General features: G+C 59.8%; 43 protein-coding genes. 26 read left to right on the top strand and 17 right to left on the bottom strand.

Translation table 11 applies throughout. The annotated features are described in order from the left end of the window. Nucleotides 1-301: 301 nt before the first annotated feature. Nucleotides 302-1,777, bottom strand: a complete 1,476-nt coding sequence (locus tag QMX93_RS12680) for an inorganic phosphate transporter (protein WP_053117856.1) — start codon at nucleotides 1,775-1,777, stop codon at nucleotides 302-304. 373 nt (nucleotides 1,778-2,150) lie between these two features. Next, nucleotides 2,151-2,351, bottom strand: coding sequence for a hypothetical protein (locus tag QMX93_RS12675; protein ID WP_053117858.1), 201 nt, complete (start codon nucleotides 2,349-2,351; stop codon nucleotides 2,151-2,153). Between the two features lie 646 nt (nucleotides 2,352-2,997). Between QMX93_RS12675 and pcaR the strand changes: the two genes are divergently transcribed. From pcaR to pcaC, 11 genes are all read left to right on the top strand, one after another. Beyond that, nucleotides 2,998-3,840 carry a pca regulon transcriptional regulator PcaR gene (gene pcaR, locus QMX93_RS12670; protein WP_007917109.1) on the top strand — a complete coding sequence of 281 codons (843 nt, stop codon included), beginning with the start codon at nucleotides 2,998-3,000 and terminating at the stop codon, nucleotides 3,838-3,840. Between the two features lie 293 nt (nucleotides 3,841-4,133). Further along, nucleotides 4,134-5,480 carry an MFS transporter gene (locus tag QMX93_RS12665; RefSeq protein WP_282356334.1) on the top strand — a complete coding sequence of 449 codons (1,347 nt, stop codon included), beginning with the start codon at nucleotides 4,134-4,136 and terminating at the stop codon, nucleotides 5,478-5,480. A 275-nt stretch (nucleotides 5,481-5,755) separates the two neighbouring features. Beyond that, nucleotides 5,756-6,613, top strand: coding sequence for a CoA transferase subunit A (locus tag QMX93_RS12660; RefSeq protein WP_053117863.1), 858 nt, complete (start codon nucleotides 5,756-5,758; stop codon nucleotides 6,611-6,613). After that, nucleotides 6,613-7,392 carry a CoA-transferase subunit beta gene (locus tag QMX93_RS12655; protein ID WP_282356327.1) on the top strand — a complete coding sequence of 260 codons (780 nt, stop codon included), beginning with the start codon at nucleotides 6,613-6,615 and terminating at the stop codon, nucleotides 7,390-7,392. Before QMX93_RS12660 ends, QMX93_RS12655 begins: the two co-directional genes overlap by 1 nt. Further along, entirely contained in the window at nucleotides 7,389-8,594 is a 1,206-nt protein-coding gene (gene pcaF / locus QMX93_RS12650) for a 3-oxoadipyl-CoA thiolase (protein WP_282356325.1), read from the top strand. The genes QMX93_RS12655 and pcaF overlap by 4 nt, the downstream gene beginning before the upstream one ends. Nucleotides 8,595-8,630: 36 nt before the next feature. Continuing rightward, nucleotides 8,631-9,335 carry a protocatechuate 3,4-dioxygenase subunit beta gene (gene pcaH, locus QMX93_RS12645; protein ID WP_053117867.1) on the top strand — a complete coding sequence of 235 codons (705 nt, stop codon included), beginning with the start codon at nucleotides 8,631-8,633 and terminating at the stop codon, nucleotides 9,333-9,335. Nucleotide 9,336: 1 nt separating this feature from the next. Next, complete coding sequence (gene pcaG, locus QMX93_RS12640; protein ID WP_282356320.1) at nucleotides 9,337-9,903, top strand: protocatechuate 3,4-dioxygenase subunit alpha; 567 nt, start codon at nucleotides 9,337-9,339, stop codon at nucleotides 9,901-9,903. A gap of 253 nt (nucleotides 9,904-10,156) precedes the next feature. After that, complete coding sequence (locus QMX93_RS12635) at nucleotides 10,157-11,452, top strand: MFS family transporter (protein ID WP_053117871.1); 1,296 nt, start codon at nucleotides 10,157-10,159, stop codon at nucleotides 11,450-11,452. A 45-nt stretch (nucleotides 11,453-11,497) separates the two neighbouring features. After that, nucleotides 11,498-12,862 carry a 3-carboxy-cis,cis-muconate cycloisomerase gene (locus tag QMX93_RS12630; RefSeq protein WP_282356317.1) on the top strand — a complete coding sequence of 455 codons (1,365 nt, stop codon included), beginning with the start codon at nucleotides 11,498-11,500 and terminating at the stop codon, nucleotides 12,860-12,862. Between the two features lie 12 nt (nucleotides 12,863-12,874). Then, the gene (pcaD, locus tag QMX93_RS12625; RefSeq protein WP_282356312.1) at nucleotides 12,875-13,663 is read left to right on the top strand and encodes a 3-oxoadipate enol-lactonase; all 789 of its coding nucleotides are present in this window, start codon (nucleotides 12,875-12,877) and stop codon (nucleotides 13,661-13,663) included. A gap of 13 nt (nucleotides 13,664-13,676) precedes the next feature. After that, nucleotides 13,677-14,069 carry a 4-carboxymuconolactone decarboxylase gene (pcaC, locus tag QMX93_RS12620; protein ID WP_025110738.1) on the top strand — a complete coding sequence of 131 codons (393 nt, stop codon included), beginning with the start codon at nucleotides 13,677-13,679 and terminating at the stop codon, nucleotides 14,067-14,069. 95 nt (nucleotides 14,070-14,164) lie between these two features. Here pcaC and QMX93_RS12615 read toward each other — a convergent pair whose 3' ends face one another. The 7 genes from QMX93_RS12615 to QMX93_RS12585 form a co-directional block, all read right to left on the bottom strand. Beyond that, nucleotides 14,165-14,983 (bottom strand): methyltransferase domain-containing protein, encoded by an 819-nt coding sequence (locus QMX93_RS12615; RefSeq protein WP_282356307.1) that lies wholly within the window; start codon nucleotides 14,981-14,983, stop codon nucleotides 14,165-14,167. A gap of 21 nt (nucleotides 14,984-15,004) precedes the next feature. Beyond that, nucleotides 15,005-15,361, bottom strand: a complete 357-nt coding sequence (locus QMX93_RS12610) for a DUF1641 domain-containing protein (protein ID WP_053117877.1) — start codon at nucleotides 15,359-15,361, stop codon at nucleotides 15,005-15,007. 26 nt (nucleotides 15,362-15,387) lie between these two features. Next, complete coding sequence (locus tag QMX93_RS12605) at nucleotides 15,388-16,578, bottom strand: FAD/NAD(P)-binding oxidoreductase (RefSeq protein WP_053117880.1); 1,191 nt, start codon at nucleotides 16,576-16,578, stop codon at nucleotides 15,388-15,390. A gap of 188 nt (nucleotides 16,579-16,766) precedes the next feature. Next, on the bottom strand, nucleotides 16,767-18,026 hold the full coding sequence (locus QMX93_RS12600; RefSeq protein ID WP_282356298.1) for an OprD family porin: 1,260 nt from the start codon (nucleotides 18,024-18,026) through the stop codon (nucleotides 16,767-16,769). A 373-nt stretch (nucleotides 18,027-18,399) separates the two neighbouring features. Next, nucleotides 18,400-19,860, bottom strand: coding sequence for an efflux RND transporter outer membrane subunit EmhC (gene emhC / locus QMX93_RS12595; RefSeq protein ID WP_053117884.1), 1,461 nt, complete (start codon nucleotides 19,858-19,860; stop codon nucleotides 18,400-18,402). After that, a complete protein-coding gene (gene emhB / locus QMX93_RS12590) occupies nucleotides 19,857-23,009 on the bottom strand; it encodes an efflux RND transporter permease subunit EmhB (RefSeq protein WP_282356295.1) in 3,153 nt (1,050 codons plus the stop codon). Before emhB ends, emhC begins: the two co-directional genes overlap by 4 nt. A gap of 3 nt (nucleotides 23,010-23,012) precedes the next feature. After that, a complete protein-coding gene (locus QMX93_RS12585; protein WP_053117889.1) occupies nucleotides 23,013-24,170 on the bottom strand; it encodes an efflux RND transporter periplasmic adaptor subunit in 1,158 nt (385 codons plus the stop codon). Between the two features lie 266 nt (nucleotides 24,171-24,436). On the opposite strand from QMX93_RS12585, the gene emhR reads away from it, so the two are divergent. Next, complete coding sequence (emhR, locus tag QMX93_RS12580; RefSeq protein WP_159815374.1) at nucleotides 24,437-25,069, top strand: efflux system transcriptional repressor EmhR; 633 nt, start codon at nucleotides 24,437-24,439, stop codon at nucleotides 25,067-25,069. Between the two features lie 255 nt (nucleotides 25,070-25,324). On the opposite strand, the gene QMX93_RS12575 is transcribed toward emhR, so the two are convergent. From QMX93_RS12575 to QMX93_RS12560, 4 genes are all read right to left on the bottom strand, one after another. Continuing rightward, entirely contained in the window at nucleotides 25,325-25,993 is a 669-nt protein-coding gene (locus tag QMX93_RS12575; protein WP_282356291.1) for a hypothetical protein, read from the bottom strand. A gap of 160 nt (nucleotides 25,994-26,153) precedes the next feature. After that, entirely contained in the window at nucleotides 26,154-27,203 is a 1,050-nt protein-coding gene (locus QMX93_RS12570; protein ID WP_053117895.1) for an alkene reductase, read from the bottom strand. A gap of 30 nt (nucleotides 27,204-27,233) precedes the next feature. Beyond that, nucleotides 27,234-28,400 (bottom strand): MFS transporter, encoded by a 1,167-nt coding sequence (locus QMX93_RS12565; RefSeq protein WP_282356288.1) that lies wholly within the window; start codon nucleotides 28,398-28,400, stop codon nucleotides 27,234-27,236. Between the two features lie 34 nt (nucleotides 28,401-28,434). Further along, nucleotides 28,435-28,737 carry a metalloregulator ArsR/SmtB family transcription factor gene (locus QMX93_RS12560; protein ID WP_016771327.1) on the bottom strand — a complete coding sequence of 101 codons (303 nt, stop codon included), beginning with the start codon at nucleotides 28,735-28,737 and terminating at the stop codon, nucleotides 28,435-28,437. 169 nt (nucleotides 28,738-28,906) lie between these two features. Between QMX93_RS12560 and QMX93_RS12555 the strand changes: the two genes are divergently transcribed. Further along, nucleotides 28,907-29,479, top strand: coding sequence for an ACP phosphodiesterase (locus QMX93_RS12555; RefSeq protein WP_053117899.1), 573 nt, complete (start codon nucleotides 28,907-28,909; stop codon nucleotides 29,477-29,479). An 81-nt stretch (nucleotides 29,480-29,560) separates the two neighbouring features. Here QMX93_RS12555 and QMX93_RS12550 read toward each other — a convergent pair whose 3' ends face one another. Both QMX93_RS12550 and olsB read right to left on the bottom strand, forming a co-directional pair. Next, entirely contained in the window at nucleotides 29,561-30,355 is a 795-nt protein-coding gene (locus QMX93_RS12550) for a lysophospholipid acyltransferase family protein (RefSeq protein ID WP_282356277.1), read from the bottom strand. Beyond that, the gene (gene olsB / locus QMX93_RS12545) at nucleotides 30,355-31,110 is read right to left on the bottom strand and encodes an L-ornithine N(alpha)-acyltransferase (protein WP_008080112.1); all 756 of its coding nucleotides are present in this window, start codon (nucleotides 31,108-31,110) and stop codon (nucleotides 30,355-30,357) included. Before olsB ends, QMX93_RS12550 begins: the two co-directional genes overlap by 1 nt. 153 nt (nucleotides 31,111-31,263) lie before the next feature. Here olsB and QMX93_RS12540 point away from each other — a divergent pair, with 153 nt between their 5' ends. From QMX93_RS12540 to QMX93_RS12500, 9 genes are all read left to right on the top strand, one after another. Then, nucleotides 31,264-32,142, top strand: coding sequence for an acyl-CoA dehydrogenase (locus tag QMX93_RS12540; RefSeq protein WP_282356274.1), 879 nt, complete (start codon nucleotides 31,264-31,266; stop codon nucleotides 32,140-32,142). A 149-nt stretch (nucleotides 32,143-32,291) separates the two neighbouring features. Beyond that, complete coding sequence (locus QMX93_RS12535) at nucleotides 32,292-33,365, top strand: serine hydrolase (RefSeq protein WP_282356272.1); 1,074 nt, start codon at nucleotides 32,292-32,294, stop codon at nucleotides 33,363-33,365. Continuing rightward, the gene (locus QMX93_RS12530) at nucleotides 33,362-33,658 is read left to right on the top strand and encodes a hypothetical protein (protein WP_053117907.1); all 297 of its coding nucleotides are present in this window, start codon (nucleotides 33,362-33,364) and stop codon (nucleotides 33,656-33,658) included. The genes QMX93_RS12535 and QMX93_RS12530 overlap by 4 nt, the downstream gene beginning before the upstream one ends. A gap of 260 nt (nucleotides 33,659-33,918) precedes the next feature. Then, entirely contained in the window at nucleotides 33,919-35,094 is a 1,176-nt protein-coding gene (locus QMX93_RS12525; RefSeq protein WP_282356268.1) for a M20 aminoacylase family protein, read from the top strand. Between the two features lie 78 nt (nucleotides 35,095-35,172). Next, on the top strand, nucleotides 35,173-36,483 hold the full coding sequence (locus QMX93_RS12520; protein WP_053117911.1) for a citrate-proton symporter: 1,311 nt from the start codon (nucleotides 35,173-35,175) through the stop codon (nucleotides 36,481-36,483). Next, nucleotides 36,480-37,937, top strand: coding sequence for an amidase (locus QMX93_RS12515; RefSeq protein ID WP_282356266.1), 1,458 nt, complete (start codon nucleotides 36,480-36,482; stop codon nucleotides 37,935-37,937). Before QMX93_RS12520 ends, QMX93_RS12515 begins: the two co-directional genes overlap by 4 nt. Before the next feature lie 59 nt (nucleotides 37,938-37,996). Beyond that, nucleotides 37,997-38,767 (top strand): helix-turn-helix domain-containing protein, encoded by a 771-nt coding sequence (locus tag QMX93_RS12510; RefSeq protein ID WP_282356264.1) that lies wholly within the window; start codon nucleotides 37,997-37,999, stop codon nucleotides 38,765-38,767. A 295-nt stretch (nucleotides 38,768-39,062) separates the two neighbouring features. After that, complete coding sequence (locus tag QMX93_RS12505) at nucleotides 39,063-39,653, top strand: YceI family protein (RefSeq protein ID WP_212545252.1); 591 nt, start codon at nucleotides 39,063-39,065, stop codon at nucleotides 39,651-39,653. Nucleotide 39,654: 1 nt separating this feature from the next. Beyond that, nucleotides 39,655-40,812, top strand: coding sequence for a phosphatidylserine/phosphatidylglycerophosphate/cardiolipin synthase family protein (locus QMX93_RS12500; RefSeq protein ID WP_282356259.1), 1,158 nt, complete (start codon nucleotides 39,655-39,657; stop codon nucleotides 40,810-40,812). A 172-nt stretch (nucleotides 40,813-40,984) separates the two neighbouring features. Here the strand turns inward: QMX93_RS12500 and bglX are convergent, their stop codons facing one another. Further along, nucleotides 40,985-43,276 carry a beta-glucosidase BglX gene (bglX, locus tag QMX93_RS12495; protein ID WP_282356256.1) on the bottom strand — a complete coding sequence of 764 codons (2,292 nt, stop codon included), beginning with the start codon at nucleotides 43,274-43,276 and terminating at the stop codon, nucleotides 40,985-40,987. 261 nt (nucleotides 43,277-43,537) lie between these two features. On the opposite strand from bglX, the gene QMX93_RS12490 reads away from it, so the two are divergent. The 4 genes from QMX93_RS12490 to QMX93_RS12475 all read left to right on the top strand — a co-directional run bounded on the left by QMX93_RS12490 (nucleotide 43,538) and on the right by QMX93_RS12475 (nucleotide 47,130). Then, nucleotides 43,538-44,146, top strand: a complete 609-nt coding sequence (locus QMX93_RS12490; protein ID WP_159815360.1) for a LemA family protein — start codon at nucleotides 43,538-43,540, stop codon at nucleotides 44,144-44,146. Nucleotides 44,147-44,261: 115 nt separating this feature from the next. Next, nucleotides 44,262-45,017 (top strand): TPM domain-containing protein, encoded by a 756-nt coding sequence (locus QMX93_RS12485; protein WP_053117926.1) that lies wholly within the window; start codon nucleotides 44,262-44,264, stop codon nucleotides 45,015-45,017. A gap of 33 nt (nucleotides 45,018-45,050) precedes the next feature. Then, complete coding sequence (locus QMX93_RS12480; RefSeq protein ID WP_282356251.1) at nucleotides 45,051-45,668, top strand: hypothetical protein; 618 nt, start codon at nucleotides 45,051-45,053, stop codon at nucleotides 45,666-45,668. A 244-nt stretch (nucleotides 45,669-45,912) separates the two neighbouring features. Next, entirely contained in the window at nucleotides 45,913-47,130 is a 1,218-nt protein-coding gene (locus tag QMX93_RS12475) for an SAM-dependent methyltransferase (protein ID WP_282356249.1), read from the top strand. A gap of 73 nt (nucleotides 47,131-47,203) precedes the next feature. Here QMX93_RS12475 and QMX93_RS12470 read toward each other — a convergent pair whose 3' ends face one another. Then, a complete protein-coding gene (locus QMX93_RS12470) occupies nucleotides 47,204-48,094 on the bottom strand; it encodes a DMT family transporter (RefSeq protein ID WP_282356247.1) in 891 nt (296 codons plus the stop codon). Nucleotides 48,095-48,271: the final 177 nt, after the last annotated feature.

Here is a 48,271-nt window from a genome sequence, read left to right as displayed (position 1 = left end):
GTAGCGCCGTGCGGCGTAGCCGCACACATCGAGAGGAGGTGCAGCGAAGCAAACCGTAGGCGATGTCCCCGGATGGACACCGTAGCGAGGGAACACTGAGCCTCAGCGAAGTGCCGTACGCCGGGGCCAAGCCTTTTGGGTTACCTTTTCGGCGTTTGGAAAAGGTAACTCGCTGTAAGAGCGAAACCGCCAGCAGCCATCACCGCAGCAACGGATATGCCCCCAATCCCAACCCCAACCCCCGAACCAAAAAAAAGGCGCGATCCCAAAGAATCGCGCCTTCTTCATATATCGCTATCTATCAACTACCCAAAGCCTTCGAAGCCAACCAGAACAACCCAGCCGACAACGCCACGGTAGCCGGCAAGGTCAACACCCAAGCCAACAGAATAGTGCGAACAGTCCCACCTTGCAGGCCGCTCTTATTCGCGACCATGGTACCCGCCACACCCGAAGACAACACATGAGTCGTCGACACCGGCAAACTGAAGATGTTGGCCAAACCAATCAAACTGGCCGTCGTGATCTGCGCCGACATACCCTGCGAATAGGTCATGCCCTGCTTGCCGATCTTCTCGCCAATGGTCAGAACCACACGTTTCCAGCCAACCATGGTGCCCAGACCCAGCGCCAGTGCAACCGCCAGAATCACCCAGAACGGCGCGTATTCAGTGGTCGTGGTCAGGTCTTTGCGCAACTTGTCGAGGTCAGCCTTTTCACGGGCATCCAGAACCGGCAACTTGCTGACTTTCTTCGCGGTATCGTCCAGGCACAGCAAGTAACGACGTACTTCGATGCGGCTATCCGACGACAACGAATGGTAGTCCGCTACACCTTTAAGCGTGTGCAGCAGGGCGCTGATGGTCGGTTCGGTCTGCTGCGGGTTGCAGCGGAATTTCTCCGGCAGGTCGCCGTCTACGCTCTTGCCCAGTGCAAGAAATTCACCCAGCGAATCGGCGTTGCGCTGGTAGAACTGGCTCAGGTGCAGAGTAGCGTCGCGGGTGCGTTCGATCTGGTAAGTGGTGCTGTTCAGGTCGAGAACGAACTGCGCCGGCACGATACCGATCAATACCAGCATGATCAGGCCGATGCCTTTCTGGCCATCGTTGGAACCGTGCACGAAGCTCACGGCCATGGCCGAGATCACCAGAACCAGACGGTTCCAGAATGGCGGATGCTTTTTGTCGTCGAGTTTGCGGCGCTGTTCAGGCGTCTTGTGCATCTTCGACAGCGGGCGCCACCATTTCAGGCCGATCAGGATCAGCGCTGCAATCAGGAAGCCAGCCATCGGCGAGAACACCAGCGAAGCGCCGATGTCTATCGCTTTCTGCCAGTTAACACCGTCGGCCAACGGAATGTCGTTGATCAACGCGTTGGCCAGGCCGACACCGAGGATCGAGCCGATCAGGGTGTGGGAACTGGACGCCGGGATACCGAAGTACCAGGTGCCGAGGTTCCAGGCGATTGCCGCTGCGAGCAACGAGAAAACCATCGCAAGGCCATGGCCGGTGTTCACATTGATCAGCAGTTCAACCGGCAGCAGGTGGACAATGGCATACGCCACGCCAACGCCACCCAGCAGCACGCCGAGGAAATTGAACACACCGGAAAAGAACACCGCCAGGTGCGGCGGCATGGCTTTGGTGTAGATAACAGTGGCTACCGCGTTAGCGGTGTCATGAAATCCATTGATGAACTCGAAGGCGAGGACAAACGTCAGGGCGAGCAAGAGGCTCACAAGCACCCAAGCATCCAGTCCGCTGAATAAATCGATCATGAAGGTTTTCTGACCCGGTCGTAAGGGGGCGCGATTATGCCAGAAAAGACTGGAAATCGATGCCCTCAGTGCTCATCGGTAACGCACTTCTTCGATTTAATTTGTTGCAGCACATGAAAACCAAGCGGCGCGCAGGGTTTTTCAAGCCTTTGATTTGTCTATAAAAAGGCTTTTTGGAACAAGCGTTTTACCCGCGTTTGGAGGGCTCAAACGCTTGTCTGAAATATCTGTGAAACTTTCCGAAGCTGTCCTTTAGCCGGCTCTACGCAGAATCAGCCGCTGCCCGCGGGTAGCGGGCGCGCAAGGCATCGTCTCGGCACCGCGTGGGTAACCGGTGCGTTCACGGATGCTCAAGGCCTTCAAAAACCGTGGCTCATGGCTCTTCGGCTTTGAGTTCCTTTTCGATCTTTTCGATTTCTTGCTTGAAGACCTGATCCTGAACGGTAGGGCGCTTGCGCCATGCCTTGCGTTCCGGTTCTGGTTGAGCGGCGTAGGTGGTGACTTCCCCGCCGTAAACATCCTTGTAACGTTGTTCCTGGCGCTCAAGTTCCGCGCGCAGTTCGTCTTTCGTCACAGTGCTACCTGTATGAGTTGAGATAAGTGTCTGGTGAATCGCACTGCAACGAGTCGATTGAGCGGGCCCGTCGAAAACTCAACGCCAGAACAGGCATTGATGTCATCGGCAGGGCGATCAAGACTTCCATGTTACAGGCGGCTACGACACCAGATTAAAACGGACGCAGCATCAGTTCCTGTTTCAGCGAGCGCTGGCGTTACATCAATCATGAGCGTCAGACGCTTGCCGGGGCTGGCAGCGATTGGCATCGCCTCAGCCGGTGACCACCTCGATGAATAACGGGTGCCACTGAGGTGCATTATAGCGGTCGATTCAGGATTGACTATCGTTGCCAAGTTAAAAACGGTTCGGGATGTGTGATTGTTTTGTTACTCGCAACTTTCATGGGTAGTTGAAGTGCAAGCAAACGTTTACTTCGCCGCGATCTGTTTTTGGCGCCATTTAGTCGATCAACTAAATCTTGATTGAGTTCCCCGGCAAAGTTGCACAGGCGTCTCAAATAGCAAGCCACAGCAGAGGAGGGCGATTGCGATTATCGGTCGACGGTTCGATAATCGCCCAATGTTGATGGCTCGCCGCTTGTGCATCTGCCCGCGAGCCGTTTGTATAGCCATTGATCCGTGTCGGGTAAAAAGGACAATAAATGAACGATCAAATGCGCAACTCCTTCACTTCCGTGGCGCCGCCGATCGTCGCCTCGCCGGCCAAGCGCATTCAGGCGCTGACCGGTGATCCGGATTTCATGACGTCGCTGGCCCGTGGCCTGGCGGTGGTGCAGGCGTTTCAGGAGCGCAAACGTCATCTGACCATCGCGCAGATCAGCCACCGCACGGAAATTCCCCGCGCCGCGGTGCGCCGTTGCCTACATACGTTGATCAAACTCGGCTACGCCACCACCGACGGACGCACCTATTCTCTGCTGCCGAAAGTGCTGACCCTCGGCCACGCTTATCTGTCGTCGACGCCGCTGGCTGTGTCCGCGCAGCCGTACCTCGATCGCATGAGCGAGCAGCTGCACGAAGCCTGCAACATGGCCACGCTTGAGGGCGACGACATTCTCTACATCGCCCGCTCGGCGACCACGCAGCGGCTGATCTCGGTCGACCTTTCGGTGGGCGGGCGTCTGCCGGCTTATTGCACATCGATGGGCCGGATTCTGCTGGCAGCGCTGGACGACACGTCCTTGCGCGAATACCTCGACCACGCCGAACTGGTGGCGAAAACCAGCCGCACGATCCACACCCCCGACGCGTTGCTCGAATGTTTGCAGGAAGTGCGGCAGCAAGGTTGGTGCATCGTCGATCAGGAATTGGAACAAGGCCTGCGCTCGATTGCCGTACCGGTCTACGACGCTTCGGGCCAGGTGGTGGCGGCGCTCAACGTCAGCACCCACGCCGGTCGCGTCAGTCGCACCGAGCTTGAGCAGCGCTTTCTGCCGGGCCTGCTCAGCGCCAGCCGCGACCTCAGCGCGCAGTTGTTTGCCTGATGAAGCTGTTCGATAAACGCACAGTGTTGCGTTTATCGAATTGACGCTAAAACCCTCGGATCATTAATGTCGCGGCAGCGTCATCCGGCGCTGTTGTGAATGAGCCCGCCGGACTGTCGACTCCCATAATAATGACAAGAGGCAACTCACCATGCGCACGCTCCCCGACTGTCTCCGCTCCAACCGCTGTTGCCGGGTTCACCGCAACGCCTGATTGCAACCTTCTATTCTTGTAGCTGTGCCGCTCTCTGGCCGGCCGCCGTTCGACTGCGTTTTTTGCGTGGATAAAAATAATGAACCAGCCTCAGTCCGCTGTGGGTCAGTGCCTCGACGTGCAGACCTTCATCAACGCCCAACCGATCTCGCGCTATCAATGGCGGGTGGTGATCCTGTGTTTCCTGATTGTCTTTCTCGATGGCCTCGACACCGCCGCGATGGGCTTCATTGCCCCGGCGTTGTCGCAGGACTGGGGCATCGACCGCGCCAGCCTCGGCCCGGTAATGAGCGCCGCGTTGATCGGCATGGTCTTCGGCGCACTCGGTTCCGGCCCTTTGGCTGACCGCTTTGGGCGAAAAGTCGTACTCGTCGGCGCCGTGGTGCTGTTCGGTGCTTTCAGTCTGGCGTCGGCGTACAGCACCAACGTCGAGCAATTGCTGGTACTGCGTTTCCTTACCGGCCTCGGCCTGGGCGCGGGCATGCCCAATGCCACCACGCTGCTCTCGGAGTACACCCCGGAGCGCAAGAAGTCGCTGCTGGTGACCAGCATGTTTTGCGGTTTCAACCTCGGCATGGCCGGTGGCGGGTTTATTTCCGCCAAGCTGATTCCGGCGTTCGGCTGGCACAGTCTGCTGCTGATCGGCGGGATTTTGCCGCTGATCCTCGCGGTGGTGCTGCTGTTCTGGCTGCCGGAATCGGCGCGCTACCTTGTCGTCCGTAACCGTGGCACCGACAAAGTGCGCAAAACCCTGGCGCCGATCGATCCGGTCACCGTCGCCCAAGCCTCCAGTTTCAGCGTGCCGGAACAAAAAACCGTGAAGGCGCGCAACGTGTTCGCGGTGATCTTCTCCGGAACGTACAGCACCGGCACCTTGCTGTTGTGGCTGACCTACTTCATGGGCCTGGTCATCGTTTATCTGTTGACCAGTTGGCTGCCGACGCTGATGCGTGACAGTGGCGCGAGCATGGAACAAGCCGCGTTCATCGGCGCGCTGTTCCAATTCGGCGGGGTATTGAGCGCGGTCGCTGTGGGATGGGCGATGGATCGCTTCAATCCGCACAAGGTTATCGGCATTTTCTACCTGCTGGCCGGGGTGTTTGCCTACGCGGTGGGGCAGAGCCTGGGCAATATTACGTTGCTGGCGACTTTGGTTTTGGTGGCGGGGATGTGCGTGAACGGCGCGCAATCGGCAATGCCGTCGCTGGCGGCGCGGTTTTATCCGACGCAGGGGCGGGCGACCGGCGTGTCGTGGATGCTGGGGATTGGCCGCTTTGGCGCGATTCTCGGGGCGTGGATGGGCGCGACGTTGTTGGGCTTGGGCTGGAATTTTGAGCAGGTGTTGACGGCGTTGGTGATTCCGGCGGCGGTGGCGACGGCTGCGGTGGTGATCAAGGGCATGGTCAGTCATGCGGATGCCACTTGAGTTTCAGCGCCTGATCGTTCCCACGCTCCGCGTGGGAACGCCTCAATGGACGCTCTGCGTCCGCTTTTGGGACGCGGAGCGTCCCGGGCTGCATTCCCACGCAGAGCGTGGGAACGATCATTGTTAGGCAAACAACAATCTGTTCGATAAACGAACACTCAGTCGATTATCGGATTGTTTGGCACTTTTCCCAGGCTTAATCTGCAGTGACTCCGGCGCTGAACCTCGCGCCTTTTTATCACTGGCGATTCATTACAAAAACAGGAGCCCGCTCCATGGCTGAGATCCTTTCGCTGCACGACGCGGTGAAGCAATTCGTCAACGACGGCGACACCGTCGCACTCGAAGGCTTCACTCACTTGATCCCTACGGCCGCAGGTCATGAAATCATTCGTCAGGGCAAGAAAGATCTGACGCTGGTGCGGATGACGCCTGACCTGATTTACGACCAACTGATCGGCGCCGGTTGCGCACGCAAACTGATTTTCTCCTGGGGCGGCAACCCTGGCGTGGGTTCGCTACACCGTCTGCGCGATGCGGTCGAGAAGCAATGGCCGCAGCCGCTGGAGATCGAAGAACACAGCCACGCCGACCTGGCGAATGCCTACGTCGCCGGCGCTTCCGGCCTACCGTTCGCGGTACTGCGCGCCTACGCCGGTTCCGACCTGCCGAAGGTCAATCCGCTGATCAAAACCGTCACCTGCCCGTTCACCGGTGAAGTGTTGGCGGCCGTGCCGTCGGTGCGCCCGGACGTGACCGTGATCCACGCACAGAAAGCCGACCGCCAAGGCAACGTGCTGCTGTGGGGCATTCTCGGCGTGCAGAAAGAAGCTGCACTGGCCGCCAAGCGCTGCATCGTTACCGTCGAAGAAATCGTCGACAACCTCAACGCGCCAATGAACTCCTGCGTGTTGCCGACCTGGGCCTTGAGCGCAGTCTGCCATGTACCCGGCGGTGCACATCCGTCCTACGCCCACGGTTACAACGAGCGCGACAATCGTTTCTATCAGGCGTGGGATCCGATCGCCCGCGACCGTGAGACGTTTACCGCGTGGATCAACGAATACATCCATGGCTGCGCTGACTTCAGCGAGTTCCAGGCCAAGTTGGCCGCTGCTTCGGAGGCCAAGTAATGACTTACACCACCAATGAAATGATGACCGTCGCTGCGGCCCGTCGCCTGAAGAACGGCTCGGTGTGCTTCGTCGGTATCGGTCTGCCGTCGAAAGCCGCCAACCTCGCGCGCCTGACTTCGTCGCCGGACGTGGTGCTGATCTACGAATCGGGCCCGATTGGTGCCAAGCCGAGCGTGCTGCCACTGTCCATTGGTGACGGCGAACTGGCGGAAACCGCCGACACCGTCGTCCCGACCGGTGAGATTTTTCGCTATTGGTTGCAGGGCGGGCGCATCGACGTCGGTTTTCTCGGTGCGGCGCAGGTCGACCGTTTCGGCAACATCAACACCACCGTGGTCGGCGATTATTTCTCGCCGAAAGTGCGCCTGCCGGGTGCCGGTGGCGCGCCGGAAATTGCCGGCTCGGCGAAAAGCGTGTTGATCATCCTTAAACAGTCGGCGCGTTCGTTTGTCGACAAGCTCGATTTCATCACCTCGGTCGGTCACGGCGAGGGCGGCGATTCGCGCAAACGTCTGGGCCTGCCGGGCGCCGGCCCGGTCGGGATCATCACCGACCTGTGCATCATGGAGCCGGAAGAGGGCACCCACGAATTCGTGGTCACCGCACTGCACCCGGGCGTGACCCGCGAGCAAGTGGTCGCGGCCACAGGTTGGGCGATTCGTTTTGCTGACAGCGTTGACACCACCGCGGAGCCAACCGACGTCGAACTGACCGCGCTGCGCGATCTCGAAGCGCGCACCGCCGCCGCCCACGGCCAGGCACCGGGAGAAGCATGATGCGTGACGTTTATATCTGCGACGCGATTCGCACGCCGATCGGCCGTTTCGGCGGCGGACTGTCCGCCGTTCGCGCTGATGACCTGGCCGCCGTGCCGATCAAGGCCCTGATGGCGCGCAATCCATCGGTGGACTGGAACGCCATCGACGAAGTGTTCCTCGGCTGCGCCAACCAGGCTGGCGAAGACAACCGCAACGTTGCGCGCATGGCGCTGCTGTTGGCCGGCCTGCCGGAAACTGTGCCGGGCGTGACCCTCAATCGTCTGTGCGCTTCGGGCATGGACGCGATCGGCACGGCATTCCGCGCCATCGCCAGCGGCGAGATGGAGCTGGCGATTGCCGGCGGCGTCGAGTCGATGTCTCGCGCACCGTTCGTGATGGGCAAGGCTGATGCGGCGTTCTCGCGCAACATGAAACTGGAAGACACCACCATCGGCTGGCGTTTCATCAACCCGCTGATGAAGGCGCAATACGGCGTCGACGCGATGCCGCAGACCGCTGACAACGTCGCCGACGACTATAAAGTCTCGCGCGCCGATCAGGACGCTTTCGCCCTGCGCAGTCAGCAACGCACCGCCGCCGCGCAGGCTGCAGGATTTTTCGCTGAAGAAATCGTCGAAGTGCGGATTGCCCACAAGAAGGGTGAAACCGTGGTCAGCCAGGATGAACATCCGCGCGCCGACACCACGATTGAAGCGCTGACAAAATTGAAGCCGGTCAACGGCCCGGACAAAACCGTTACCGCCGGCAATGCCTCCGGGGTCAACGACGGTGCCGCGGCGTTGATTCTGGCTTCTGCCGAAGCGGTGAAAAAACACGGTCTGACCGCCCGCGCCAAAGTGCTCGGCATGGCCAGCGCCGGCGTAGCGCCGCGCGTAATGGGCATCGGCCCGGTGCCAGCGGTGCGCAAATTGATCGAACGCCTCGGCGTAGCGGTCAGCGATTTCGACGTGATCGAACTCAATGAAGCATTCGCCAGCCAGGGCTTGGCGGTGCTGCGTGAACTGGGTCTGACGGATGACGCCGCGCAGGTCAACCCGAATGGCGGCGCGATTGCCCTCGGTCACCCGTTGGGCATGAGCGGGGCTCGTTTGGTGTTGACCGCAATGCATCAGTTGGAAAAGACCGGTGGCAAGAAAGGTCTGGCGACCATGTGCGTCGGTGTCGGCCAAGGTCTGGCTTTGGCCATCGAACGCGTCTGACGCAAGCCGTGACGAAAAAGAACAGAGGAAAGCGACATGTCTGACAAGCCTGGTTACCGTCGTCCGCAGGAAGGCACTCAGCCTGAGTACCTGCACCCGACCTATCAATCCACCAACCTGCGCTCGCCGTCGAAACCGTTGGTGTTTCTGCCGCATTCGCTGTCGGAAATCACCGGGCCGACCATCGGCGCCGAACGTGTAGGCGACACCGATAACGATCTGACCGCCCAGCATGCAGGCGAGCCACAGGGCGAACGCATCATCATTCACGGCCGCGTGCTCGACGAAAACGGTCTGCCGGTGCCGGGGATTCTCGTGGAAATATGGCAGGCCAACGCCGCTGGCCGCTATAACCACAAGCGCGACGTGCATGATGCGCCGCTCGACCCGAACTTCACCGGCACCGGCCGCACCGTGACCGACGCCGACGGCTGGTATCAGTTCCAGACCATCAAGCCTGGCGCCTATCCGTGGGGTAACCACCACAACGCCTGGCGCCCGGCGCACATTCACTTTTCGCTGTTCGGGCCGAGCATTCTTACGCGCCTGGTCACGCAGATGTACTTCCCGGGTGACCCGCTGCTGGCCTACGACCCGATCTACAACTGCGTGCCGGACACGTCGGCCAAGGAACGCCTGATCGCCAGTTTCGATCTGGAAAAAACCATTCCGTCCTACGCCCTCGGTTATCGCTGGGACATCGTGCTGCGCGGGCGTGAAGCCACGCCGATGGAGAAATAAGATGACGCTGACTGCGACCACGTCCCACACCGTCGGGCCGTATTACCACATCGGCCTGACCTGGCTGAACCGCGAAGACCTCACCGTCGAACAAACCCTCGGCGAGCGCGTGGCGATCACCGGGCAAGTGGTGGATGGCAACGGCGATGTCGTCAATGACGCCATGCTCGAAGTCTGGCAGGCGAATGCTGCCGGCAAGTATGACCACCCGGAAGACGAGCAGAACAAAGCGCTCGACCCGAACTTTGAAGGCTTTGGCCGCGTGCCGGTGGATGCTGAAGGGCGCTTTCGCTTTACCACGATCAAACCGGGCACGGTTGAAGGGCTTAAGGGTTCGACCCAGGCGCCGCATCTGGTGGTGTTGGTGTTTGCCCGTGGCTTGGTGAAGCATTTGCTGACGCGGATCTACTTTGAAGGCGAGCCGGCCAACGTTGATGATCCGTTGCTCGAATGTGTGCCGGCTGAACGCCGCGCGACCTTGCTGGCGAAGAAGGATGCCTCGGGTGTTTACCAGTGGAATGTGATTTTGCAGGGCACTGATGCCGAGACGGTGTTCTTCGATTACTGAACACTCCATCGGTGGTCAGCGATCAACTGTGGCGAGGGGATTTATCCCCGTTCGAGTGCGAAGCGCTCGCAAATCAGATAAACGCGGTTTACCTGAAATAACGCGCTGAATGGTTTTGGGGCCGCTTCGCTGCCCAACGGGGATAAATCCCCTCGCCACAAAGGCTGGTCAAGAGCTGGGTGATGATCCAATGTGGAACGGGACTGTTGCAAAGTATGTCTAGACTCTCACTGTCCCTATCGAGTGAAAAACAATGACAACCACCACCTCCCATTACACCGGCGAAGAGCGCAGCAAGCGCATCTTTGCCATTGTCGGCGCCTCGTCCGGCAACCTCGTCGAATGGTTCGACTTCTACGTTTACGCCTTTTGCGCGATCTATTTCGCTCCGGCGTTTTTCCCCTCCGATAACCCGACGGTGCAACTGGTCAACACGGCTGGCGTGTTCGCCGCCGGCTTCCTGATGCGTCCGATCGGTGGCTGGATTTTCGGCCGGATCGCTGACAAGCACGGCCGCAAGAAATCCATGCTCATCTCGATTCTGATGATGTGTTTTGGCTCGTTGCTGATCGCTTGTCTGCCCACTTACAACAGCATTGGCGTCTGGGCGCCGATCCTGTTGCTGTTCGCGCGTCTGCTGCAAGGCCTGTCGGTCGGCGGTGAATACGGCGCCACCGCGACCTACATGAGCGAAGTTGCGCTCAAGGGCCAGCGCGGATTTTTCGCCTCGTTCCAGTACGTGACCTTGATCGGCGGGCAACTGCTGGCGGTGTCGCTGGTGGTGATCCTGCAACAGTTCCTCACCGAAGAAGACCTGCGTGCATACGGCTGGCGGATTCCGTTTGTTGTGGGTGCAATTGCGGCGGTGATTTCGCTGTTCCTGCGTCGCTCGCTGAAAGAAACCACCAACAAGGAAACCCGCGAACACAAAGACGCCGGCAGCATCCGCGCGCTGTTCCGCGATCACAAAGCCGCGTTCATCACCGTGCTCGGTTACACCGCCGGTGGCTCGCTGATTTTCTACACCTTCACCACGTACATGCAGAAATACCTGGTGAACACCGCCGGCATGCACGCCAAGACCGCCAGCTACATCATGACCGGCGCGCTGTTTCTGTATATGTGCATGCAGCCGCTGTTCGGCATGCTCGCCGACAAGATCGGTCGACGTAATTCGATGCTCTGGTTCGGCGCGCTCGGTACGCTGTTCACCGTGCCGATTCTGTTGAGCCTGAAAAGCGTCAGCAGCCCGTTCCTTGCGTTTGTGCTGATCACCGTGGCACTGGCGATCGTCAGTTTCTACACCTCGATCAGCGGTCTGGTGAAAGCCGAAATGTTCCCGCCGGAAGTCCGCGCCCTCGGCGTTGGTCTGGCGTACGCGGTGGCGAATGCGATCTTCGGCGGTTCGGCGGAATTCGTCGCGCTGAGCCTGAAGAACATCGGCATGGAAAACTCCTTCTACTGGTACGTGACGGCGATGATGGCGATCGCGTTCCTGTTCAGTCTGCGCTTGCCGAAACAAGCGGCGTATTTGCACCACGATCTCTAACCCGATGCGCGCGGGCCGTGATGGCCCGCGCCGGCAAGGATTTTTATGACTCAGCGACCGGGCAATCAATTGTTCGATGCCTATTTCACTGCCCGCAATATGCGTGAGGTGTTCTGCGATCAGGGCCGCGTGCAGGCGATGCTCGACTTCGAAGCAGCGTTGGCTCGGGCAGAGGCGCGGGTCGGGTTGATTCCTGCCTCTGCCGTTGCACCGATTGCAGCGGCCTGCAACGCAGGTTTGTACGACTTCGCCGCGCTGGGCGAGGCGATTGCCACGGCCGGCAATTCGGCGATTCCGCTGGTCAAGGCGTTGGGCAAGCAGATTGCTGCCTCTGATGCCGAGGCCGAGCGTTATGTGCATTTGGGCGCGACCAGTCAGGACGTGATGGATTCCGGGCTGGTGCTGCAATTGCGTCAGGCGCTGGACCTGATTGAACGTGATCTGGTGCAATTGGCCGATTCGCTCGCCAGTCAGGCGCAACGTCATGCTGCGACGCCGCTGGCCGGACGCACGTGGCTGCAACACGCGACGCCGGTGACCCTCGGCATGAAAATCGCCGGATGGCTGGGCGCTGTCACTCGCAGTCGTCAGCGTCTGCGTGAACTCAAACCGCGTCTGCTGGTGCTGCAATTTGGCGGCGCCTCCGGGACGCTTGCAGCACTTGGCGAACAGGCGATGCCGATTGCCGAAGCGCTGGCTGAAAAACTGCAACTGACCTTGCCCGAACAGCCGTGGCACACCCAGCGTGATCGCGTGGTGGAGTTCGGTGCGGTGCTCGGTTTGATCGCCGGCAGCCTCGGCAAATTCGGCCGCGACATCAGCCTGTTGATGCAGACTGAAGCGGCCGAGGTGTTCGAGCCTTCGGCGCCGGGCAAGGGCGGTTCGTCGACCATGCCGCACAAACGCAATCCGGTCGGAGCTGCGGTGTTGATCGGTGCGGCGACGCGGGTGCCGGGGCTGGTCTCGACGCTGTTCAGCGCAATGCCGCAGGAACACGAGCGTAGCCTCGGTCTGTGGCATGCCGAGTGGGAAACCTTGCCGGAGATTTGCTGCCTTGTTTCGGGGTCGCTGCAACAGGCTCGGTTGTTGGCGCAAGGGCTGGAAGTCGACGCCGAACGCATGGCGCGCAACCTCGAATTGACCCAAGGGCTGGTGCTGGCCGAAGCGGTGAGCATCGTCCTCGCCCAGCGTGTCGGCCGCGACACCGCGCATCACCTGCTCGAACAATGCTGCAAACGCGCGGTGGCCGAACAGCGCCATTTGCGCGCCGTGCTCGCTGACGAACCGCAAGTCACCGCCGAATTGAGCAGTGCTGAACTCGATCATCTTTTGAACCCCGCCCATTACCTCGGTCAGGCGCAAGTCTGGGTCGAGCGTGCGGTGGCTGAACACAACGCATTGTCTGACTGAAAGGAGAGGGCTGTGGCTTTCGTTCAACTCGCCGATGGCGAACTGCACTATCAAATAGAAGGCCCGGTCGATGCACCGGTGCTGGTGCTGTCCAACTCGCTGGGCACTGATTTGCACATGTGGGACGCGCAGATGCCGGCGTTCACCGAGCACTTTCGTGTGCTGCGTTTCGACACCCGTGGTCACGGCAAATCGCTGGTCACACCGGGGCCGTACAGCATTGAGCAACTCGGTCACGACGTACTTGGTCTGCTGGATGCGCTGCACATCGATCGTGCGCATTTCTGCGGATTGTCGATGGGCGGCCTGATCGGGCAATGGCTGGGTATTAATGCCAGTCACCGTTTGAACAAACTGATCGTCTGCAACACGGCAGCCAAAATCGGTGATCCATCGGTGTGGAATCCGCGTATCGAAACCGTGCTGCGTGACGGCGCGGCGGCGATGGTTGCTCTGCGCGATGCATCCATTGCTCGCTGGTTTACCCCGGATTTTTCCGCTGCACATCCGGCCGCTGCCAAGCAGATTACCGACATGCTCGCGGCGACTTCGCCTGAAGGTTACGCGGCCAATTGCGCGGCGGTGCGTGATGCCGATTTCCGCGAGCAACTGGCTTCGATCAATGTGCCGTTGCTGGTGATTGCCGGCACCGAAGATGCGGTGACGCCGCCGGCCGGTGGGCATTTCATTCAGGAGCATGTGCGCGGTGCCGAGTACGCCGAGTTCTATGCGGCGCACCTGTCGAACGTGCAGGCCGGTGCTGATTTCAGTGATCGCGTATTGGCGTTTCTAAACGCCTGACAAGGGGATTTTCGTGGACGAGAAACAACGTTACGACGACGGCATGCAAGTGCGCCGCGCGGTGTTGGGCGATGCGCACGTCGATCGCAGCCTGACCACGCTGACCGAGTTCAACTCGGAATTTCAGGAGATGATCACCCGGCATGCCTGGGGCGATATCTGGACGCGCCCGGGCTTGCCTCGGCACACGCGCAGTTTGATTACCATCGCCATGCTGATCGGCATGAACCGCGAAGGCGAGCTGAAACTGCATTTGCGCGCGGCGGCGAATAATGGCGTGAGCCGCGGCGAGATCAAGGAAGTGATCATGCAGAGCGCGATTTACTGCGGGATACCGGCGGCGAACGCGACGTTTCATTTGGCGGAATCGGTGTGGGATGAGTTAGGGGTTGAATCCCGCGAGTGACGGCTGAAACCGAAAAAGATCGCAGCCTTCGGCAGCTCCTACATTTGGAATGCGTTCCCCTGTAGGAGCTGCCGAAGGCTGCGATCTTTCGCTCTTCAAACCTTGGCAACAATAAATATCCGCTTGAACGCAAACAACGTATGCCCATCCGCCTCCTGCGGATACTGCGCGTGCACCCGCATCAGATAGTGATAAATAAACCGCGCCTGCTCCGCTGAATCCAGCGCCTGCATCACCGGCCGCAGCGCCGACACTTTCACCCAGTCATACACCGGCGATTTGCCGTCGACCACCTGCAACTGCTCGGTCTCCCAGATATCCAGTGACGTGGTCAGCGGCGCCAGCAAACGGTAGTAATCCTCCAGCGCCAACAACGGCCGCGCCGCCATGCGCTGGCGCAGTTCCGGCGTGCCCAATGGCGTACCGCCGACACCGCCGTCTTCGAGTGTTTCCAGCATCAGCCGATACCACAACGCATCGCGCCAGTCCGGCATATGCGCGGCCAGGCAGCCGCCGGTGTTGAGCTGGCCGAGAAGGCGCGGCAGCAGCGTTTCATGACCATCAATAAAGTGCAGCACGGCAGCGGCAAACAGCAGATCCGCCGGTTGTTCAGGCTGCCAGTCGAGCAAGTCGCACTGTTGCCATGACGCGTTGATCGGCAAGCGTCGGGCCTCGTCGAGCATTTGCGCTGAACTGTCGATGCCCAGCAAGTGCGCCTGCGGCCAGCGCTCGGCCAACAACCGCGTGGCAATGCCGGTGCCGCAACCGAGGTCAACCATACGTTTGGGGTGGTGCAGGTCGACACGGTCGAGCAATTCATTGACCGGGCGTTGCCTGAGGCGGGAAAACTGCTGGTACGCCTTGGCGTTCCATTGGGTGGTGGCTTCCCCTGCCGTTTCAAGTTTGACGCTCATGAGGTGATCCTCTCTGGCGAATTACAGTTGTCTTCCGATGATGTTGAGGGTTTTCAGGACAACTGCCACACCTTTGCGCGTATCCGTATCGTTCAACAGTTTGAGCAAGGCAAAGACGCTCAGCGATTCGGGCAGTGCCGCAGCTTCAGCTTTGGCCTGGCGCAAAGTGTTACTGGCTGCCCAAGTGGTTGCCGTGGCGGATTCGAACGCCTGCGCGAGCTTTTCCACCATCGCCGCATCCGTCACGTCGATCAGATCGGAAAGCAATGAAAGCAAGTCCACGAGGTTTTCCAGTCTTCCACCGTCAACCAACGGTTGCAGTTTGGCCATGAGGGCGGTGAACCCGGGCGTGGCCGAGATTTCTTCAGGCATATTCATCTGTCATCACTCCTCCCTGCGCAGGGTCAAAGCATGCCTCGGGCCACGGCCCAGTACAGGCCGCGATTGAAACCGTTTCTGAGCAGACCGCCAAGTTTGGTGGGCGGTGTCGGCTGTACATCGTGGGAATAGTCGTACCAAAGAGGCATCCCGGCATTCAGCCCCATTTGCGCCACTGCCTGAACCCGACCGTCATAAACGCTGTTGGGGGCTCCCAAGCGAATTTCGGCGGTGATGTTGTTGGCGATGACGGGTGCCTGGTTATGGCATGCACCACCCGCCTTGCTCACTGGAAGATCTACGGTGTCGCCGATCACATAGACATTTTGCAGGCCATAAACCTGCAGCGTTTCATGATGGGTCGGCAGCCAGCCCTCATCATTCGGCGCTTGTGAGGCGCCGGACTCCCGAACCGCTTTAACTGCACAGATCGGCGGGGTAGCCATCAGGATGTCGAATGGTTGTGCATCACCTTCGGCTGAATAGGCGACTTTTGCGTCGGGGTCGACCTTGCTCAGAGTGAAGCCGCGCTGAAAGTGGATACCTTTCTGTTCAAAAATGTCCGGCAGGATTTCGCCCGTAGGCCGTTGCAGAAACAGGCAATTACGCAAGAGTTGGGCGACGGTAGGGTAGGTGTAAATGATTTCTACCTTGTCACGGACACCTCGGCGACGCAGGAAATCATCAAGCATCAATGTCGTTTCTACCGGAGCAATGCCGCACTGGTGAGGGACATTGGGTGTTTGCGGGAAAGATACCGTAATGAAAATACGGCCTTTTTCGATGGTGCTCAACCTTTGTGCCAGTTGACGGGCGGGTTGGTATTGATAGAAGTGATCGCCAGCCTCCTGCAATCCCTCAATGCGTTCAGGTGCAGGCACGCAGCCAGTGGCGATGACCAGAAAATCATAGTCATAGCGTTTTGCGCTACGGGTTTTCAGGTATTGGCCAGGAAAATCGAAGTGGGTGACTTCTTCAACGTTAAAGTGGATTTCCGGGCGTAACAGTGAACGTTCCGGGCGTTTGAGTTCTTCATTGAAGAACTGATTAAACGCTACGTACATGAACGCCGGTTTGTAGAAGTGATCGGGGGAATTGGATAGCAGGGTGATCGAGACGTCGCCGCGAAGGATTTCCGGATACAGCTTGCCGGCCAGTTGATTGGCCAGCATGGTTCCGCCTACACCGCCACCGACGATAACTATTCGCTTATTCATACCTGACCTCCGAGGTCATGGCAGCTTCGCGTACAGCATCCGGAGATAACGGAAGAGAAAAAGGGCTCCTACTTCGGACTGGAGAGAGTAACCACTTAATGACTTTATCTGTGTTCGTACAATCCGCCAGTCGACACGACCGACGGAGTGCCTCAACGAGCCACGCTATTGAAGTGACCGTTCGCTGATCACAAAAGGCTGATCGGGTAACTGACAATCAAACGATTCTCGTCGAATTCGTTATTGCTGAAATCCCGGCGCATGGTCGAGTTGCGCCATCTGACGTTGAGATCCTTGAGCGTGCCGCTCTGCACGGTGTAGCCCAGTTCCGATTCGCGGCCCCATTCCTTGCCGTCGGTGATGGTGCCGGTGTGTACGTTGTCGCCGCTGATGTAGCGGTTCATCAGGGTCAGGCCGGGCACGCCCAACGCGGCGAAGTTGTAGTCGTGGCGCAGCTGCCACGAGCGTTCCTGCGCGTTGTCATAACTGGCGTTGTAACTGTCGTTGGCCAGCGTGCCGCCGCTGGTGCCGTTGACCCGCATCCACGCGCTGTCGCCGGTGAGTTTTTGCAGGCCGACGGAGAAGGTGTTGCCGCCGTATCGGGCCGAGAACATCCCCGACCAGGTCTTGTTGTCGAGATCGCCGGCGCGCGCGCTGCCGTCGTCCTTGCCGTAGAAGAAACCGAGGTTGGCGCCCAGCGTCCAGTCGCCCAGCGGTTGGCTGTGCGTCAGGTTGACGTATTGCTGGCTGTAGATGTCCTTGAGTTCAGCGTTCCATAAGCCGATCTGGGTGCGCTTGTCATTGAACACATATTCGCCGCCCTGAAAGTTGAATCGATCCGAGGTGAACGCCGCTTTGCCGGTCATCGACATGTCGCTCATGCTGCTGTCGTCGCGCGGGCTGTTGGCGCGGAACTGGCCGCCGTAGAGGGTCAGGCCGTCGATTTCTTTCGAGGTGATCTGGCCGCCACGAAAGGTTTGCGGCAGCGAGCGACCGTCGTCCGAACGCAGGATCGGCAGCACTGGCATCCATTCGCCGACCTTCACTTCGGTCTGGGAAAATTTCGCCTTGAACGCGACGTTGGTGCGGCCGAAGTTATCCGCCGGGCGCCCGTCGTGATCCAGCGGCAACAACTGCGTGCCGCCTGTGCCTTTGCCGCCATCGAGTTTCAACGAATACAAACCCAGCACGTCCATGCCGAAGCCGACGGTGCCTTGGGTGAAGCCGGATTTGGCGTCGAGGATGAAGTTCTGCGTCCACTCTTCAGCCTTGCCCTGCGCCTTGGTCGGGTTGGTGAAGTTGCGGTTGATGTAGAAGTTGCGCAGGTTGAGGTTGACCTTGGCCCCTTCAATAAAACCCGCTTCTTCAGCCGCGACGGGGAGGGCGGCACCCGCCAGGGCCAGGGCGATCAGGCCGGGAAATGCGTAGGGCGCAGGGGAGGTGGTCATAGCTGGGTCTCTCTTGTTTTTTTGAGGCAAACGAAATGCGCTGCGGCCGTTTTTGTGGCGCAGAAATGCGATGGATTCAGGGGGCGGAGCGGCGGCGATCAGCCGGACGGAGCAGGGCGTGGGAGCATGTGGCGAACCTGTTGTTATTGGTTTTGTGGCTCGAATGGTGCGGGGGGCGGATGTTTTGATTCAATTGGTAAAAGCGGGTTTTGGGCGATTATCGAACAGCATTGAAGATCAAAAGATCGCAGCCTTCGGCAGCTCCTACAGGGGATCGCATTTCAAATGTAGGAGCTGCCGAAGGCTGCGATCTTTTGATCTTCAGGCAACAAAAAGCCCACCAATCGGTGGGCTTCTTGTGTTCAGCAGATGATCAGAACAATCTCATCTTCGGCGCTTCTTCTTTCACCGGCTCATTCTTCGCGGTTTGCGAATTCCAGCCGCCACCCAAAGCCTTGTACAGGTTGACCGCACTGGTCAGCTGCGCGAGGCGGTCGGTGATCAGCGCTTGTTGCGCGCTGAACAGCTGACGCTGGGCATCGAGGAAGGTCAGGTTGCTGTCGACACCGATGCGGTAACGACGCTCGGCCAGGCGGTAGTAATCCTGGTTGGCCTGAACGAAGTCACGCTGCGCTTGCAGCTGCTCGGTGTAGGTCTGGCGGGCGGCCAGGCCATCGGCGACTTCCTGGAAGGCGGTTTGAATCGACTTCTCGTAGTTCGCCACGCCAATGTCCTTCTGGATCTTGGCGTAGTCGAGGCTGGCGCGCAGGCTGCCGGCGTTGAAGATCGGCAGGTTGATCTGCGGCGAGAACAGCCACGTGCCCGAACCACCCTTGAACAGACCGGACAGATCCGGGCTCAGGGTGCCCGCGTTGGCGGTCAGGCTGATGCTCGGGAAGAACGCTGCACGGGCCGCGCCGATGTTGGCGTTGGCCGCTTTCAGGTTGTGCTCGGCTTGCAGAATGTCCGGACGACGTTGCAGCAGATCCGATGGCAGACCCGGCGGTACGTCGCTGAGCAGATCATCCGACAGCGGTTTGGCCGCTTGCAGATTGGCCGGGATACCGGTGCCGAGCAGCAGGGTCAGGCTGTTTTCGTCCTGAGCGACCTGGCGGGTGTAGCGCGCCAGTTGTGCACGGGCGTTTTCCACCGAGGTACGCGACTGCGCCAGATCCAGTGCCGAAGCGACACCGACTTCGTTGCTGCGGCTGGTCAGCTTGTAGCTTTCTTCAAAGGCACCGAGGGTGTCTTGGGTCAGCTTGAGCAGTTCCTTGTCCGCTTGCCAGGTCAGATAAGCATTGGCGACGCTGGCGACCAGACTGATCTGTGTGCTGCGACGGGCTTCTTCCGTGGCGAAGTATTGTTGCAGCGCTTGTTCGCTCAGGCTGCGAACGCGACCGAACAGGTCGAGTTCGTAGGCGCTGATGCCAACGGTGGCCGAGTACGAGCTGCTGATCATCGACTCGCCGGTCTGCGAAGCGCGTTCCGGAAGACGTTGACGGCTGCCGGAACCATTGGCCGAAATCGCCGGGTACAAGTCAGCACGCTGAATGCGGTATTGAGCCGCGTAAGCGTCGATGTTCAGTGCCGCGACACGCAGGTCACGGTTGTTTTCCAGCGACACCTGGATCAGCTGTTGCAGGGCAGGGTCGTGGAAAAACTGCTTCCAGCCCTGCTCGGCAGCGGCTTGCGCCGGTGCCTGGGCCGGCGAGTACGCCGGCCCTTGCGGGTACTGACCTGCGACCGGAGCCTCAGGCTGCTGATAGTCAGGTATCAGCGAGCAACCGCTCAGCACGAAGGCGGCGACTGCGATGGAGAGTAGCGACTTGCTCATTGGCCAGCCTCTTTAGGAGTTTCTTTAGCTTCGTCATCTGGATCGGCGATTTTACGCTGGCCAATGGACGAAACCGTAACGAAGAACAGTGGAACCCAGAAGACCGCCAGGATCGTGGCTGTGAGCATACCGCCAATTACGCCGGTACCGATCGCGTGTTGGCTGCCCGAACCGGCACCGGTAGAGATCGCCAACGGTACAACACCGAGGACGAAGGCCAGCGACGTCATGATGATCGGTCGCAGACGCATGCGGCAGGCTTCGATCGCCGCATCACGCAGGCTACGCCCTTGTTCATGCAGTTCCTTGGCGAACTCGACGATCAGAATGGCGTTTTTAGCCGCCAGACCGATGGTCGTCAACAGACCCACCTGGAAGTACACGTCGTTGGACAGACCGCGCAGGCTGGTGGCCAGCAGCGCACCGATGATCCCCAGCGGCACCACGAGCATAACGGCGATCGGAATCGACCAGCTCTCGTACAGCGCCGCCAGACACAGGAACACCATCAGCAGCGACAGGGCGTACAGCGCCGGCGCTTGCGAACCCGACAGACGTTCTTCATATGACAGACCGGTCCAGGAGATACCGACACCCGCCGGCAGCTTCTTGGCGATCGCTTCGACTTCGGCCATCGCATCACCGGTGGAGTAACCCGGCGCCGGAGAACCGAGGATCTCCATCGCTTCTACACCGTTGTAACGCGCCAGTTTCGGCGAACCGTAGATCCACTCGCCTTTGGCGAAGGCGGAGAACGGCACCATGGTTCCGACGTTGTTGCGCACGTACCATTTCTTCAAGTCTTCTGGGCTCATGCGAGCACCGGCCTGACCTTGCACGTAAACCTTCTTCACGCGACCGCGGTCGATGAAGTCGTTGACGTAGCTACTACCGAAGGAGATGGACAGCGTGCTGTTGATGTCGGTGAGGCTCAAGCCAAGGGCCTGGGCTTTCTCGTCGTCGATTTCCAAGTGGTATTGCGGTTCATCGTTCAGCCCGTTCGGACGCACTTGATAGAGCACTTTGCTCTGTGCGGCCAGGCTGAGGAACTGGTTACGGGCTTCCATCAGCTTGTCGTGACCGATACCGGCACGGTCCTGCAGGAACACGTCGAAACCAGTGGCGTTACCCAGTTCCAGTACCGCTGGCGGGGCGAAAGCAAACACCATCGCGTCGCGGAAAGTGAAGAAGTGTTGCTGCGCACGTTGGGCCAACGCAAACACGCTGTTGTCCGAGTTACGCTCGTCCCACGGTTTGAGCATGATGAACGCCAGGCCAGAACTCTGGCCGCGACCGGCGAAGTTGAAGCCGTTCACGGTAAACACCGACGCTACCGCGCCTGCCTCTTTATCCAGCAGGTAGGTACGCATTTCGTCGATGACGACTTGGGTACGTTCAGCACTGGAACCGGCCGGGGTCTGCACCTGGGCGAACAGTACGCCCTGGTCTTCTTCCGGCAGGAACGCGGTCGGAATGCGCGTGAACAGCCAGATCATGCCAACCACGATCAGCAGGTACGCCAGCAGGTACGGGGCTTTGCGCGACAGCATGTTGCCAACGCCGCGCTCGTAGCTGCGAACGCCACGGTCGAAGTTACGGTTGAACCAGCCGAAGAAGCCTTTTTTCGGTGTGCCGTGCTCGCCTTTCGGAATCGCCTTGAGCATGGTGGCGCAGAGCGCCGGGGTGAAGATCAGCGCAACCAATACCGACAGGGCCATGGCCGAGACGATGGTGATCGAGAACTGCTTGTAGATCACACCGGTGGAACCGCTGAAGAACGCCATCGGCAGCAATACCGCCGACAGCACTAGCGCAATACCGACCAGTGCGCCCTGGATCTGGCCCATGGACTTCTTGGTCGCTTCTTTCGGTGACAAGCCTTCTTCGCTCATCACCCGCTCGACGTTTTCCACCACAACGATGGCATCGTCCACCAGCAAGCCGATGGCCAACACCATACCGAACATGGTCAGGGTGTTGATGCTGAAGCCGAACGCCGCGAGGATGCCGAATGTACCGAGCAATACCACCGGTACAGTCATCGTGGTGATGACGGTGGCGCGGAAGTTTTGCAGGAACAGGAACATCACCAGGAACACCAGCACGATCGCTTCGACCAGGGTTTCAACCACACCCTTGATCGATTCGGTCACCACCGGAGTGGTGTCGTACGGGAATACCACTTCCATGCCTTCCGGGAAGAACGGCTTGAGGTCGTCAATCGTCTTGCGCAGCGCCTTGGCGGTGTCGAGGGCGTTGGCACCGTTGGCCAGTTTTACCGCCAGACCAGACGCCGGGCTGCCGTTGAACTGCGCAGAAATACTGGAGTTTTCACCGCCCAGACCGACGTCAGCGACGTCGCCGACACGCACTTGCGAGCCGTCCTGATTGACCTTCAGCAGAATCGCCTTGAACTGCTCGGCAGTCTGCAGACGGGTCTTGCCGATGATCGTGGCGTTCAGTTGCTGGCCAGGCAGCGCCGGCAAACCGCCGAGCTGACCGGAGGAGACCTGGACGTTCTGCGCGGAAATCGCCGTGCTGACATCGCCCGGGGTCAGGTTGTACTTGTTCAACTTGGCCGGGTCGAGCCAGATGCGCATCGCGTACTGGGCACCGAAGACCTGGAAGTCACCGACACCGGCGGTACGCGAGATCGGATCCTGCATGTTCGACACGATGTAGTTGGACAAGTCGTCCTTGGTCATGCTGCCGTCACGCGATACCACGCCGATCACCAAGAGGAAGTTTTTCACTGCCTTGGTCACACGGATACCTTGTTGCTGCACTTCCTGCGGCAACAGCGGGGTGGCCAGGTTCAGCTTGTTCTGAACCTGAACCTGCGCGGTGTCGGAGTTGGTGCCTTGCTCGAAGGTCGCGGTGATGGTCATGCTGCCGTCGGAGTTACTTTCCGACGACACATAACGCAGGTTGTCGATACCGTTGAGCTGCTGCTCGATCACCTGAACCACGGTGTCCTGCACGGTTTGCGCCGAAGCGCCCGGGTAGGTCACGGAGATCGCAATGGCCGGTGGCGCAATGCTCGGGTACTGGTTGATCGGCAATTTCAGGATCGAAAGTGCCCCGACCAGCATGATCACCAGGGCAATTACCCAAGCGAAAATCGGACGGTCGATGAAGAATTTTGACATGAGTTACTCCCCTTTGCCGCCAGCGGCTTTGTCAGCAGGCTGAGCGGGGGCCGGGTTCTTTTTCGCTACGTTGGTGGCTTCGGTCGGGTTCACTTGCACGCCCGGACGAACGTATTGCAGGCCTTCGGTGATCAGACGATCGCCGGCTTTCAGGCCGTCTTCGATCAGCCACTGGCTGCCGACGGTGCGGCTGGCCTTGAGCTGACGCAACTCGACCTTGTTGTCGGCGCCGACGACCAGTGCGGTCGGCGTGCCTTTGAGGTCGCGGGTCACGCCTTGTTGCGGTGCCAGAATCGCTGCTGCGTTAACACCGGCCTGCAATTGAGCGCGGACGAACATGCCCGGCAGCAGGGTGTGATCCGGGTTCGGGAACACGGCGCGCAGGGTCACGGAACCGGTAGTCGGGTCGACCGACACTTCGGAGAATTCCAGCTTACCGTCGAGCTTGTACTGGCTGCCGTCTTCCAGGGTCAGTTTGACCGCTGCCGAGTTCTCGCCGGATTTTTGCAGGCGACCGCTTTCCAGCTCGCGGCGCAGTTCCAGCAATTCAACCGAAGACTGGGTCACGTCGACGTAAATCGGATCCAGCTGCTGGATCGTTGCCATCGCATCGGTCTGGCCATTGTTGACCAGTGCACCTTCGGTGACCGAAGAGCGACCGATACGGCCGGAGATCGGCGCGTAAACCTTAGTGTAACGCACGTTGATCTGCGCGCTCTGCAACGACGCTTCCGATTCCATGCGGTTGGACACGGCGGTGTCGTATTCCTGACGGCTGACGGCTTGTTCATCGACCAGCTGCTTGTAGCGATCGGAGATCGACTTGGTCGAACGCAGGTTGGCTTCGGCGCTTTTCAGGGTCGCTTCGTACACGGCTGGATCGATCTGATACAGCTGCTGGCCGGCTTTGACGTCGCCACCTTCCTTGAACAGACGCTTGAGAATGATGCCATTGACCTGTGGTCGAACTTCCGCAACGCGGAACGCGCTGGTGCGGCCCGGCAGTTCCGAGGTGAGGGTAAAGGCTTGTGGTTGCAGGGTAACGACGCCGACCTGAGGGGGCGGGGCGGCCGGTGCCGCTTCTTCCTTTTTACATCCGCTGAGCAGCGATGCCAGGGCGACGGCAGTGACCAGAGCGGTAACAGCTGGCTTGAATTGCATGAAAATCCTCGGGTCAGGCGCGCAAAAAGCGCACAAGAAGTGTGGAAGGGTAAAAAAAGGGTGCCGGGTGGATAAGTAGCTTGCTAAGGAATATACTTACGTTCATGGTTGTTTGTAAACACCTTGGCGTCGTACCCACCCTGTTACAAAAGTCGTCGCAAGGTAAGAAATTGTAGGCCGGGGAGCCGATCCGCGAGAGATCACCCCCTCTTTATTCAGCGGATATTCAGCCATCCCTGAAACATCCTGTTTGAGGTTTTACTGCCATGGTCCGTCGTACCAAAGAGGAAGCTCAGGAAACCCGCAACCAGATTCTGGAAGCGGCGGAGAAAGCCTTTTATGAAAGGGGCGTCGCTCGTACGACGCTGGCGGACATCGCGACCCTTGCCGGCGTCACGCGTGGCGCTATTTATTGGCATTTCAGCAATAAAGCCGACCTGCTTCAGGCCATGCTCGACACCCTGCACGAAACGCTGGATGAACTGGCCAAGGCCAGCGAGAGCGAGGACGAACTCGACCCCCTGGGCTGCATGCGCAAGCTGTTGATTCATTTGTTTCATCAAATTGCACTGGACCCGAAAACCCGGCGTATCAACGAAATTCTGTTTCATAAGTGCGAATTCACCGATGAAATGTGCGATTTGCGCCAGCAGCGCCGGTCGGCCAGCCTCGAATGCAACGATCGCATCGGGCTGACCCTGCGTAATGCGGTGAATCGCGGCCAGTTGCCGGAAGATCTCGACACTGCCCGCGCGGCCATCAGCATTCATGCCTATATTGATGGCCTCCTGTACGGATGGCTTCTGGCACCGGACAGCTTTGAGCTGCATGCCGAGGCCGAGCGTTGGGTCGATACAGGGTTGGATATGCTGCGCCTGAGCCCTAGCCTGCGCAAATGAAACAAAATGCGTAATTGGCACAGCTTATGTCAATTGGCGCGGGCGAAAACGCCGTTTTTTCACCCGTGCGGTGCAAAACAGGCTGCTTTTATATACGTATAGGCTTTCCGATGACAGCCAGCGGGCTACGTATTTTGTAGGGAATTTGTTTCGATCACGTTAATCACGGGTGCGCTTTACCTGGTCGGGTGGTTATCGGGCCGGATTTCTGGAAAGCGGCATTTGGCCGGATTGAACTGAAACACTATGGCCGCTTTAACTGATGCTGATGATCACACTGTAGCTGTAAGGTTTTTCGGATTGCTGTCGCGATATCCTGGATGTTACTTTGATTGGACTGGTATTTAGCACGACAGCGCTATGACGTCGATCAGGTACTTCCTGTGGATTGAAACTAAAGGGGTCGTACGGCTTATTAATTTTTAAAGATGTCGAGAACTCAAAAGTTTCATGTTCGCTTGCAAAAGTAAAATCATGATCTACTTTTGTCGAGCGCGTCGATTTTCCGCCTATGCGTTTAGGTATTTCACTGCGAAGTATGAACGAAGAGTATTGGAAGGGTTCGATTGTGTAATCTTCCAGATCATGTTCGCTAGTGTCCCAGCTGGAGCCGGTGAGCTTGAATGTGCGGTAGGCACCGTTATAGATGTACACGATGACACTGGTGTGGGATTTGATTCGGCTCACTGCATCCCAGTCTTCCAGCTCCTGCTGTTGGGTTTCTTCAACGAGCTCATTGAAACGGTTTTTTACTTTCTGATCGGTCTCGAAGATGGCCGATAGATTGTTGGATAATTCTTCAAAGCTTGAAGATGAGGAAAGAGACTGGAAAAAGTGGTTGATGCTTTGGGTTAATTCTTCAGAAGAGTTTATTTTGTCCAGTGTTGATTGTTCCGAAGTCTCTGTCGGGCGGTTGTTTTCCATGATGCAAACACCTTTGGTTGATTTGAGTGATAGAAAATATCAGGCATCTTTCAAACTTTCCTGTTAGCTGTGTAATGGTTGATTTCGTAATGTAAGACGTTAAGTCAATAAAAAGCCCCGGCTCTTTCGAGTCGGGGCTTTTGGGCTTTGACGATATTACTTACAACGTCGGATAGTCGATGTAACCAACCGGCCCCTTAGCGTAGAACAACTCCGGACGCGCTTCATTCAACGGCGCATCAGCCTGCAAACGCGCCGGCAGATCCGGGTTGGCAATAAACGGCACGCCAAACGCCACAGCGTCAGCCTTGCCACTCGCCAGCCACGCGTTGGCGCTGTCCTTGGTGAAGCGTTCGTTGGCGATGTACGGGCCACCGAAAGCTTCTTTCAGTTGCGGGCCGAGGCTATCGGCGCCTTCTTTCTCACGGGAGCAGATGAACGCGATACCGCGCTTGCCCAGCTCACGCGCGACGTAGGTGAAGGTTTCGGCAAGGTTGTCGTCGCCCATGTCATGGGAGTCGGCGCGCGGTGCCAGGTGCACACCAACTCGGCCAGCGCCCCAGACTTCGATCGCAGCGTCAGTCACTTCCAGCAACAGGCGCGCACGGTTTTCCAGGGAGCCGCCGTAGTTATCGGTGCGCTGGTTGGTGCTGCTTTGCAGGAACTGGTCGAGCAGGTAACCGTTGGCGCCGTGGATTTCCACGCCGTCAAACCCGGCGGCTTTGGCGTTTTCGGCACCGGTGCGGTAGGCGTCGACGATGTCGGCGATTTCAGCGGTTTCCAGTGCGCGCGGAGTCGGGTAGTCGGCCATTGGACGAACCAGGCTGACGTGACCTTTTGGCTGGATGGCGCTCGGTGCAACCGGCGCTTCACCGTTGAGGTACGACGGATGGGAGACGCGGCCGACGTGCCACAGTTGCAGGAAGATCTTGCCGCCAGCGCCGTGAATGGCTTTGGTCACATTGGACCAGCCGCGCACTTGGTCGTTGGACCAGATGCCCGGGGTATCCGGATAGCCCACGCCCATTGGCGTGACCGACGTGGCTTCGCTGAGGATCAAGCCAGCAGAAGCGCGCTGTACGTAGTATTCAGCCATCAGCGCGTTCGGTACGCGGCCTTCATCGGCGCGGCAGCGGGTCAGCGGGGCCATGATGATGCGGTTGGCCAGTTCGACGTCGCCGAGTTTGATGGGATCAAAAATAGTTGCCATGTCTACAACCCTCGTAAAAGTGAAAGTTAATCAGTGAGTCGCGGGGGCCAGATCGGCATTGCCGTTCTGACGGAAAGTAATCAGGGTCACCAACAGCGCCAGTACCGCGAGGGCGCCGCCGGCGAGCGGCACGCTGGTCAAGCCGTAACCGTGGGCGATGACGCTGCCGCCGACCCAGGCGCCGAGGGCGTTGCCGACGTTGAAAGCGCCGATGTTCAGGGTCGACACCAGGTTCGGTGCGGCTTTGCCGAAGGTCACCACGTTGACTTGCAGGGCCGGCACGGCGGCGAAGCAGGCGACAGCCCAAAGGAACAGGGTAATTTCAGACGGGATCAGCGCGACGCTGGTCCAGGTCAGCACGGTGGAGATCACCGCCATGGCGATAAACACGCCGATCAGCGTCGCGGCCATTCCTTTGTCGGCGAGTTTGCCGCCAATGATGTTGCCAACGGTCAGACCGAGGCCGATCAACATCAGCGTCCAGGTCACGCCACGTGGCGAGACGCCGGTGACTTCGCCAAGCAGCGGCGCGACGTAAGTGAACACGGTGAAGACGGACGCGGCGAACAGCGCGGTCATGCTCAGCGACAACCAAATCCCCGCACCTTTGAGGGCGGCGAGTTCGGCGCGCATGTCGAGTTTTTCTTCATCACGCTTGGCCGGCAGGAAGCGGATCAGGCCGATCAGCGCGATCACGCCAATCACGGTCACCGCCCAGAAAGTCGAGCGCCAGCCGTATTGCTGACCCAGCGCAGTGCCCAGTGGAACGCCAAGCACGTTGGCCAGCGTCAGACCGGTGAACATCAATGCGACGGCCGAGGCACGTTTGTTGGCCGGCACCAGATTGGCGGCAACGACCGAACCGATACCAAAGAAAGCGCCGTGGCAGAGGGCAGTGACTACACGGGCGAACATCAACACGTTGTAGTCACTGGCAATGGCGCAGAGCAGGTTGCCGACAATAAAGATGCCCATCAACGCGACCAGTGCCGCCTTGCGCGGCAGTTTGGCGGTGGCCAGTGCCATGAACGGCGCACCGATGGCCACGCCCAAGGCGTAACCAGTCACCAGCCAGCCGGCGCCGGGGATCGACACACCGAGGTCGGCCGCGACTTCGGGCAGCAGGCCCATGATGACGAACTCGGTGGTGCCGATGGCGAAGGCACTCAAGGCGAGGATGAGTAGCGAGAGGGGCATGCGGGTTTCCTTGTCGGCTGGCTGACGTTAAGGGTCAGAGCTCTTTACTGAGGGTGCTGAGGAACGCCTGGATCACGTCCTCGTTACGTTTGAAAAAATGCCACTGCCCGGCCTTCTGGCTGCTGATCAGCCCAGCGCGTTGCAACGTCGCGAGGTGGGCAGAAACGGTCGACTGCGACAGGCCACAGCGCTGATCGATCTGCCCGGCGCAAATGCCGTACTCGTGGTTGTGCAACTGTTCCGGGAATTCGCCTTTCGGGTCTTTCAGCCAGTTGAGGATGTCTCGCCGTACTGGGTGCGCCAGGGCTTTTATTATTTCGTCGAGGTCAAGGTTCATGGCAGGGTGCTCGGTTGTGTACAACGCTATATCGCGATGAGGCGAACTTTAAATCGGTACTTCGCGATATGCCAATATGATTTCGTTCTGATGAGCGCATAAATCGGTATATCGGGTTATAACGATATGGTGAGGTGTCGATTGCGGGGCGCGGTGCTAAGCTGCGCCCATGAACTATCTCGCACATTTGCACCTCGGTGGCCAGCGCCCCGGGCAATTACTCGGCAGCCTGTATGGCGACTTCGTCAAAGGGCGGCTGCAAGGGCAGTTTGCGCCGGAGGTGGAAGCGGCGATTCAGCTGCATCGACGGATTGACGTGTTTACTGATCGCCATCCCTTGGTGGATGTCGCGTTGGGGCGGTTTACCGAAACGCGGCGGCGTTATGCCGGGATCGTGCTTGATGTGTTTTTTGATCATTGTCTGGCGCGGGATTGGACGTTGTATGCCGATCGGCCGTTGGCGGTTTTTACGGCTGATGTGTATCGGGTGCTGACCCACGAGCGGGAGCTGCCCGAGCGACTGGCGAAGATTGCGCCGCACATGGTCGCCAATGACTGGTTGGGTTCGTATCAGGAATTTGAAGTGCTGGAACAGGTGTTGCGCGGGATCTCGCGGCGGTTGAGCCGGCCGGAAGAATTGGCGGGGGCGATGCAGGAGTTGCGGCGGTTGTATGAGCCGTTGAGTGAAGACTTCAGATTGTTCTACCCACATCTCCAGGATTTTGCTGGGTTGCGGGATTAAGCAAGATCAAAAGATCGCAGCCTGCGGCAGCTCCTACAGGGATCGGTGTAGGAGCTGCCGAAGGCTGCGATCTTTTGATGTTCAGGCCGCGATCAATTCGCCGGTGCGACGCGGTTCGGCAGGTTTCGCCACTTCGCCAAACAACACCTTCTGCACCGCCTGCTGCGCTTCAAACGCCAGCGCCGCACGCTCACGACCCTGACAGGCAATCGGCTTGAGCAGGTGCACTTCAACGTCGCCGCAATCATTGCTGAACAAACGCATCAAGTGCGACAGCAAATCATCGTCACCAATAAACGGCGCCAGCGCATCAATCTCGCCATCACGCAGATAACGAATCGCCACTGGTTGCAGCATCACTTCCGAATCAATCGCCGCCGACAGCAAGCGACCGTGAAAGGTGCGCAGCGAGCGGCCATCCGTGGTGGTGCCTTCCGGGAACATCAGCAGCGGATGCGCGGTTTGCAGGTGACGGGTCATTTGCTTGCGAATCAACTGGCTATCGCCCGAACCGCGACGAATAAACAGACTGCCAGCCTTGGCCGCGAGCCAACCGGCCACCGGCCAGGTGCGCACTTCAGCCTTGGACAGAAACGACAGCGGCGTGAGCATGCCGAGCAGCGGAATATCCGTCCACGACACATGATTGCTCACCCACAGCATCGGCTGCTTCGGCAGCTCGCCGTGCACGGTCACGCGAAAGGGCAGGGCATTGCCCAAGCGCGCCATGAAAAAGCGCGACCAACGCTGGCGACGTTCCATCGAATGCGCCAGACCAATCCGTTCAAAAACGCCGAAGACACCGGCCATGGTCAGCCCCAGTGTCACTACGATCAGCACTCGCGCAATCCGCGCGTACACCCGCAACCGGCTCATCACACGGCCGCCTTGAAGTGCTTGGCGTAGCGCGGGCAGAGTTCGTCGCGCTTGAGCAGGATGAATACGTCGGCGACCTGAAAATCTTCGTCCCAGCACGGCTCGCCGCAGATCTTCGCGCCCAGACGCATGTAGGCCTTGAGCAGCGGCGGCATTTCTGCGATCACGTTCGATGGAATATCCAGCGTCGGCAGCGGTTTCTTCGGTTCGGCGCGCAGGTGTTCGGTGCACAGATAACGTTCGCGCAGACGCTGCATGATCGCGTGCGCCTGCACGCCGCCGTCCTGCATCGGGATGCTCGCGCAGCCCATCAGATAGCTGTAGCCGCCCTGATTCAACACCTCGGCCAACTCGCCCCACAACACGGCGATGGTGCCGCCATTGCGGTACGCCGGGTCGACGCAGGTGCGGCCGATTTCGAGGATCGGGCCTTGCAGATGCGCGAGGCCGTGCAAGCTGAATTCTTCTTCGCTGTAGAACTTTCCGAGGCTGCTGGCGGCGGTGTGATCGAGTAAACGCGTGGTCGCCACCAGACGGCCGGTGTTCAAATCACGCACGCCGATGTGGCTGCAGTGAACATCATAATCATCCATGTCCAGACCCAGTTCCGCGCCTTTCAGCTTGGCGTTGAACTCGCCGCTGAACACGTTGAATCGCAGGGCCTGGGCTTGCTGCAAGGCCTCGGCGCCGATCAGGCGTTCGGCTTGCAGGCGGCGTTCATTGCCGGTGTCGCTGATGCGGGCGATCTGAGTCATGTGAATCTCCGTACGGGCCTTGAACCCGTCGTGGGTTGCAGCCGATCGACTTTCTTTATGCAGCCGTGTTGTGCAAAGTCAGGCTATGTAGCCCCGGTGTCATCGCCATGAACGTTCGGTGATGCTTATATGACAGCCCACAAGGAGCCTCTTATGCCCTGGCCAGATCTGCTGCACAGCCGTGAACGATTGCCCGCCGTTGCTGACCTTGCCGAGGGTTTTGCGACGTTGTTGCAGCAGTTGGGCAACGTCACGCCGTTCGAATTGGCGGTCGCCGGCGGGCGGCGAATGGCGACGCCGGGGCTGGCGTTTCTGGTCGGTTATCAGGCGGCGTTGCGCATGTTGTGGCCAAGTGCGCCGCTGAGCCTTGGCGCTTTGTGTGCGACCGAACAGCGCAGTCTGCGCCCGGCAGACATGCAGACGCGGCTGACGGATTTGCGTCTGAGCGGACGCAAGGATTTCGTCACCGCCGGTGATGCGGCGGATTGGTTGTTGATCGCGGCGCGCAGTGAAGAGCCCGGCGAAAGTCCGCGCCTGAGTCTGGCCGTGGTCTACCCCGGCGAGCCCGGCGTGAGCTTGGAGAAATTGCCGGCGCTGCCGTTGATGCCGGACATCAGTCATGGACGCTTGTTGCTGGATGGCGCGCTGTGTGAGTTGTTGGCCGGGGATGGTTGGGATGCGTATGTAAAGCCGTTTCGCACGCTGGAAGATGTTTATGTGCTGAGTGCGATGACCGCTTGGTTGTATGGCGTCGGGCAGGACAGCGATTGGCCGCAGACGCTGCAATTGCGTTTGCTGGCGCTGTTGGCAGGGTGTGCGGAGGCGAGCCGGCAGCCGCCGAATAATCCGGCCGGGCATGTGTTGTTGGCTGGGTTGTTTGCGCAGTTTGATGCGCTCAAGCCTGAGGTTGATCAGGCGTTGGCGGAGGGTGGTTCGGAGTGGGCGCAGATGTGGGCGCGGGATCAGGGAGTGATGCAGTTGGCCTCTGGTGCTCGGGCCAAGCGGTTGGCCAAGGTTTTGGCGGTGACCTGACTGGCCTCATCGCGAGCAGGCTCACTCCTACAGGGGAACGCATTTCAAATGTAGGAGTGAGCCTGCTCGCGATAGCAATCTAACAATCACCACACCCCTGTAATAAACCCCGACTAGTCTCAGCAGGTTCATCCCCAGAGCCCCTCACCATGTTCAAAGGCCTGACCCTGCTTCTGCTGCTGATCAGCGCCACCATTCAGGCCGAACCATGGCCCGGTGAGCAATGGCCGACTGGCGCGATAATCACCAATACTCAAGCGCTGGAAAACTACGCCTTCCCACCCCGCGACGACACCAGCCGCAAAGGCATCCGCACCGATGCGCTGCTGATCATCCGCGACGGGCAGATCATCTACGAACGCTACGCCGGCCCGACCAATGCGCAAACCCCGCACCTGACCTGGTCAATCAGCAAAAGCCTGATGGCCGCCGTCCTCGGTGTGGCGTATGGCGAAGGCCTGTTCAAACTCGAAGACCCCGCCGCAAAGTTTTACCCGCCGCTGGCTAAACACCCGGACATCAAACTCGCCGATCTGCTGCACTGGGCCTCAGGCCTCGACTGGCAGGAAGACTACGAATACGCCCCCCTGAAATCCTCGGTGGTGGCGATGCTCTACACCCGTGGTCACCGCGACATGGCGGCTTTTACAGCGGATCACGACAGCTACGCGCCACCGGGTCAGGCTTTCCGTTATTCCAGTGGCGACAGCAATTTGCTGGCGGCGGCATTGAAAAACATCGTCGGCCCGCAGCGCTATGCGGACTATCCATGGACGGCGCTGTTCGAACCCTTGGGCATCCGCCACGCCGTGTGGGAAACCGATGCGACGGGCACCTTTGTCGCTTCGTCATACGCCTATCTCACCGCGCGGGATCTAGCGCGAGTGGGTCTGTTGATGGCGCGCGATGGGCGCTGGAATGATCGGCAGTTATTGCCCAAGGAATGGCTCGCGTTCAACCTCAAACCGTTCGCCGGTTACAAGGCGCATCAGGACGAAGCCGTGCCCGGCGGGCAGTGGTGGCTCAACCGTGCGGCGGATGGCGCGGCGTCACCGTGGCCCGATGCACCGCCCGACACTTTCGCCGCCCTTGGCCATTGGGGCCAGGCGATGTATGTGATTCCCAGCGAGAAACTTGTGATCGTCCGTTATGGCGATGATCGCGATGGCAGTTATCGGCATAACGAGCTGCTCAAACGCCTGATGCAGGCGGTGCGGCCATGAAGCGCTTCTTGCTGTTGCTGCTGGTTTTGTTGCTCGGCTGGATCGTCTATGAGCGCGAAAATCTGTGGGCCTTCCCGGACATCATCAGCGCCTACACCGCCAAGGAATATTGTTCGTGCCGGTACGTGATGAACAACGATGCCGAGTATTGCCGTGGCTACGTAAAACAATGGCTGCCGACCAGCCAATTCAGCGATGACCCGGCCCGCAAAATCATCACAGTCAGTGGCATGGGGCGCAGCAACAGCGCCCAATGGCAAAGCGAACGCCAGGGCTGCCGCCTGAATCCCTGATCACACCGAATCCCTTGTAGGAGCATGGCTTGCCCGCGATTGGGCCGGCACAGGCAATATCTTCGGTGACTGACAATATGCCTTCGCGGGCAAGCCTTGCTCCTACAACGGAGTAGCGGGGTTCCACTCTGCGGAACCACATTCGATTGTCCTCGCGCGCGTCTCGCGGTTATCTGGCGGTGAGCACGACTTGCCTTCCAACGTGTCGTGAATTCATTGCGAACAACAAGACCGGGAAAACCCGCGCGAGGAGAACCGTCATGACCCGACATCAGCACATTCTGGCCTGGCTCAGCGACGTCGCCAGCGACCTGCACGCCACCCGCCAGGACATCCACGCCCACCCCGAACTCGGTTTCGAGGAAAGCCGCACCTCGGCGCTGGTCGCCAAATCCCTCGAAAGCTGGGGCTACGAAGTCCACACCGGCATCGGCAAAACCGGCGTCGTCGGTGTGCTGCGCAACGGCAGCAGCTCGCGCAAACTCGGCTTGCGTGCCGACATGGACGCCTTGCCGATCATCGAAAACACCGGCGTCGCCTACAGCAGCCAGCACAAGGGCTGCATGCACGCCTGCGGTCACGACGGACACACGACCATGCTGCTCGGCGCCGCGCGTTATCTAGCGGCGACACGTCAGTTCGACGGCACCCTCACGCTGATTTTCCAACCCGCCGAAGAAGGTCAGGGCGGCGCCGAAGCGAAGCTCGCCGATGGTCTGCTCGAACGTTTCCCCTGCGATGCGCTGTTCGGCATGCACAACATGCCGGGCCTGCCCGCTGGGCATCTGGGCTTTCGCGAAGGGCCGATGATGGCTTCGCAGGATCTGCTCAACGTGGTCATCGAAGGCGTCGGCGGCCACGGTTCGATGCCGCACCTGACGGTCGATCCGCTGGTCGCTGCGGCGAGTGTGGTGATGGCGCTGCAAACCGTGGTCGCCCGCAACATCGATGCGCAGCAAGCCGCGGTGGTCACCGTCGGCGCACTGCAAGCGGGGGAGGCGGCCAACGTCATTCCGCAGCAGGCGATTCTGCGTCTGAGCCTGCGCGCACTGAATGCCGATGTGCGCGAACAAACCCTCTATCGCGTGCGCAATATCATCGAAACTCAAGCGCAGAGTTTCGGCTGTACCTCGACAATCGAACACCGTCCCGCCTATCCCGTGCTGGTCAACCACGCTGCCGAAACCGAGTTCGCCCGCAACATTGGCGTCGAATTGGTCGGTGCTGATGCCGTCGATGGCAATACGCCAAAATTGATGGGCAGCGAAGACTTCGCCTGGATGCTCCAGCGTTGCCCCGGCGCCTATCTGTTTATCGGCAACGGCGTGTCGCGGCCGATGGTGCACAACCCCGCCTATGACTTTAACGACGACATCCTGCTGACTGGCGCCGCCTACTGGGGCGCGCTCACCGAGAGCTGGCTCAAGCCGGCCTGATTTCTTCACGTTCTGCTGCCGCTGAATCCCGAGCGCACCGGCGCACGGGCTCACCCAACAGCTTTTGGAGAATCTCCCATGCAGGCTTCAGGCACAGGTGTTTCGCGTACCCGGCAAGTGGTCGCCGCCGTGATCGGCAACGCGCTGGAATGGTATGACTTCATTGTTTACGGCTTTCTGGCGAGCATCATCGCCCGGCAATTCTTTCCCTCCGAAGACAGCTACGCCTCGCTGCTGATGGCGCTGGCGACCTTCGGCGTCGGCTTCTTCATGCGCCCGGTGGGCGGCATCCTGCTCGGCATGTATTCCGACCGCAAAGGTCGCAAAGCGGCGATGCAGATGATCATTCGTCTGATGACCGTGTCCATTGCAATGATCGCTTTCGCGCCAAGTTACGCCGCCATCGGCATGGGCGCGCCGTTGCTGATTGTGGTCGCGCGGATGCTCCAGGGCTTCGCCACTGGCGGCGAATACGCCAGCGCCACGGCGTTTCTGGTGGAAAGCGCGCCGGCTCATCGCAAAGGTTTGTACGGTTCGTGGCAACTGGTCGGGCAATGCCTGGCAGTGTTTGCCGGCGCGGCGATGGTGGCGTTGGTCACGCACCTGTTTACCCCTGAGACGCTGGACAGTTGGGGCTGGCGGATTCCGTTCGTGCTCGGCCTGTTGATCGGCCCGGTCGGCTTGTGGATACGCAAGCACATGGAAGAGCCGGAAGAGTTTCTCGAAGCGCGCAAAAAAGCCAAAGGCGCAGCGCCGGGCCTGTGGCAAGTGGTTCGCGAACATCGCCGCAGCCTGCTGGTGTCGATGGGCCTGGCCAGTGGTGCGACGGTGGCGTTTTACGTGGTGCTGGTGAACATGCCGACCTTCGCCCACACCAACCTCGGCTTGCCGCTGGATCAGGTGTTGCTGGTGCAGATGCTCGCGGTGGCGCTGATGACCGTAGTGATTCCGTTCTCCGGCGCACTGTCGGATCGCGTCGGCCGGCGACCGGTGTTGATGGCGTTCACCCTGGCGTTTTTCGTGATGATTTATCCGCTGTACGTGTGGGTCGCGGCAGCGCCTTCAATCGAACGTTTGCTGGTAATGCAACTGCTGCTGTGCGGCGCGATTGGCGGCTTCTTCGGCCCGGCACCGACGGCGCTGGCCGAGCAATTTCCCATCGAAGTGCGCTCCACCGGCGTGTCGATTGCCTACAACATTTCGGTAATGGTGTTCGGCGGTTTCGCGCCGCTGATCGTCACCTGGTTGAGCAAGGTGCTGGAAACCCCGGTGGCGCCATCGTTTTATGTGTTGTTCGCTTGCCTGCTGACCTTGCTCGGGATTTATTGCATGCAAGAGGCGCCCCGCGCCAAAGCCCCCAGCGCGCTCAACCTTGGAGTGAAATCTTGAGTCCGTTAGCCATCGATCCGATTGTCGCGCTGGACGCCGATGCGTTATCCCGCGCGATCCATGCCCGCAAAGTCTCGTGCCGTGAAGTGATGCAGGCGTATCTGCAACACATCGAGCGTTTCAATCCGCAGGTCAACGCGCTGGTGTCGTTGCGTCCGGCGGAGGAGGTTTTGCGCGAGGCCGATGAATGCGATCGGCAACTCGATCGCGGCGAGTCCCGAGGCTGGATGCACGGCATGCCGCAGGCGATCAAGGATCTGGCCGCCACCGCTGGACTGCGCACGACCATGGGTTCGCCGCTGTTCGCCGAGCAGGTCCCGCAGCACGATGCAATCAGCGTGGCGCGGGTGCGCAATTGCGGCGCGATCATCATCGGCAAGAGCAACGTGCCGGAATTCGGCCTCGGTTCGCAGACCTACAACAGCGTGTTCGGCACCACCACCAATGCCTACGATTCCAGCCGGATTGCCGGCGGCAGCAGCGGCGGGGCGGCGGTGGCGTTGGCTCTGCGTTTGCTGCCGGTGGCCGATGGCAGCGACATGATGGGCTCTCTGCGCAACCCGGCGGCGTTCAATAACGTCTTCGGTTTTCGCCCGTCCCAGGGCCGCGTGCCGCACGGGCCGACGCCGGAAGTGTTCGTCCAGCAACTGGCCACCGAAGGGCCGATGGGCCGCAGCGTCACCGACGTCGCACGATTGCTGTCGACGCAGGCGGGTTACGACCCTCGCGTGCCGCTGTCGCTGAAAGATCAGCCGCGCAACTTTGCCGAAGGCCTGCAACGGGATTTCAGCGACGTGCGCATCGGCTGGCTTGGCGACTACAACGGCTATCTGCCGATGGACGACGGTGTGCTGAGTCTGTGCGAATCGGCGCTGGCAGATTTCACCGCGCTGGGCTGTCAGGTCGAAGCCTGTCAGGCGGATTTTTCCATGGAGCGTTTGTGGCAAACCTGGCTGACCCATCGGCACTTTCTGGTGCAGGGCAGTCTAGGTGCCGCGTATGCCGATCCGCACAAACGCGAGTTGCTCAAACCGGAAGCACAATGGGAAGTCGAGGGCGGTTTGCGTCTGAGCGCTGCCGATGTCTACAAGGCCTCGGTCGACCGCAGTGAGTGGTATCGCGCGCTGAGTGAATTGTTCGAACGTTACGATTTCCTGCTGTTGCCGACCGCACAAGTGTTCCCTTTTGATGCACAACAGCCATGGCCGCGCGTGGTCGGCGGGCAGAACATGGACACCTATCACCGCTGGATGGAGGTGGTCATCGGCCCGACGTTGGCGGGGGTGCCGAGCATCAGCGTGCCGGTCGGGTTCAACCCGGCGGGGCTGCCGATGGGCCTGCAAATCATTGGCCCGGCGCAGGCGGATCGCGCGGTTCTGCAACTGGCGTATGCCCATGAACAACTGACCCGTTGGGTCGAACGGCGCCCGCCACCATGCCTGCAATCGGCTTGAGCGGCCCGCATTTTGCTGCAAAAAGTGTTCATCCATCTGTGCGCAGGGAGATCGAACACATGGGCAGCAAAACAGATACCGGCAGCGTGCGTTCGGTCGAACGAGCGCTGGCGATCGTCGAATTGCTCGGCGAGCATCAGGCGCTGGGGCTGGAGGAATTGCACTACCTCACGAGCCTGCCGAAGGCCACGGTGTCGCGCATGCTCGCGACGTTGCAGGAGCAGGGCTGGATCTATCGCGGCTTGAGCGACCGGCGTTATCGCCTGTGCGCCAAGCGTCTGTTTGGTGATCGTCAGCAACGTTTCAAACGGCATCTGGTGGAGAGCGCGGCGCCGATGCTGGTGGAGTTGTGCGAGCGCACCGGGCTGGTGGCGGATCTGTCGTGCTTCGATGGCGAGCGGGTTGAAGTGATGGAAAGCGCTATTCCGCAGGTGTTGCGCAAGCGTTATCCGAACAACTGCCAGATCGTCGGGCATCACGCGAGTTTGTTTCACTCAGCGATGGGCCGGGCGTGCCTTGGCGAGTTGGGCAGTGATGAGGTCGAGCGGCTGGCCCAACGTGAGCAGTTGAGCGCGGAAATTTTGTTCAGTGCGACAGAGCAGGCGTTGCAGCAGGGCTTTGGCCAGCGCACGGAAGGTTATTGGGAATACCCGGTGCGTTTGCCGTTTCTGATTCGCGCGGTGGCGTTGCCGATTCGTGCTGAAGGGAAATTGGTGGGCAGCATGGCGCTGCACTGGCCGATGGATCAGGCACCGGTGGAGCGGGTGTTGAGCCTGCATTTGAACAGTCTGGCGGCGACGATTGGCGATGTGCAGCAAGCGTTGGCCTGATCGAGCACCTGCTGGTCTTTTATGTAGAGGATTTTGTGGTGAATGGATTTTGGAGGTTTAAGGTGTTTTTGTGGCGAGGGGATTTATCCCCGCTCGGCTGCGCAGCAGTCGCAAATCCTGAATGTAGGGTTTCAATGACACACCGCAAGGGGCCGCTTCGCAGCCCAGCGGGGATAAATCCCCTCGCCACAGGATCCCCCTTACCCAGGGAAATTAGCGGAAGCTCTGTGAAAGTTTGCAATAACGCCCCAGCCAGTTAAGGTTCGTGCAGGTTTATCGGCCCCACGAGTCCTCAATGTTCAACCGCTCCCTCATTGCATCCCTGTCCAGCCTGCTGCTCGCCGCTGTCGCGTTGCCGGCGCAGGCCAATTGGTATCTGGACGGCGAGTCGTCGCGGCTGTCGTTCGTCAGCACGAAAAACGCCAACATTTCCGAAGTGCAGCGCTTTCTGGTGCTGCACGGCAAGGTCGACCCCAACGGTCGTGCCGAAGTCGAAGTCGAACTGGATTCGATCAACAGCGGCATCCCGCTGCGCGATGAGCGTATGCGCAAGGAGCTGTTCCAGATCGAGCAATTCCCCGAAGCGACCATCACCACGCAGATCGACCTGCGCCCGATCAACGATCTGGCCCCCGGCGCGCAGCTGGAGTTGCGCCTGCCGCTGACCGTCAACCTGCATGGCAAACAACACGAATACCCCGCCGAATTGCTGGCGACGCGGCTTGATGATCGACGCTTTCAAGTGGTCACTCTGGAACCGCTGGTGATCAACGCCGAAGATTTTGACTTGGCACCGGGCCTGGAAAGTCTGCGCAAACTCGCCGACCTGTCGGCCATCAGTCTGTCGGTACCGGTGGGTGCGGTGCTGATTTTCACGGCGCGCTGACATGCGCGGCGCGGTGTTCCCATGGCGTGACGGCAACCGTTTCGAGCTGTTGATCGACGGCCCGCAATTCTTCCCGCGCATGCTCGAGCAGATCGCTGGCGCGCAGGAGCAGATCGAGCTTGAGCTGTATCTGGTCGAGGCCGGTGCCTGTGCCGAAACCATCGTGCAAGCGCTGGTGCTGGCGGCCGAGCGTGGGGTGCACGTGCGTTGCCTGTTCGATGATTACGGCAGCCTCGCCTTCACTTTCAATCTGCGCCAGCGCCTTACCCATGCCGGTGTTGAACTGCGTTTCTACAATCGCCTGAACTGGCGGCGCTGGGTCGGTAATTTCTATCGTGATCACCGCAAATTGCTGCTGGTCGATCAGCGTCTGGCGGTGGTCGGCGGCACTGGCGTCACCGATGAATTCTGGACGCCGGGGCATGACACCAGCGAATGGCATGAAGTGATGGTCGAGATCAGCGGCCCGTTGGTGATCGACTGGCAATTGCTGTTTGATCGCCAGTGGATCGCCAACCGCTACCGCCGCGCCTGGCGCCCGGCTGCGCATTTCGGTCTGCCACGGTTACCGCGCGTGCCGGACAAGGGCGAGGGCATGGGCCGCGTGGCGTATGCCGATGCCCGTCAGCATCGCGATATTTTGCAGTCGTTGTTCCGCGCGTTGAACAGCGGCCAGCAACGTATCTGGATGGCCACGCCATACTTCCTGCCAACGTGGAAAATCCGCCGCTCCCTGCGCAAGGCTGCCGCGCGTGGTGTCGACGTGCGTTTGCTGCTGACCGGGCCGCGCACCGATCACCCGTCAGTGCGCTACGCGGGGCATCGCTACTACCCGCGCCTGCTCAAGGCCGGGGTGCAGATCTTTGAATATCAGCCGTGCTTCCTGCATTTGAAAATGGTGCTGGTGGACGATTGGGTGAGCATTGGTTCGTGCAATTTCGACCACTGGAATCTGCGCTTCAATCTTGAGGCGAATCTGGAGGCGCTGGACCCGTCGTTGACGGCAGCGGTGGAAGCGAGTTTTGTGAAGGACTTCGGGCTGAGTCAGCGGGTCAGTCTGGAAGAGTGGCAGCGTCGGCCGTTGTGGCGGCGGGTGAAGCAGCGGGTCTGGGGGTGGGTGGATCGGGTGGTGGTGAACATCCTCGATCGTCGCGGGTAGCGCGAGATCAAAAGATCGCAGGCTTCGGCAGCTCCTACAGGGTGTACACCATTGATCGTTCCCACGCTCTGCGTGGGAATGCAGCCCGTGACGCTCCGCGTCACTGGACGCGGAGCGTCCCTTGAGGCATTCCCACGCGGAGCGTGGGAACGATCATCGGGGCAAAAACCGGTTACAGCAGTTCAAAGCTCTGCTGTGTGACGTCCTGCGAATCCAGGCCGATCTGTACGTTGAACTTGCCAGGCTCGGCCGCGTATTTGAGCTGGGCGTTGTAGAACTTCAGGTCATCCTCGGTGATGGTGAAGTGCACGACTTTCTGTTCGCCGGCCTTGAGCATGATTTTCTGGAAGTTCTTCAGTTCTTTCACCGGACGGATCATCGAGCCGGTAACGTCCTGAATGTACAACTGCACCACGGTTTCGCCGTCACGCTTGCCGGTGTTTTTCAGCATGACGCTGGCGTCGAGCTTGCCGGTGGCGTTCAGGGTGGTCGACGACAGCGCCATGTCGCTCAGGGCGAAATGGGTGTAGCTCAGGCCATAACCGAACGGGAACAGCGGCCCGGTGGTGTCATCGAAATACTGCGAGGTGTAGTTGCCCGGTTTGCCCGGCGTGAACGGCCGGCCAATGCTCAGGTGGTTGTAGTACGTCGGGATCTGGCCCACGGAACGCGGGAAGGTTACCGGCAGTTTGCCCGACGGGTTGTAGTCGCCGAACAGCACGTCGGCGATGGCGTTGCCGCCCTCGGTGCCGCTGAACCAGGTTTCCAGAATCGCGTCAGCCGACTGGTTCTCTTCGAGAATGGTCAACGGACGGCCGTTCATCAACACCAGCACCAATGGTTTGCCGGTGGCTTTCAGCGCGCGGATCAGCTCACGCTGGTTTTCCGGGATGTTCAGGTCGGTGCGGCTGGACGATTCGTGGGACATGCCACGGGATTCGCCCACAGCCGCGACGATCACGTCAGCATCCTTCGCCGCTTTGACCGCTTCGTCGATCAACACGTTAGCCGGGCGCGGGTCATCGACCACTTCCGGCGCATCGAAGTTGAGGAAGTTCAGGTAATCCAGCACTTTCTTGTCGCTGGTGATGTTGGCGCCACGGGCGTAGATCAGGTTCGACTTGTTGCCGATGACCGAGCTCATGCCGTCGAACAGGGTGACCGATTGCGTCGGTTTACCCGCCGCTGCCCAACTGCCCATCATGTCGATCGGCGCCTTGGCCAACGGGCCGACCAGCGCGACTTTCGCGTCTTTCTTCAGTGGCAGGGTTTCGTTCTGGTTTTTCAGCAGCACCAGACTGCGACGCGCGACGTCGCGGGCCTCGGCGCGGTGCAGACGGCTTTCGGCGTAGGTGTCGGCCGGATCATCTTCAGCCTTGCCGATGCGCAGGTACGGATCCTTGAACAGGCCCATGTCGTACTTGGCGGCGAGCACTTCACGCACGGCGTTGTCGATGTCTTTCTGTTCGATCTCGCCGGACTTGAGCAGCCCCGGCAGCTCTTTGCCGTACAGGGTGTCGTTCATGCTCATGTCGATGCCGGCCTTGATCGCCAGCTTCGCCGCTTCACGACCGTCGCGGGCGACGCCATGTTTGATCAGTTCGAAGATCGCGCCGTGGTCGCTGACCGCCAGGCCTTTGAAGCCCCAGTCACGACGCAGCAGATCGTTCATCAGCCAGGTGTTGGCGGTGGCCGGAATGCCGTTGATCGAGTTCAGCGCAACCATCACGCCACCGGCGCCAGCATCGATCGCGGCACGGTACGGCGGCAGGTAATCCTGGTACATCTTCACCGGGCTCATGTCGACGGTGTTGTAGTCGCGACCGCCTTCAACCGCGCCATACAGGGCGAAGTGTTTGACGCTGGCCATGATGCTGTCGGCCGCGCTCGGGGTGGCGCCCTGATAGGCACGCACCATGACGCCGGCAATGCGCGAGGTCAGGTAGGTGTCTTCACCGAAACCTTCGGAGCTGCGGCCCCAGCGCGGGTCGCGGGAGATGTCGACCATCGGCGCGAAAGTGATGTCGAGGCTGTCGGCGGCGGCTTCTTTGGCAGCCACGCGGCCGGATTTGCCGATCGCGTCCATGTCCCAGCTCGAGGCGAGGGCCAGCGGAATCGGGAAAATCGTCCGGTGACCGTGGATCACGTCGTAGGCGAAAAACATCGGGATCTTCAGACGGCTGCGCATCGCGGCGTCCTGCATCGGGCGGTTTTCCGGGCGGGTGATCGAGTTGAACGTGCCGCCGATGTTGCCGGCGGCGATCTCTTTGCGGATCAACTCACGAGGCATTTCCGGGCCGATGCTGATCAGGCGCAACTGGCCGATCTTCTCGTCGAGGGTCATTTGCTTCATCAGGTTGCTGATGAACGCGTCCTTGTTTTCCAGGGGTACCGGGGTCGTGGCGGCCAATACTTGATGACTGGCCAGGCTGACGAACAGACCCAGCAAACACAGCTTCTTCATGAATGTTTTTCTCAAGGGCCCAAGCGGCGATGCAACGCCGGCCAGCCAAAATTTAGGGAGCGACTATTGTTGTTCGGGTGCAGGCTCAAAAAGCAGAGCCAAAAACGACAGCCGACACTGCGGCAGCGTGATCGCGCAGGGCACTTTTTAGCCCATTGGCGCGTCGTAATCCAGCGGCGCGGCCGATTATGCCCCAAGAGCCGGCGCAGAGTGTTTCGCGCTCGGTTTTTATAATGAAATGTGCCAAGGAGCATCACTGTGATGAATGTAAGCCCAACCAATCGCTCGCGTTTGCAGGTCGTCACCCTGCTGATGCTGGCCACGCTGTTGACCGCGTGCGGCATCAACAATATCCCGACCCTCGACGAACAGGCCAAAGCCGCGTGGGGGCAAGTGCAGAACCAGTACCAGCGGCGTGCCGACCTGATCCCCAATCTGGTGGAAACGGTGAAGGGTTACGCCAAGCATGAAGAGGAAACCCTGACCGCCGTAATCGAAGCGCGGGCGAAAGCCACGTCGATTCAGGTCGACGCCAGCACCCTCGACAATCCCGAGAAGCTCAAGCAGTTCCAGCAGGCGCAGGATCAACTGACCGGTGCGTTGAGCCGGTTGATGGTGGTCTCCGAGCGCTATCCGGATCTGAAGGCCAACCAGAACTTCCTCGCCCTGCAATCGCAACTTGAGGGCACGGAAAACCGCATCGCCGTGGCGCGCCGCGATTTCATTCTGGCCGTGCAGAAATACAACACCGAGATCCGCACCTTCCCCGGTCGCCTCTGGCACAGCGTGATGTACAGCGACTTGCCGATCCGCGAAACCTTCGAAGCCACCACGCCCGGCGCGGAAAAGGCCCCGGAAGTGAAATTCTGAGAAAGCCTGTGTAGGAGCTGCCGAAGGCTGCGATCTTTTGACGTTGGTTTTTAAAAAACAAGATCAAAAGATCGCAGCCTGCGGCAGCTCCTACAGGGATTGGCGGGGGTAATAGATGCGTGTGTTGAAGATGGGGCTGGTGTTGCTGTTGTGGGTATTCGCCCTCAGCGCCCGGGCCGAGTTGACGTTCCCGGCGCTGAGCGGGCGGGTGGTGGACGAAGCGCAGATGATCGAGCCGTCGGTGCGCGCGCAACTGGGCCAGCAGTTGCAGGCCCACGAGCAGGCGACCGGCGAGCAATTGGTCGTCGTCACTGTGCCGGATCTGCAGGGCACCACCATCGAGGATTTCGGCGTTCAGCTCGGCCGGCACTGGGGCATCGGCCAGAAGGACAAAAACAACGGCGCGCTGCTGATCGTCGCCCGTGACGAGCGCAAACTGCGCATCGAAGTCGGTTATGGCCTGGAGGATCGGCTGACCGATGCGCAGTCGTCAGTGATCATCCATCAAGTCATCACGCCCGCGTTCAAGACCGGTAACTTCAGCAAAGGCATCAGCGACGGCGTCGCGGCGATGCTGGTGGTGCTGGGCGGCAATCCGCTGGACGAGCCGTCGACGGTGTATGAATCGAGCGGTGATCCGTCCGATGATTTCATCTCGCGGCATCCCGGTTTGTTCGTATTTTTGGTGATGTTGTTCATCCTGACCGTGTTTGTCTTCCAGATGCTCGGTATCCTGCCCGCCGGCCGGGGCGGTGGTGGCGGTGGTGGCGGCTTTGGCGGTGGAGGTTTTGGTGGCGGCGGCGGTGGAGGCGGGGGCTTCAGCGGCGGCGGGGGCAGCTTCGGCGGCGGTGGATCGTCCGGCGGCTGGTGACATTAAAAGAATAATGAGCAGGCACTTTTCAACATGGCATTACTGACCGAACACGAACAACGCAAAGTCGCCGAGGCGATTGCCCGGGTCGAGCGCGACACCGACGCCGAACTGGTGACGGTGCTGGCCGCCCGCGCCGACGATTACGCGTACATCCCGCTGCTGTGGGCGAGTTTGCTGGCGCTGGTGGTGCCGGGCGTCGTGCACTACCTGACCGGCTGGCTGACCATGCACAGTCTGCTGCTGGTGCAGTGGGGCGCGTTTATCGTGCTATGCCTGCTGTTTCGTTTGCCGAAAATCACCACGCATTTGATCCCGCGTCGCGTGCGCCACTGGCGGGCGTCGAACCTGGCGCGACGGCAGTTTCTCGAACAGAACCTGCATCACACGGTGGGCAGCACCGGGGTGCTGATTTTTGTCTGTGAAGCGGAGCGCTATGTGGAAATTCTGGTGGATGAGGGGATTTCCAAGCGGCTGGATAACAAGAGCTGGGATGTGATTGTTGCGGCGTTTACCGAGCAGGTGCGGCAGGGGCGCACGCTGGAAGGGTTTGTGACGTGCATTGAGGCGTGTGGGGAATTGCTCAAAGTGCATGTGCCGGTGACGCAGGTGAGGAATGAGTTGCCGAATCGGTTGGTGGTGTTGGCCTGATTCTCCCAGGCTCAGCAGTCCCCTGTGGCGAGGGGATTTATCCCCGTTGGGCTGCGAAGCGGCCCCATGCGATGTGTCAATCAAAGCAGACATTCAGATTTTGCGCCTGCTGCGCAGCCGAGCGGGGATAAATCCCCTCGCCACAATGGATTGTGCCGTTCGGTAAATAAGAGCGTGTCCCCAACCCCCATCCCCCCTAAAATACCCGCCATTCCCGATTTCGCCCGTCCGAGGCCGCTTTTTCATGTCCATTACCGCCCCGTCCACCAAGCCCGCGCCCGATCACCACGCCCAGTTCATCGAGCTGCTGCAAACCAGCCTCGAGCAGAACGGCTTCATCAAACTGGTGCTGGCCAAGTACGTCGGTGAAGAGGCGGAGCTGCAGCGGGTCATCATCAAAGCGGTCACCGTCAAAGCGCAGCCGAACCTGTCCTTCGTCTATCGCTACAAGACCCGCGACATCACCAAAAACCTGCCGCTGAGCGAAGGCGTGGCGACGATTGCCGCGCTGTTGCCAGCCTCGTTCAAAAATGCGCATTTACTCGCCGTGACTGACGAAGCTCAGCTCGAATACAGCAAAAAGGGCAAGAGTTCGCTGTTCAAGAGCAAACCTCAGCAATTGCGTGAAGCACCGTCCGCCGAGCACAACCGTGAGAAAAACCGCTTTCTTGAGTTGAGCCGACCGTTCCTCAAGGATCTGGGCGTGACCAACGCGCAGCAAGAGCTGATCCCGGCGATGTCGCGTAAGTGGAAGCAGATCAACAAATTCATCGAAGTGTTCAGCCATGCGCTGACCACCTCGCCGCTGGCGCTGGACAAACCGGTGCGCGTCGCGGATTTCGGCTCGGGCAAGGGCTATCTGACCTTTGCGATTCACGATTACCTGCGCAACACCTTGAAGGCCGAGGGCGAAGTCACCGGCGTCGAGTTGCGCGAAGAAATGGTCAACCTGTGCAACGCAGCAGCGGCGAAGCTTGATCATCCGGGGCTGGTGTTCAAGTGCGGTGACGTGCGCAGCGTGGCGCCGAGCGAACTGGACGTGATGATCGCTTTGCATGCCTGCGACATCGCCACTGACTACGCGATCCACACCGGCATTCGCTCCGGCGCATCGATCATCATGCGCTCGCCGTGCTGCCACAAACAGATCCGCCTGCAAATCCAGAGCCCGGCGCTGCTCAAGCCGATGCTGCAATACGGTTTGCACCTCGGTCAGCAGGCAGAAATGGTTACTGACAGTTTGCGGGCGTTGTTCCTGGAAGCGTGCGGTTACGAGACAAAGGTGTTCGAGTTCATCTCGCTCGATCACACCAACAAGAACAAGATGATTCTCGCGGTGAAGCGCGCCGAGCCGGTCGATCCGGCGCAGTTGTTGGTGAAGATTGAAGAGTTGAAAGCGTTCTATCACATCAGCGAACACTGCCTGGAAACCCTGCTGCGCGCCGACGGTTACCTTTCCTGATCTTGTAGGAGCAAGGCTTGCCCGCGAAGGCGTTCGTGCTGTCGCCATCGCGGGCAAGCCTTGCTCCTACAAGTCATGTGGTGGCAATGCGGGCTGGTTGCACCGTGGTTTTGCGCCCGAGCATGACGGTCGCAATCACCCCGCAAGCAAACACCCAGGTAATCGGCTCGACGTGCTCGCCAAAGAACAGCGCCGAAAACGCGATGGTGAAGAAGATCTGCAACAACTGGATCTGACTGACCCGAGCGATCCCGCCCATCGCCAGCCCGGCGTACCAGGCAAAGAATCCAAGAAACTGCGAAAACAGCGCGACGTAACCAAACGCCCACCAAGCCTTGGCCGACACCGCGCCGTGATGTTGCAGCGCCAAGTAAACCACCGGCCCGATCAACAACGGTGTCGACAGCACCAGCGCCCAGCAGATCACCTGCCAGCCGCCCATCTCCTTGGCCAACCGGCCGCCCTCGGCATAACCCAGCCCACCCACGGCAATCGCGCCGAGCATCAGCAAATCCCCCGCCTGAATACTCCCAGCCCCGGTGTACAACGCATAACCGAGCACCAACGCACTGCCCAGCGCCGCGCAGGCCCAGAAGGCTTTTGACGGACGCTCATGAGACAACCACGCGGCATACAGCGCCACGCACAGCGGCTGCAAACCGTTGACCAATGCCCCGTGCGACGCCGGCAGCGTTTGCATGGCCCACGCCGACAACACCGGGAAACCGAGAATCACTCCGGCGATCACCAGGCTCAGGCCTTTGACTTGCTGCCACGTTGGCCACTTTTCGCGGCGCCACAACAACAGCATCGCCGCCGGAATCGCCGCGAACAACGCGCGACCCAAGCCGTTGAGCAGCGGATGCAGTTCCTGCACCACGATGCGGGTGAAGGGCAGGGTGAGGCTGAAAATCACCACGCCGAGCAGGCCGAGGGCCATGCCGGTGTTTTCGCGCGAGGACATTGGGGGAGACCAGAATCGTAGGAGGTTGGGAATGACCTTCATCAAGTCATAAACCGGGGGCTTGTGGCTGTTACAGCTAGGCACTTACTTATCCGTACAGTTTGCCGGCGCCATCGCGAGCAGGCTCACTCCTACATTTGAAATGCGTTCCCCTGTAGGAGTGAGCCTGCTCGCGAT

The sequence above is a fragment of the Pseudomonas sp. PS01303 genome (genome assembly GCF_029959385.1).
Taxonomy (GTDB): domain Bacteria; phylum Pseudomonadota; class Gammaproteobacteria; order Pseudomonadales; family Pseudomonadaceae; genus Aquipseudomonas; species Aquipseudomonas rustica.
This window is presented reverse-complemented; position numbering and strand designations above follow the sequence as displayed.

Bases quoted from the DNA above. Each gene is read 5' to 3' on its own strand.
- QMX93_RS12530 (WP_053117907.1), top strand. From the start codon at position 33,362: ATGAAGCGCTTCTTGCTGTTGCTGCTGGTTTTGTTGCTCGGCTGGATC.
- QMX93_RS12575 (WP_282356291.1), bottom strand. From the start codon at position 25,993: ATGGAAAACAACCGCCCGACAGAGACTTCGGAACAATCAACACTGGAC.
- bglX (WP_282356256.1), bottom strand. From the start codon at position 43,276: ATGAAGAAGCTGTGTTTGCTGGGTCTGTTCGTCAGCCTGGCCAGTCAT.
- QMX93_RS12605 (WP_053117880.1), bottom strand. From the start codon at position 16,578: ATGAATAAGCGAATAGTTATCGTCGGTGGCGGTGTAGGCGGAACCATG.
- pcaH (WP_053117867.1), top strand. From the start codon at position 8,631: ATGTCTGACAAGCCTGGTTACCGTCGTCCGCAGGAAGGCACTCAGCCT.
- QMX93_RS12655 (WP_282356327.1), top strand. From the start codon at position 6,613: ATGACTTACACCACCAATGAAATGATGACCGTCGCTGCGGCCCGTCGC.
- QMX93_RS12680 (WP_053117856.1), bottom strand. From the start codon at position 1,777: ATGATCGATTTATTCAGCGGACTGGATGCTTGGGTGCTTGTGAGCCTC.
- QMX93_RS12560 (WP_016771327.1), bottom strand. From the start codon at position 28,737: ATGAACCTTGACCTCGACGAAATAATAAAAGCCCTGGCGCACCCAGTA.
- olsB (WP_008080112.1), bottom strand. From the start codon at position 31,110: ATGACTCAGATCGCCCGCATCAGCGACACCGGCAATGAACGCCGCCTG.
- emhB (WP_282356295.1), bottom strand. From the start codon at position 23,009: ATGTCAAAATTCTTCATCGACCGTCCGATTTTCGCTTGGGTAATTGCC.
- QMX93_RS12485 (WP_053117926.1), top strand. From the start codon at position 44,262: ATGCGTGTGTTGAAGATGGGGCTGGTGTTGCTGTTGTGGGTATTCGCC.
- pcaG (WP_282356320.1), top strand. From the start codon at position 9,337: ATGACGCTGACTGCGACCACGTCCCACACCGTCGGGCCGTATTACCAC.
- QMX93_RS12475 (WP_282356249.1), top strand. From the start codon at position 45,913: ATGTCCATTACCGCCCCGTCCACCAAGCCCGCGCCCGATCACCACGCC.
- QMX93_RS12585 (WP_053117889.1), bottom strand. From the start codon at position 24,170: ATGCAATTCAAGCCAGCTGTTACCGCTCTGGTCACTGCCGTCGCCCTG.
- QMX93_RS12665 (WP_282356334.1), top strand. From the start codon at position 4,134: ATGAACCAGCCTCAGTCCGCTGTGGGTCAGTGCCTCGACGTGCAGACC.
- QMX93_RS12540 (WP_282356274.1), top strand. From the start codon at position 31,264: ATGCCCTGGCCAGATCTGCTGCACAGCCGTGAACGATTGCCCGCCGTT.
- QMX93_RS12570 (WP_053117895.1), bottom strand. From the start codon at position 27,203: ATGGCAACTATTTTTGATCCCATCAAACTCGGCGACGTCGAACTGGCC.
- QMX93_RS12630 (WP_282356317.1), top strand. From the start codon at position 11,498: ATGACTCAGCGACCGGGCAATCAATTGTTCGATGCCTATTTCACTGCC.
- QMX93_RS12565 (WP_282356288.1), bottom strand. From the start codon at position 28,400: ATGCCCCTCTCGCTACTCATCCTCGCCTTGAGTGCCTTCGCCATCGGC.
- QMX93_RS12550 (WP_282356277.1), bottom strand. From the start codon at position 30,355: ATGAGCCGGTTGCGGGTGTACGCGCGGATTGCGCGAGTGCTGATCGTA.
- QMX93_RS12635 (WP_053117871.1), top strand. From the start codon at position 10,157: ATGACAACCACCACCTCCCATTACACCGGCGAAGAGCGCAGCAAGCGC.
- emhR (WP_159815374.1), top strand. From the start codon at position 24,437: ATGGTCCGTCGTACCAAAGAGGAAGCTCAGGAAACCCGCAACCAGATT.
- QMX93_RS12520 (WP_053117911.1), top strand. From the start codon at position 35,173: ATGCAGGCTTCAGGCACAGGTGTTTCGCGTACCCGGCAAGTGGTCGCC.
- QMX93_RS12660 (WP_053117863.1), top strand. From the start codon at position 5,756: ATGGCTGAGATCCTTTCGCTGCACGACGCGGTGAAGCAATTCGTCAAC.
- pcaR (WP_007917109.1), top strand. From the start codon at position 2,998: ATGAACGATCAAATGCGCAACTCCTTCACTTCCGTGGCGCCGCCGATC.
- QMX93_RS12480 (WP_282356251.1), top strand. From the start codon at position 45,051: ATGGCATTACTGACCGAACACGAACAACGCAAAGTCGCCGAGGCGATT.
- QMX93_RS12555 (WP_053117899.1), top strand. From the start codon at position 28,907: ATGAACTATCTCGCACATTTGCACCTCGGTGGCCAGCGCCCCGGGCAA.
- QMX93_RS12610 (WP_053117877.1), bottom strand. From the start codon at position 15,361: ATGAATATGCCTGAAGAAATCTCGGCCACGCCCGGGTTCACCGCCCTC.
- pcaF (WP_282356325.1), top strand. From the start codon at position 7,389: ATGATGCGTGACGTTTATATCTGCGACGCGATTCGCACGCCGATCGGC.
- emhC (WP_053117884.1), bottom strand. From the start codon at position 19,860: ATGAGCAAGTCGCTACTCTCCATCGCAGTCGCCGCCTTCGTGCTGAGC.
- QMX93_RS12500 (WP_282356259.1), top strand. From the start codon at position 39,655: ATGCGCGGCGCGGTGTTCCCATGGCGTGACGGCAACCGTTTCGAGCTG.
- QMX93_RS12470 (WP_282356247.1), bottom strand. From the start codon at position 48,094: ATGTCCTCGCGCGAAAACACCGGCATGGCCCTCGGCCTGCTCGGCGTG.
- QMX93_RS12510 (WP_282356264.1), top strand. From the start codon at position 37,997: ATGGGCAGCAAAACAGATACCGGCAGCGTGCGTTCGGTCGAACGAGCG.
- QMX93_RS12600 (WP_282356298.1), bottom strand. From the start codon at position 18,026: ATGACCACCTCCCCTGCGCCCTACGCATTTCCCGGCCTGATCGCCCTG.
- QMX93_RS12535 (WP_282356272.1), top strand. From the start codon at position 32,292: ATGTTCAAAGGCCTGACCCTGCTTCTGCTGCTGATCAGCGCCACCATT.
- QMX93_RS12615 (WP_282356307.1), bottom strand. From the start codon at position 14,983: ATGAGCGTCAAACTTGAAACGGCAGGGGAAGCCACCACCCAATGGAAC.
- QMX93_RS12490 (WP_159815360.1), top strand. From the start codon at position 43,538: ATGAATGTAAGCCCAACCAATCGCTCGCGTTTGCAGGTCGTCACCCTG.
- QMX93_RS12505 (WP_212545252.1), top strand. From the start codon at position 39,063: ATGTTCAACCGCTCCCTCATTGCATCCCTGTCCAGCCTGCTGCTCGCC.
- QMX93_RS12525 (WP_282356268.1), top strand. From the start codon at position 33,919: ATGACCCGACATCAGCACATTCTGGCCTGGCTCAGCGACGTCGCCAGC.